This window comes from Gammaproteobacteria bacterium, assembly GCA_041395445.1.
In the GTDB taxonomy this organism is placed as follows: domain Bacteria; phylum Pseudomonadota; class Gammaproteobacteria; order Xanthomonadales; family Marinicellaceae; genus NORP309.
Map to the genome: position 1 here is coordinate 230,687 of JAWLAO010000003.1, position 57,671 is coordinate 288,357.

Annotated in this window: 50 protein-coding genes and 2 pseudogenes (2 of these 52 running past the window's edge); 28 read left to right on the plus strand and 24 right to left on the minus strand. The window is 38.4% G+C overall.

Annotated elements, in window-relative coordinates:
* The 6 genes from R3F25_06770 to R3F25_06795 form a co-directional block, all read right to left on the minus strand.
* Positions 1-446: the start of a TFIIB-type zinc ribbon-containing protein gene (locus tag R3F25_06770; protein ID MEZ5496517.1), read on the minus strand. The gene continues 541 nt to the left of window position 1, outside the view; only the first 446 of its 987 coding nucleotides appear in the window; it begins with the start codon at positions 444-446; its stop codon lies beyond the left edge, outside the window.
* A gap of 6 nt (positions 447-452) precedes the next feature.
* Entirely contained in the window at positions 453-719 is a 267-nt protein-coding gene (locus R3F25_06775) for a hypothetical protein (GenBank protein MEZ5496518.1), read from the minus strand.
* Positions 716-1,687: a tRNA dihydrouridine(20/20a) synthase DusA gene (gene dusA, locus R3F25_06780; protein ID MEZ5496519.1), complete on the minus strand. Its 972-nt coding sequence runs from the start codon at positions 1,685-1,687 to the stop codon at positions 716-718. The genes R3F25_06775 and dusA overlap by 4 nt, the downstream gene beginning before the upstream one ends.
* Complete coding sequence (locus R3F25_06785) at positions 1,672-3,231, minus strand: tetratricopeptide repeat protein (GenBank protein MEZ5496520.1); 1,560 nt, start codon at positions 3,229-3,231, stop codon at positions 1,672-1,674. The genes dusA and R3F25_06785 overlap by 16 nt, the downstream gene beginning before the upstream one ends.
* A complete protein-coding gene (locus tag R3F25_06790; protein ID MEZ5496521.1) occupies positions 3,228-4,817 on the minus strand; it encodes a VCBS repeat-containing protein in 1,590 nt (529 codons plus the stop codon). Before R3F25_06790 ends, R3F25_06785 begins: the two co-directional genes overlap by 4 nt.
* A 66-nt stretch (positions 4,818-4,883) precedes the next feature.
* The gene (locus tag R3F25_06795; GenBank protein ID MEZ5496522.1) at positions 4,884-9,683 is read right to left on the minus strand and encodes a hypothetical protein; all 4,800 of its coding nucleotides are present in this window, start codon (positions 9,681-9,683) and stop codon (positions 4,884-4,886) included.
* A 239-nt stretch (positions 9,684-9,922) separates the two neighbouring features.
* Between R3F25_06795 and R3F25_06800 the strand changes: the two genes are divergently transcribed.
* The 3 genes from R3F25_06800 (at position 9,923) to R3F25_06810 (ending at position 12,792) form a co-directional block, all read left to right on the plus strand.
* The gene (locus R3F25_06800; GenBank protein ID MEZ5496523.1) at positions 9,923-11,209 is read left to right on the plus strand and encodes a hypothetical protein; all 1,287 of its coding nucleotides are present in this window, start codon (positions 9,923-9,925) and stop codon (positions 11,207-11,209) included.
* Between the two features lie 126 nt (positions 11,210-11,335).
* Positions 11,336-12,061, plus strand: a complete 726-nt coding sequence (locus R3F25_06805) for a YebC/PmpR family DNA-binding transcriptional regulator (protein MEZ5496524.1) — start codon at positions 11,336-11,338, stop codon at positions 12,059-12,061.
* A gap of 29 nt (positions 12,062-12,090) precedes the next feature.
* Positions 12,091-12,792 carry an SDR family NAD(P)-dependent oxidoreductase gene (locus tag R3F25_06810; protein MEZ5496525.1) on the plus strand — a complete coding sequence of 234 codons (702 nt, stop codon included), beginning with the start codon at positions 12,091-12,093 and terminating at the stop codon, positions 12,790-12,792.
* 12 nt (positions 12,793-12,804) lie between these two features.
* On the opposite strand, the gene R3F25_06815 is transcribed toward R3F25_06810, so the two are convergent.
* The 5 genes and pseudogenes from R3F25_06815 to R3F25_06835 all read right to left on the minus strand — a co-directional run bounded on the left by R3F25_06815 (position 12,805) and on the right by R3F25_06835 (position 19,154).
* The gene (locus R3F25_06815) at positions 12,805-14,685 is read right to left on the minus strand and encodes a tetratricopeptide repeat-containing diguanylate cyclase (protein ID MEZ5496526.1); all 1,881 of its coding nucleotides are present in this window, start codon (positions 14,683-14,685) and stop codon (positions 12,805-12,807) included.
* 127 nt (positions 14,686-14,812) lie between these two features.
* A complete protein-coding gene (locus R3F25_06820) occupies positions 14,813-15,388 on the minus strand; it encodes a class GN sortase (protein MEZ5496527.1) in 576 nt (191 codons plus the stop codon).
* On the minus strand, positions 15,378-17,468 hold the full coding sequence (locus R3F25_06825; GenBank protein ID MEZ5496528.1) for a marine proteobacterial sortase target protein: 2,091 nt from the start codon (positions 17,466-17,468) through the stop codon (positions 15,378-15,380). The genes R3F25_06820 and R3F25_06825 overlap by 11 nt, the downstream gene beginning before the upstream one ends.
* A 98-nt stretch (positions 17,469-17,566) precedes the next feature.
* Entirely contained in the window at positions 17,567-18,892 is a 1,326-nt protein-coding gene (locus tag R3F25_06830) for a Glu/Leu/Phe/Val dehydrogenase dimerization domain-containing protein (protein ID MEZ5496529.1), read from the minus strand.
* A gap of 43 nt (positions 18,893-18,935) precedes the next feature.
* Positions 18,936-19,154, minus strand: a pseudogene (locus R3F25_06835) (hypothetical protein).
* A 261-nt stretch (positions 19,155-19,415) separates the two neighbouring features.
* On the opposite strand from R3F25_06835, the gene recG reads away from it, so the two are divergent.
* Positions 19,416-21,494, plus strand: coding sequence for an ATP-dependent DNA helicase RecG (gene recG / locus R3F25_06840; GenBank protein ID MEZ5496530.1), 2,079 nt, complete (start codon positions 19,416-19,418; stop codon positions 21,492-21,494).
* Between the two features lie 16 nt (positions 21,495-21,510).
* Here recG and R3F25_06845 read toward each other — a convergent pair whose 3' ends face one another.
* The 5 genes from R3F25_06845 to R3F25_06865 are packed head-to-tail and all read right to left on the minus strand — an operon-like array spanning position 21,511 to position 26,574.
* Positions 21,511-22,236 (minus strand): glutathione S-transferase family protein, encoded by a 726-nt coding sequence (locus R3F25_06845; GenBank protein MEZ5496531.1) that lies wholly within the window; start codon positions 22,234-22,236, stop codon positions 21,511-21,513.
* Positions 22,237-22,253: 17 nt separating this feature from the next.
* Positions 22,254-22,946: a DUF3379 family protein gene (locus R3F25_06850; GenBank protein MEZ5496532.1), complete on the minus strand. Its 693-nt coding sequence runs from the start codon at positions 22,944-22,946 to the stop codon at positions 22,254-22,256.
* Positions 22,943-23,458: a sigma-70 family RNA polymerase sigma factor gene (locus R3F25_06855; protein MEZ5496533.1), complete on the minus strand. Its 516-nt coding sequence runs from the start codon at positions 23,456-23,458 to the stop codon at positions 22,943-22,945. Before R3F25_06855 ends, R3F25_06850 begins: the two co-directional genes overlap by 4 nt.
* Before the next feature lie 33 nt (positions 23,459-23,491).
* Entirely contained in the window at positions 23,492-25,267 is a 1,776-nt protein-coding gene (locus R3F25_06860; protein MEZ5496534.1) for a glycosyltransferase family 39 protein, read from the minus strand.
* A complete protein-coding gene (locus tag R3F25_06865) occupies positions 25,264-26,574 on the minus strand; it encodes a transglycosylase SLT domain-containing protein (protein MEZ5496535.1) in 1,311 nt (436 codons plus the stop codon). Before R3F25_06865 ends, R3F25_06860 begins: the two co-directional genes overlap by 4 nt.
* A 59-nt stretch (positions 26,575-26,633) precedes the next feature.
* Here R3F25_06865 and R3F25_06870 point away from each other — a divergent pair, with 59 nt between their 5' ends.
* The 6 genes from R3F25_06870 to R3F25_06895 all read left to right on the plus strand — a co-directional run bounded on the left by R3F25_06870 (position 26,634) and on the right by R3F25_06895 (position 32,455).
* Positions 26,634-27,080, plus strand: a complete 447-nt coding sequence (locus tag R3F25_06870) for a TerB family tellurite resistance protein (protein MEZ5496536.1) — start codon at positions 26,634-26,636, stop codon at positions 27,078-27,080.
* An 11-nt stretch (positions 27,081-27,091) separates the two neighbouring features.
* Positions 27,092-28,210: a PilT/PilU family type 4a pilus ATPase gene (locus R3F25_06875; GenBank protein ID MEZ5496537.1), complete on the plus strand. Its 1,119-nt coding sequence runs from the start codon at positions 27,092-27,094 to the stop codon at positions 28,208-28,210.
* A 263-nt stretch (positions 28,211-28,473) separates the two neighbouring features.
* Entirely contained in the window at positions 28,474-30,147 is a 1,674-nt protein-coding gene (locus tag R3F25_06880) for an ABC transporter substrate-binding protein (GenBank protein MEZ5496538.1), read from the plus strand.
* Between the two features lie 12 nt (positions 30,148-30,159).
* The gene (locus R3F25_06885) at positions 30,160-31,131 is read left to right on the plus strand and encodes an ABC transporter permease (protein ID MEZ5496539.1); all 972 of its coding nucleotides are present in this window, start codon (positions 30,160-30,162) and stop codon (positions 31,129-31,131) included.
* An 11-nt stretch (positions 31,132-31,142) separates the two neighbouring features.
* Positions 31,143-32,027 (plus strand): ABC transporter permease, encoded by an 885-nt coding sequence (locus R3F25_06890; protein ID MEZ5496540.1) that lies wholly within the window; start codon positions 31,143-31,145, stop codon positions 32,025-32,027.
* A complete protein-coding gene (locus R3F25_06895) occupies positions 32,027-32,455 on the plus strand; it encodes a hypothetical protein (protein ID MEZ5496541.1) in 429 nt (142 codons plus the stop codon). The genes R3F25_06890 and R3F25_06895 overlap by 1 nt, the downstream gene beginning before the upstream one ends.
* A 3-nt stretch (positions 32,456-32,458) precedes the next feature.
* On the opposite strand, the gene R3F25_06900 is transcribed toward R3F25_06895, so the two are convergent.
* A complete protein-coding gene (locus R3F25_06900; GenBank protein MEZ5496542.1) occupies positions 32,459-33,253 on the minus strand; it encodes an SDR family NAD(P)-dependent oxidoreductase in 795 nt (264 codons plus the stop codon).
* A 113-nt stretch (positions 33,254-33,366) separates the two neighbouring features.
* Between R3F25_06900 and yihA the strand changes: the two genes are divergently transcribed.
* Both yihA and R3F25_06910 read left to right on the plus strand, forming a co-directional pair.
* Positions 33,367-34,011 carry a ribosome biogenesis GTP-binding protein YihA/YsxC gene (gene yihA / locus R3F25_06905; protein MEZ5496543.1) on the plus strand — a complete coding sequence of 215 codons (645 nt, stop codon included), beginning with the start codon at positions 33,367-33,369 and terminating at the stop codon, positions 34,009-34,011.
* Positions 34,001-35,071 (plus strand): hypothetical protein, encoded by a 1,071-nt coding sequence (locus R3F25_06910; protein ID MEZ5496544.1) that lies wholly within the window; start codon positions 34,001-34,003, stop codon positions 35,069-35,071. Before yihA ends, R3F25_06910 begins: the two co-directional genes overlap by 11 nt.
* Before the next feature lies 1 nt (position 35,072).
* Here R3F25_06910 and R3F25_06915 read toward each other — a convergent pair.
* Together R3F25_06915 and R3F25_06920 are read right to left on the minus strand one after the other, a co-directional pair.
* Positions 35,073-35,255 (minus strand): annotated as a pseudogene (locus R3F25_06915) (zinc ribbon domain-containing protein).
* Positions 35,256-35,355: 100 nt separating this feature from the next.
* On the minus strand, positions 35,356-36,297 hold the full coding sequence (locus tag R3F25_06920; GenBank protein ID MEZ5496545.1) for a glycosyltransferase family 2 protein: 942 nt from the start codon (positions 36,295-36,297) through the stop codon (positions 35,356-35,358).
* 97 nt (positions 36,298-36,394) lie between these two features.
* On the opposite strand from R3F25_06920, the gene R3F25_06925 reads away from it, so the two are divergent.
* Both R3F25_06925 and R3F25_06930 read left to right on the plus strand, forming a co-directional pair.
* A complete protein-coding gene (locus R3F25_06925; GenBank protein MEZ5496546.1) occupies positions 36,395-36,760 on the plus strand; it encodes a BlaI/MecI/CopY family transcriptional regulator in 366 nt (121 codons plus the stop codon).
* Between the two features lie 103 nt (positions 36,761-36,863).
* Entirely contained in the window at positions 36,864-38,027 is a 1,164-nt protein-coding gene (locus tag R3F25_06930; protein ID MEZ5496547.1) for a M56 family metallopeptidase, read from the plus strand.
* Between the two features lie 5 nt (positions 38,028-38,032).
* Here the strand turns inward: R3F25_06930 and R3F25_06935 are convergent, their stop codons facing one another.
* Together R3F25_06935 and R3F25_06940 are read right to left on the minus strand one after the other, a co-directional pair.
* Positions 38,033-38,404: a VanZ family protein gene (locus R3F25_06935; GenBank protein MEZ5496548.1), complete on the minus strand. Its 372-nt coding sequence runs from the start codon at positions 38,402-38,404 to the stop codon at positions 38,033-38,035.
* A 2-nt stretch (positions 38,405-38,406) separates the two neighbouring features.
* Positions 38,407-39,363 carry a threo-3-hydroxy-L-aspartate ammonia-lyase gene (locus tag R3F25_06940; protein MEZ5496549.1) on the minus strand — a complete coding sequence of 319 codons (957 nt, stop codon included), beginning with the start codon at positions 39,361-39,363 and terminating at the stop codon, positions 38,407-38,409.
* A gap of 418 nt (positions 39,364-39,781) precedes the next feature.
* Here R3F25_06940 and R3F25_06945 point away from each other — a divergent pair, with 418 nt between their 5' ends.
* The 13 genes from R3F25_06945 (at position 39,782) to nhaA (ending at position 52,419) form a co-directional block, all read left to right on the plus strand.
* Complete coding sequence (locus R3F25_06945) at positions 39,782-40,255, plus strand: hypothetical protein (protein ID MEZ5496550.1); 474 nt, start codon at positions 39,782-39,784, stop codon at positions 40,253-40,255.
* A gap of 238 nt (positions 40,256-40,493) precedes the next feature.
* On the plus strand, positions 40,494-41,057 hold the full coding sequence (locus R3F25_06950; GenBank protein ID MEZ5496551.1) for a 5'-methylthioadenosine nucleosidase: 564 nt from the start codon (positions 40,494-40,496) through the stop codon (positions 41,055-41,057).
* Between the two features lie 37 nt (positions 41,058-41,094).
* Positions 41,095-41,967, plus strand: a complete 873-nt coding sequence (locus tag R3F25_06955) for a YicC/YloC family endoribonuclease (GenBank protein ID MEZ5496552.1) — start codon at positions 41,095-41,097, stop codon at positions 41,965-41,967.
* A 5-nt stretch (positions 41,968-41,972) separates the two neighbouring features.
* A complete protein-coding gene (gene gmk, locus R3F25_06960; protein ID MEZ5496553.1) occupies positions 41,973-42,596 on the plus strand; it encodes a guanylate kinase in 624 nt (207 codons plus the stop codon).
* Positions 42,597-42,606: 10 nt separating this feature from the next.
* Positions 42,607-43,989 (plus strand): leucyl aminopeptidase family protein, encoded by a 1,383-nt coding sequence (locus R3F25_06965; protein ID MEZ5496554.1) that lies wholly within the window; start codon positions 42,607-42,609, stop codon positions 43,987-43,989.
* The gene (locus R3F25_06970) at positions 43,989-45,458 is read left to right on the plus strand and encodes a helicase HerA-like domain-containing protein (protein MEZ5496555.1); all 1,470 of its coding nucleotides are present in this window, start codon (positions 43,989-43,991) and stop codon (positions 45,456-45,458) included. Before R3F25_06965 ends, R3F25_06970 begins: the two co-directional genes overlap by 1 nt.
* A 103-nt stretch (positions 45,459-45,561) precedes the next feature.
* A complete protein-coding gene (hfq, locus tag R3F25_06975) occupies positions 45,562-45,798 on the plus strand; it encodes an RNA chaperone Hfq (GenBank protein MEZ5496556.1) in 237 nt (78 codons plus the stop codon).
* A 91-nt stretch (positions 45,799-45,889) separates the two neighbouring features.
* A complete protein-coding gene (hflX, locus tag R3F25_06980; protein ID MEZ5496557.1) occupies positions 45,890-47,179 on the plus strand; it encodes a ribosome rescue GTPase HflX in 1,290 nt (429 codons plus the stop codon).
* Between the two features lie 29 nt (positions 47,180-47,208).
* On the plus strand, positions 47,209-48,378 hold the full coding sequence (gene hflK / locus R3F25_06985; GenBank protein ID MEZ5496558.1) for an FtsH protease activity modulator HflK: 1,170 nt from the start codon (positions 47,209-47,211) through the stop codon (positions 48,376-48,378).
* Positions 48,379-49,242, plus strand: coding sequence for a protease modulator HflC (hflC, locus tag R3F25_06990; protein ID MEZ5496559.1), 864 nt, complete (start codon positions 48,379-48,381; stop codon positions 49,240-49,242).
* Positions 49,243-49,262: 20 nt separating this feature from the next.
* Complete coding sequence (locus R3F25_06995; GenBank protein MEZ5496560.1) at positions 49,263-50,558, plus strand: adenylosuccinate synthase; 1,296 nt, start codon at positions 49,263-49,265, stop codon at positions 50,556-50,558.
* A 3-nt stretch (positions 50,559-50,561) separates the two neighbouring features.
* Positions 50,562-51,146: a YceI family protein gene (locus R3F25_07000; protein ID MEZ5496561.1), complete on the plus strand. Its 585-nt coding sequence runs from the start codon at positions 50,562-50,564 to the stop codon at positions 51,144-51,146.
* Positions 51,147-51,237: 91 nt separating this feature from the next.
* The gene (nhaA, locus tag R3F25_07005) at positions 51,238-52,419 is read left to right on the plus strand and encodes a Na+/H+ antiporter NhaA (protein ID MEZ5496562.1); all 1,182 of its coding nucleotides are present in this window, start codon (positions 51,238-51,240) and stop codon (positions 52,417-52,419) included.
* Positions 52,420-52,421: 2 nt separating this feature from the next.
* Here the strand turns inward: nhaA and R3F25_07010 are convergent, their stop codons facing one another.
* The 3 genes from R3F25_07010 to R3F25_07020 all read right to left on the minus strand — a co-directional run bounded on the left by R3F25_07010 (position 52,422) and on the right by R3F25_07020 (position 56,796).
* Positions 52,422-52,799, minus strand: a complete 378-nt coding sequence (locus R3F25_07010) for a hypothetical protein (GenBank protein ID MEZ5496563.1) — start codon at positions 52,797-52,799, stop codon at positions 52,422-52,424.
* Complete coding sequence (locus R3F25_07015; GenBank protein ID MEZ5496564.1) at positions 52,789-54,813, minus strand: FAD-dependent oxidoreductase; 2,025 nt, start codon at positions 54,811-54,813, stop codon at positions 52,789-52,791. The genes R3F25_07010 and R3F25_07015 overlap by 11 nt, the downstream gene beginning before the upstream one ends.
* A gap of 72 nt (positions 54,814-54,885) precedes the next feature.
* Entirely contained in the window at positions 54,886-56,796 is a 1,911-nt protein-coding gene (locus R3F25_07020) for a 5'-nucleotidase C-terminal domain-containing protein (GenBank protein ID MEZ5496565.1), read from the minus strand.
* A gap of 312 nt (positions 56,797-57,108) precedes the next feature.
* On the opposite strand from R3F25_07020, the gene R3F25_07025 reads away from it, so the two are divergent.
* Positions 57,109-57,671, plus strand: partial view of a M3 family metallopeptidase gene (locus R3F25_07025; GenBank protein ID MEZ5496566.1) — the start only. The gene runs 1,507 nt beyond the window's last position; only the first 563 of its 2,070 coding nucleotides appear in the window; the start codon lies at positions 57,109-57,111; its stop codon lies beyond the right edge, outside the window.

A 57,671-nucleotide genomic window follows, 5' to 3' on the forward strand; every position in this document is an offset into this window, starting at 1 on the left:
GTGAATATCCAAAATTTTCCACCAGAAGAGGTTGTTCCTTCTGTTGTGTCAACAATATCAACCTGAGGGGTTACTTGTGATTGATTTAAATCTTTTTCTGTTATTTCAATGGCTTTAGTGCTAATTGTTGGCAAGTTCGACTTGATATCAATCTGTGGAACAATTGCTTTGGGCGTTTGAACTGACTGTTTAGGAATATTGACAACCGGTTTGTCACTGTAATGTTGATAAGCGATTTTTCCAAAAACTATGACCAATAATCCAATTGTTGAGAAAATAATCGTTCTTCGATTTGATTTATCTTGAGATTTTTGAATCGACGCGTGATTGCCGTTCATTTGCAAAACAGAACCACAATAACTGCATTTTGCTGTTGTATGTGAAGTGTTTTCGATGGCTGAAGATCCGCATGCCGGACATTTTAAAACTTTGACACTGGTGTTCATAAAAAATTATTTATCAAATATTGCAACAAGAATACCAGTCATAAATGCAATAATAAAGTACCATTTGAGAATTGTTACCCAAACAGGCTTTTTTTGTTGGGTCAATATTTCTCTGACCTTTTTTGGAGAAACATTTAATGAGTTTTGAGAGGTTGGCTTTTTTGGTTGATTAAACTTGTATCCGCATTGTATACATTGAGTAAGTTTTTTGCCTGCTTCCTCAACTAAGGGAGCATTGCATGACTTGCATTTAATGATTTTAAAATCGTTCATATATTTATGAAACCTCTCGCTTCGGCAAAAACACTAATATCAGATATCCGTTTCGGTGCATTAATCACCAAATGACTTTTCCATTTATTATTTCCGGGTAAACCATGAAACAAACCTAGAATCGGTGGAATCAGCCAATGAAGCTTCACACCAGCATCAATCTGTAATTGGCAATACTCTATATATTTTTCAAGAACCTGGTCTCTTGTGCAAGAAACTTTTGTTTCAAACAGTTCATTTTGCAAATTAAATAGCAACCACGGACTGTTCCATATAGCTCGTCCCAACATAACCCCATCGACATGCATAAGGTGTTGCTTTGCCTCTTCAACGGAATTAATTCCACCATTGATAACTATTTCTAATTCTGGGAACAGCTTTTTGACTTTATAAACATAGTCGTATTTCAGGGGTGGAACGCTTCGGTTTTGTTTCGGACTTAAACCTTTTAACCATGCTTTTCGGGCATGAATGATTATGGTTTTTATTCCTGACGCTGATACTTTGTCGATAAATTCTGTCAGATCTTCAAATTTGTCTTTATCATCAACGCCAATTCGGCATTTAACTGTAATAGGAATATTAGCAGACTGTTGCATTTGTCTAACACAATCCGCAACCAACTCCGGCTCTTTCATTAAACAAGCTCCAAAGCGACCTTTTTGCACTCTGTCACTAGGGCATCCGACATTTAAATTAACAGCGTCATAACCGTAATTTTCTGCAACTTCGCAACAGTGGCGCAGTTCTTCAGCATCAGAACCTCCTAATTGCAATACTACAGGGTGCTCTTGCTGATTATAACCAATGTACTTGTCTGTATTTCCTCGAAGAATCGCCGGCGCTGTAACCATTTCCGTGTAAAGCAGAACATCCGGCGAAATCAATCGGTGCAAAAAACGACAATGTTTATCGGTCCAATCCAGCATTGGTGCAACAGAAACAAGGTTGTTTATCGGATTTTCCATTGTTTTTCACATTTAAAATCCAAACCTCTTTGTTTGGAGAATTCTTGTCTAACCGTATCGACGGTGTTATTCATTAGTTGGGTCAATTCAGTTGCTTGTTGCTGCAGTTGCTCACATTCGCTATTTTCATCAAGTGCCATCATTAGCAACCATAGAGATTCGATACTTTTATTTTGTACGACAGCAAGTTGTGCATATTCCAAAGCTAAGACTCTATCTCTGAGGCTTTCATCAGGAATTTGAGCGAGTAGTTTTGCCAAGAGAACGATGACTTCGTGATTTTCCGGTTTGTATTTGTGAATTTTTTTGAGCCATTCAATAGCATCTGAGTATTCTCCGGTATTAATCAATGACTTGGCTTTATACACCTGAGTTGGTTCATGCGCTTTCATTGCAGACTCTTCAGCAATTTTAATAACTTGCAGGTATTGCTGGTTTGCGTAGTATAATTGTGCCAGTTTTGAGTTCGCCTTAGTATCATTAAGGTTCAGTTTTCGATATTCTTCAAAATATTTGATAGCATCATTTATGTTATTTTCTGATAGATAGATTTCAGCCAGGTTGTATAGCGACTTTTCGTGAAGAGGGTTATTTTCAAGGAGTTTAAAAATAACTTGTTTTGCCTGTTCAGTTTGTTTGTTTTGAAAATAAGCAACGGCAAGATTTGCCTGTGCGGTTTGGCTTTCCGGATTGAATTCCAGAGCCTTCTTATAGGACGCTATAGCTTTGTCGAAAGCGTTATTGGATAAAGCGGTTTTAGCTTCAATCAAATAAGGAACCTCTCCGACTATTGTGCTTTTTACCTCAAAATAAAAGGGGTCGTTGAGCTGAATTCCAGCTTGCCCGGCGAGTTGTAAGTAGGCTTGTGCTTTTTGGGTTTCTCCGAGAAGGTTATATGCTTGTGCCAGTTTGTAATTAATACTGGTTGCTTTTGGAACCAGATTGAGTGCTTGTTGATAAAAGCCGATAGCAATGAGGTGATTTTCTGTTTCAAAATACAAGTCGCCGGTTAGCAATAACATATTGGAGATCAGCAATAATTCTACCGGAACTTTCGATTTCTGCAAAAACGCCTGTTTGATGTTTCCCGATTGTTTATAAATTTCAATTAAATAATAGTGAGCCGGAAAATAATAATTGTCGCGAACTAGGGTCTGATCAAAACCTTTGATGGCATCATTATAATTTCCTTCGTCCAGCGCCGCTTTTCCATATAAATAAGGCCATTTGGCATCGCTTTTTTCATACATACCAACGGCAAAATAACAATCTTTTGCTTGGGATAAAAAATTGTAATTATGCAATAACAAACACCACTGTTTCGATGCCATTAACTCCGTTTCAAAATCTTTGTTTTCTCGGGCTTCGATGATAGACTTCTTAATTCTTTTAAAGACTTTGGCAACATCTTTATCTAAATCTTTGGTTGAAATATTCTCAACAGAAATAAATGGTTTACTTTCATCAGTTTCAGCATCTTGTGAACGAATGGAGGTTGAAACGCAAAAAAATAGACAAAGCGTTACTAAAAGTGAATTTTTCACGGAAGTTTGACCAGTATGTATTTATTTGTTGCTTTCATCGGAATTTCCTTAATTATTTTTCCTGATTGAGAAAGCTGTATTTTATCAAAGGATTTTAATTGTGCATCAGAAAAAACCAACCGTGAATCATTTGCTGAGGCATAAGAACCATCCGTTGAGCTCCTGATTAAGACTTTTCCTTTTGAGCCGGTCAATTCGATTTGAATATTTGAATTGTTTTGAAGTTGAATTCCCAGCCAGTTTTGGGGATTGAGGTTATTTAACAAGATTTGGGGATGAGAGTTGTTGTTGCTGACAATAATATCGACATCTCCGTCATTATCAATGTCACCAAATGCAGCTCCTCTTGAAATCGCTTTGTTTTTCAGCCATGTTTCATCGGTAATGGTTGTGAATTGTGAACGAGCTGAATTGAGATAAAGCTGATTAGGCTGTTCAAAAGTTTCTAAGTCATTAGACTCGGCTGAACCCGCAACAGCTCCGTTAAAGACGATTAAATCCGGATAAATATCATCGTTAACATGAATAAAATTGGTTGCCCAGCCGGTATAAGCAAAACTGGATGTTGATAACTGACTTCGATTGGTTACATCCTGAAAAAAGCCTTTACCGCTGTTTTTATAGAGAGTATTGGATTCATTCATCAAGTGCGTAAAAAAAACGTCGAAATCACCATCCAAATCATAATCAGTCACAGCCATTCCCATACTGGCTTCAGCACGTCCTTCGGCATTCACAGCCAAACCAGAAAATAAGCCGTTTTCAATAAATTTCTGACCCTTTTGATTGAGCCAAACAGTGTTCGGTTTACCATCGTTTGCAACTACAAAGTCATTAAAACCATCATTGTTGATGTCAATACAGACTACATTCAGTCCCGGCATATTTGGCATATCCGGAAAGAAAAAGTTTGTTTGTTCAATCAGAGTACCATTCTCATTAAGATAAAAAGTATCTTTTTGTCCCTCAAAAGAACTTGGTCCGCAGTAGTCTCTTTTGCTGCTGGCGTTATAACATTTTGGATTGTTGCTTTCTGACCAGTTGACATAGTTGCTGATGTATAAATCTTTATAACCATCGTTATTGATATCACAAAAAGACGAACTGGTTGACCATAGGTTTGGGTTAGTTGTGAGCTCAGAGGATAAAAAAGATTGCCCTTGTTGATTTAAAAGCAGTTTGTTTTGTTGGAGATTGTTCAGAAATATATCATCCCAACCGTCTTTATTGACATCTGCAACCGCAATTCCAATTCCATATTCTGAATTGTTTAGTTTTAAGTCGCTTGTAATTTCTTTGAAGGAAAGTTTTCCGGACTCTTTTAGCAAGTTTTTAAAAAATTGATCAGACTTTTTGTTATTTTTAAAGTTCCCGCTTTGAACCAGATATACATCCAAATCTCCATCATTATCGAAATCAATCAAACCAACGCCGGAGCCGACAATTTCAGGATAAAAAAACTCACCGGAATCACCGTTGTTATGTTTGAATTGAGAAGTTTCCTGATTTAAGAACTCAACAAAATGTTCAGCCTGAACTGTAAAAGAATAAAAAGCCAAACAAATTAAAAAGAAAATATTTTTCATCACAAAGCCAATAAAGAGGCGCAAAAGCGGTAATATAAGAAACCGCTTTTGCTCATAGATTAAACTCTACTTAAGTTCTCTATTTATTTTTCTGGCTGCTAAAAATACTAAGAGAGTAATTAAAATAATCGTCCAATACCAAAGACTCATAATTGGAATTATTGGTATAAATGCATTCACAAAAAGTAAAGCTGAAGCAGAAGTACCTCCATCTCCTGTAATTGGACCACCTGCTGTGTCAACAGTAAGAGGGCTGGTGATGTTTTGATAAGTTCCTTCAATTGTATCTGCCGGAATGGAAACCATTACAGAGAAATTGCATGACGAGTTTGCTGTGAGTATTCCATTCTGGAAGTCGATAATGTTTGAGCCTGCTACGGTTGAACCGACTCCGCAAACATCACTCATTGGTAAATTAGTTGCAGTTGCTCCGGGAATAAATGCACCTAAGTCATCAGTGAATGAAATTCCGGTGATAACTGATGTTGTCGAGTTCGTTAAAGTAAATGAGATTTCAACTTCTTCTCCGGCTACAACACCACTCATGAATTGTTTAGTCAGAGTCGGGAAATCAACATTAACCAAGAGTGTGTCTGTTGCTTGTCCGCTATTTCCATGATTAGAAGTTAAATCGCCGGTCAGATTCACATAAGTATCAGGCAACGCTGATACAACATCGACCAAGACTGTACATGAAGCACCACTTGAAACTGTTCCGCCGGTATAACTAATGACGGAAGCACCACTTGTTGCAGTCAACGTTCCACCTATACAACTAGTTGAGGCGTTTGCAGGATTTGCGACCAATAGATTGGCCGGTAAATTATCTGTGAAGTCCAAAGAGGTAGCATCAAATAAACTACCGCTATTGTCAATTGTAAATATCAGCTGACTGGGTTGATTAACAAGCACTAAATCCGGCACGAATTCTTTAGAGAAAATTGGTACAGGACTTACGGTTAGAACGTCTGTGGCCGAGCCACTACTGCCTAGGCTTGAGGTCAAGTTTCCTGAAGTATTCGTCAGAACTCCTGAGGTGTTTGCAAGTACATCAACGGATATTGTGCAAGTTGAACCTAAAGAAACCGTTCCGCCGTTATATTGAATCACAGATGTTCCTGAAACAGCTGTCATTGTTCCGCCTGTACAAGAGTTCGTAATATTTGCAGGGTTCGCAACAATTATACCCGATGGGAGATTGTCCGTAAAATTTAAAGATGTTGCATCAACTGTTGAGGTGGAATTGTCAATGGTAAAACTTAATGTCGTGACATTGTTGATTATGATTGAATCCGGAGTAAAAGTTTTACTAAATGCCGGAGGGTTGTTAACAGTCAAGGCCGCATTTGCTGAACCACTATTTCCTGAACTTGATGTTAAGTCTCCGGTGATATTATTATGAATTCCTGAGGTTGTTCCTACAACACTAACCTGAATTGAGCATGATGCTCCGGCTGCAGCGCTTCCACCAGTAAGCGCAACAACACCCGCCCCACCAGTTGCGGTAACAATTCCTCCACAGGTATTGTTGACATTTGGATTGGCTGCAAGCACAACACCGGCTGGTAAGTTATCAGTAAAATCAATTTGATTGGAAGCAACAGCACTTGCGGAATTATCAATGACAAAAGTCAGAGTGCTTTGCTGGTTGGTTCCGATAGAAGCTGGTGAAAACATTTTAGTGAATATTGGTGGTGGCTCAATTACCAGCGTATCAACAGCAGGATTGGCAAAAGGAAGTCCGCTAACAAACAAATTACTACTTGTGCTTAAATAGGAGCCGGGCATTGAAGAGATAGGCACTTGGAGTTGCACATTAAAATTACAACTAGCTCCCGGAGCGAGGTTACCACCAGAAAATGTTAAAAATGATGTGCCAGAAACTTGTGAGCCAACCCCACAAATATCGTTTTGTGGAAGCCCTGTTGCAATCAAACCAGTTATCACTGCATCCATGTCATCGGTAAAACTTAAATTGGAAACAGACTGGCTTGGAGAGAGATTTGTGATTGTATAAGTCAGAACCGGCGTTCCTGTTGCTGTTGATGGCCCGTCAAATGATTTAGTAAACTCAATTCCTTGAATATACAAAGTATCACTTGCCGGCGAGCCGTTTACAGGCAGTCCATTGCTGAATCCTGAAACTGGACTGGTCGTATTTATAGCCTGAGATGCATTAGGTGATGCCGGCACTTGTAAGGTGATGTCAAAAAAGCAGCTGCCACCAGCTGTCAGGCTTGCTCCTGTCAGAGTTAATAATCCTGTACCGGAAACTTGTGAACCAGCTCCACAAATATCATTTTGCGGTAGCCCTACAGCTTGTAACCCTGACAGAGCCGCATTTAAATCATCAGTAAACGTAATACTGGTAATTGAATTTGTGTTATCCAGATTCTCTAGTGTAAATCTTAAGGTTGTCGTTCCTCCCGGGGCTACCGGATCATCAATGAATTCTTTATTTAACTGAATGAGATTAGAACTAACCACTAGTACATCTGTTGCAGGTGAAGTTGTGGCAATATCAGTGACCAGATTTGAAGATATATTCTGATAAGTTCCATCGGCTGCTGCTGCAGGAATTAACACCGGAATATCAATTACACACGATGAAGATGCCGGAACACTTCCTCCAGTGTATATCAAAAATGTTGTTCCTGATGCTGTCCCTCCACATGTGTCTGCTGTGGGAGGGCCTGCTACTTGGGTTCCTGCAAGCATGGTTGATAGCGAGTCTGTGAAAGAAGTTATATTTGCAACAACAGAGTTTTGGGTGTTATCTATGGTGAATCTTAGCGTCGTTGTTTGTCCTGGAATGACTGGGTTGGTTAAAAATTGTTTTGTAAAGCCTAAACCTGTTACTTGTAAAGAGTCTTGAGCCGTCTGACCTTGAGTATTGATCCCCAACACGTTTGCTGAAAAGTTATTCACCGTATTTGAATATAAACCTGATGAAGTTGCAGCCGGAATTTGTAAAGTTACAGGGAAAGTGCAGGTTTCTCCCGGGGATAATGTTCCTCCTGAGAATATTAAATTAGTTGTTCCTGAAATAGAAGAACCAATGCCACAGATGTCGTTTTGTGGCAATCCAACAGCTGTCAAACCCGAAATAACAGCATTCAAATCATCAGAAAAGGTAATGTTGGTCGCATTACCTTGAGCTTCGGCTGGATGAGAAATGGAAAATTCAAGAGTAACGGTCGCTCCAGCTTGAACCGGATCATCAGTAAACTCTTTTGAAAAGTAAGGAGCTGCAACAACTGTTAGTGTATCCGTTGCCGGTAATCCCTGATAGTCTTCACCGGCAACGGTTCCATATATTGGCTCAGTTGTGTTGGTAAATATTCCATTTGGCATATCCGAAGGAATGGTTAGGCTCACTTGAAATGAACAATTTCCTCCGGCTGGAAGTTTACCGTTAGTGAGATATAGTGCTTGTCTCCCAGTACCTAAGGAAATCAGAGACAAGTTAGAACCTGCTCCACAAACGCCGGATGTGGGTATTGATGGGGAGCTTATCACTACAGGAAAAGGCAAAAAGGTTGTCAATTCATCAATAAAGTTAACATTTGTTGCTGAATCAGTTGAGCTGCCATTTTCAATAGTGAAGCTTAGCGTCACATCGCCCCCTGAACCCACAGGGTCATCGGTGAATTCTTTAGTTAAAATTGGAGCCGGCTGGACAAAGAGTTTTGATACAGCAGGACTATATGAAAATGGAGTTGCGTTGACATCGCCAGTGATTAGGCTGGTAGTATTTAAATACTCACCATTCGTTGCTCCAGCGGGAACCTGTACATCAACATCAAAAGTGCAAATCCCTTCCGCAGGAAGGGTTCCTCCGGTTAAACTTATTAAACTTGAACCGGTGAGAGTTGACCCAAGTCCACAAACATCGTTTTGAGGAAGGTTGACGGCTGTCAGTCCTGATAATGTCGCATCCAAATCGTCAGTGAATGAAATGTTCTCAGCAGAGTCAAATCGATTGGCATTGGTGATACTAAACCTTAAGGTTGCAATTCCACCCGGAGGAGTTGGATCATCAATAAAATCCTTTCTAAAAACTACGGGGTCAGCAGTAGATGTTATTTTGGCGACAGCAAATCCGGAGTTGGATGGTCCGGAAGTTCCAAATGCAGTTAAAATTGTTGTTTCATTAATAAAAGTACCAATATTTTCAGGGACAACATCAACTGTTGCTGTACAGATTTCCCCCGCAAGTAAAAAACCACCAATAAACGAAATTGAATTTGTTCCACTATCGACTGTGTAATTTCCAGAGCAAGTTGAGTTTGAGTTTGCAGGTGATGCAATAATTAAACCCGCAGGTAAATTATCCGTAAATGAAACATTCGTTATTAAGTTAGTATTTGCAGAATTATCAATTGTAAATGTTAAAGTTACCGGTGTTCCAAGTGAAACTGCGGAGGATGAAAAGGAGTTTGAAAATCCGGGGCGACTAGCACTGACTGTTAAATCATCATTTGCGGGACCACTATTACCAGCACTAGAGGTTAAGTCACCGGTAACATTCATGTATGTTCCTGCAACATTTGATGCAACATTCACTTCAACTGTACACGATGATGACGCCGGTATTTGTGCATCAGTTAAAGTAATCGTGTCTCCGTTATCGTCGGCAACCAAGGTTCCTCCGTTACTCATGTCACAACTTGTGGTTGGATTTGCAGGGTCTGATAACGACATACCTGCAGGTAAAATATTTGTAAAGTTTAATCCTGTAACAGGAGAACCGGCACCGTTTGTGATGGTGTATTTCAACTTCGAGTTAGTTCCCGGACCTATGGTGTCAGGTACAAAGGAAGATGAGAAAGTGGGTTGAGATAAAACCCAAGTGCTAGATAACAAAGAAAAAACCAAGAGTGATTTTTTTGAATATTTTAAGATAAAATTAAGAAACATAGCCCCGCCGATTTTTGTTGTTATTGTAGATAATTTAATGATTTGTAAACAATTGTATATGATGCTGATGAAAAATGACAATATATATTTACTTATAGAAGGAAGTGCTTTCAAGTTGATTGAAGTTTTGCTAGCATAATACTAACAAACACTAAAAAGATGGCATAACCATTGACGAGGAGAACATGAAACAGAATAAAATCAAATACATCGCATCGGTCCTAACACTATTTACCATAAATTCAAACGCAATTGATATTAATCAACAGGGGGGAAGTATTGTTTTTGATGAAATTGGAGTTGGTAAACTCCAATTGAAAATCAAATCTCCTGATAATCAGGTAAAGAGTTTTGAGGTGAGCCAGAACTATTTTGAGCTTTCCCCTGAAACATTAGGGTATAAGTCATTGCTTAATGGTCAGTATAAATATGAGGTCGCATCAATAGTTGATGGAGGCGAAATTACTACGGGTCTCAGAGAATTAAATGATTCAGTGTTGACCAAAGAATATACAGATTCAGTTGATAAACAAAAAATTTATTACTCCGGAACTTTTACAATAGCCAACGATACACTTGTTTCTGACTTCCCAGAAAATAATGAAAAAGGTGTAGCAACTGATATTGACGGAGACTCAAGAGCACAAGTGATTGTAAATGACTTGGTTGTCCAAGGAAGTAATTGCGTGGGATTAGATTGTACAACTGGTGAATCTTTTGGTTCAGATACCATTCGTCTCAAAGAAAACAACTTAAGAATTCACTTTCAAGACACCAGTAACTCAGCTTCATTCCCAAGTAATGATTGGAGAATAGTCGCAAATGATTCGAATAATGGCGGATTAAACTATCTCGGAATCGAGGACTCTAATACTGGACGTATGCCATTTAGAGTTGAAGCCGGTGCAGATGCAAATAATTTGTATGTGGAGTCTGATGGAGATGTCGGTATAAAAACAGCTAATCCGGTCGTCGATCTTCATATTGTTGAAGGGAACACACCAACATTAAGGCTGGAGCAAGATGGTTCTGATGGTTTTACTCCGCAAACTTGGGATGTAGCTGGTAATGAAGCAAACTTTTTTGTACGCGATGTCACTAATGGTAGTAAACTATCTTTAAGGATAGAGCCGAATACCCCACAAGACACTCTTTATCTAGATAGCACAGGAAATGTTGGTATAGGAAAAAGCAACCCTGATGCCAAAGTTCATGTTTTAACAAATGATGATAGTGGTAAGCTCCTATTTGAAAATACCAATAGCACTCAAGCGGACAGGGTTGTTTTTCATTTAAAAAATAATGGAAAGCCCCAGTTTAAACTGGAGAATACCGGAAACTCTAAAAGTTGGGTAATTACAGCAGGAAATAAGTTGGTAATTGAGAAAACTGATGGAACCAGAGTTATGGATTTGGATGAAGATGGCAACTTAAGGATTTCTGGTACTATCACACCGAATGTAGTATTCTGATAATTTTTGAGTCATAAACAGCTAAACCCTCTCAAGTTAGAGAGGGTTTCTTGTTTATGGGGCTTTGATATTTATCTTCATAATAAAATCAAGTAAAATTCACGCAATTTAAATTAACAGAGTTTTATGGGAAGAGCATACCAAAACCGTAAAGTATCAATGGCTAAAACCTCGGACATGAATGCTAAGGTTTACAGCAAACACTCCAGAAGTATTTATGCTAGTGCTAAATCAGGGGGAACAGATCCCGAGGGAAATCTGGCACTGCGTAGTTTGATTGAAAGAGCAAAAAGAGACCAAGTTCCTGCTCATGTGATTGCCAAAGCACTTGAAAAAGCAAAAGGAGGTGCCGGTGAAGATTTTGCTGTCGCTCGCTACGAAGGCTATGGTCCGGGAAAAACCATGGTGATTGTCGATTGTTTGACTGATAACCCGAATAGAACATTTGGCGATGTTCGTTTGGCATTTACCAAAACAAATTGCAGTATTGGCACTCCGGGATGTGTTTCTCACATGTTTGATCATTGTGCTATCTTTGTTTTCTCTGGTGATGATGAAGACAAGATACTTGAAGTCCTTATGGAGGAAGATGTTGATGTCTCCGATGTCGAATGTGAAGATGGAAAAATCACCGTTTTTGCACCACATACCGAATATTTCAATACCAAAAACGCATTGACTAAAGGTTTGGGAGAAATCGAGTTTGAAGTTGATGAAATTCAGTTTGTACCTCAAACAACAACACAAATCACCGATGAAGAAGAAATAGCTCTATTTGAAAAATTTCACAATATGTTGGATGATTTGGAAGACGTACAAAATGTTTTCCATAACGCAGAGATAGCTCAATAGCTCAATTATTTCATCAAGAAACAACTCTTATAACCGGTGCCAGTTCCGGCATCGGTTATGCTTGTACACTTGAAGCGATTAAGACCGGCTTAAAAGTTGTTACAGTTTCACGAAACACAGAAAAACTAAAATCTCTGAATAACAAAAACCTCCAAATTATTAGTGCTGATATCTCTACTCAAGATGGCAGACAAAAGGTGGCAGAGAATCTTTCAGGAAATATAAACTATGTCATTCATAATGCGGCTTATCTTGAAACTCCAATCGCTTTTGAAAATATTCAATTAAAAGACTTTAGAAAAAGTATTGCCACAAATGCTGAGCCTATAATATTTTTAACACAAAAACTCCTTCCATTTTTGGTTAATTCTGACAAACCATCCAGAATATTATGTATCTCATCAGGAGCCGCACAGAAAGCAATAGCCGGAATTGGTAGCTACTGTATTTCAAAAGCGGCCGGATTAATGGCTTCAGAATATTTAAAGCAAGAGCTAGCAAAAAAAAATATTTTGGCGAATTCCTATTTCCCCGGTGTTGTTGATACACAAATGCAGAAAACTTTAAGGAACTCAAAACCAAAGGTTTTCGCTTTTGCCGAAGAGTTTAAAAGACTAAAAAAACAAAACAGGCTAAGATCACCGAAAATAGTAGCGGTTCATATCATGAATATTCTCTTGAATAGTAGTGATTTAGAATTTTCTACCCAATACTGGAAGTTTCAAAATTAACCGAATCACTTCTTAAACAATTTGTTGGGGTTGAACAAAGATATCCTGCTCCCTGCCTTTTTGCTTGGCTTTATACATAGCAGCATCAACCTCTCTGAGCATTTGTTCGTACTCCGAATATTGACCATTGCACAAAATAACGCCACTACTGAAAGATAGTACAATATTCTTAGGAATATCTTTTGGAATTCTGGTTTGATAAGTTTGTCTCAGCTCATATAAGAAATCATCAACAGAGTTCTTGGTAGAGTTATACAGTAAAATAAGCCACTCTTCTCCACCAATTCTTCCAACCATGCCATTATCACCAACAATTCGTTTTGCGGTGTTAGCAAAATGAATCAAAACATCATTTCCAATATCATGCCCATAGTTATCATTAATCATTTTGAAAAAGTCCAAATCAATGAGGATTACGGCAAATGTATTTGAGTTCTCCAGACTGTTTTTTTGTAACTCTTGAAGTTTTTCCATAACATGGCGGCGATTAGCAACTTGGGTTAAATGATCGGTGACTGATAGTTTATACAGATATTTTTTTACTTTGAGCTGATTGATATAGGAATAAAGAATAATTAAAAATAAGACCAATCCTAAAATTATCATTCCCCAGAGATACTTTTGCTTAGTGAGCTCTTGTTGAATAGTGGTTTGCTGGAGTTCATTTTGTTTTTCTAACAATTCCAGCTTTTCTTGATCGAATTGAGCATTGAACTTAACTTTTAATTCCGAAATGAGCTTGTCTTTTTCGAGTTTCTCAACTTCCCTTTGTATTTTTAACGATTGTTTCAATTGATCAAAAGCTTCTTTCCACTTTTCCTGAGCTGTTAAGAAATCTATATTGTACAAGATATGATATAGATATGTGTTTGGTGTATTGATAACATCTGCACGTTGTTTTGCAATATCGAGATAATGTTTTGCAGCCTCAAAGTCCTTTAGGTCCGTCTTGATTTTTGCCATTAACACATTGCTATTAAACTGCATCAGCACATCATTAACTTTATTAAAGACCTCGATTGACGGAAGTAGAGTTTGTTCTGCTTTCTGATGTTCTTTTTGCATGGAGTACAACTCAGCTAGTCCGTATTCTGCAAATGCTAAGGTGCTTTCGTCTTTAATCTGGTTAGCTAACTCAACTGATTTCGTATAATATTCGACTGCCAAATCAAACTGTTTTGTCAGCGAATAAGCCCCACCAAGATTATAGAACATGGTTGCCTGATTATATGGAGCCTTGATATCGTCATACTTTACCGATTCAAGATAATATTTGATGGCATTGTCATTATCACCTAAAGCGGTATAAACCAAAGCCAGTAAATTGTACCCAAGACTAAGGCTCTTTCTGTCATTATTGTTTTTATAAACTTCAATGGCTTTTTCCACATCTTGAATTGCCAGATCAAAATTTTCCATTGCCAAATGAATTTGCCCTCTCAGGGAGGTTTGTTGAGCAATCAGTTTTTGGTTGCTGGTTTCCTGAGATAATTGTAATGCTTTATTGGCTTTCGAGCTGGCTTGCTGGTAGTTCCCTCTCAGTTCATCCAAAGAGACTTGAAAAGAAAGGAACTCACTTTGAAAAATGATGTTGTTGGATTTTTCGGCAAGTTTTAAACCTTTAGCAACATAAGGCTCCAAATCATCATAACGCGATACAATGAATAATGCCTCTGAGATATAATAAAGGGCAACCAGTTGGTTGTCGATATGTCCCTGCATTTCCGCTTTATGAAGTCTTTCTTTTGCTTCCAAAAAGGCTTTGTCCGGTTCAAACAATAACATATTGTCAAGCTCTTCATCGTAAGGGCCTGGATAATAGCTGTGAGCAACACTTATAAAAGTGCCAAGCAACACAAAAACAATCATCTTGATTAGATTAGGCAAAGTCAATGAATTTTTCTATAAAGTCTCACAATTAGAATACTACAAACGATTGAATTATCAAGAAAAAATCAAAATTTAATTGTGAAAGCAATAAATTACCTTCAAACTTTGTTTTGCTCCAGTGAGCCGCTCGCTAAATATGTAAAATATTATCAATTTTAGATGCGTAGACAACCAATCGCTGTTTGCTGCCTGTTGTTAAAGAGTTAAAGGGATAACAAGTTGTCAAAATCAATTCTTTTTTATCCTTGATTAGCAATTGAGACACTTGGCTATTTACAATTTCAATTTGTTTGACTTTGTAAATATGTTTATCTGTCAGTGTTTTAACTTCGAGTTCATCGCCAACTTGCAGATATTGAAGATGACTAAAGTGTGTATCATTGTGACCAGACACAATCATTGATTTATTTTCATCAGGCATACCACTTTGTGGTAAATGGGTTGCTGAAAAAGCTAAATTCCGACCACTGCTTCCCTCAAGGATATAACTGTTTTTATTCAGTTTTGGAATATTAAGTTGCGCAATCGGATAGGTATCTGCCCAACTCCATGGTTTATGAAATTGCTTATCTTTAAGAGTTTGACTCCACGCATCTGCAATTAAGATTTGTGACAACCAGGCTTTGGCAAGCATGTAACCTGATGTCGATACTTGCCACAAACCGATGGATAAAAGAACAATAATGATTGCTTTATTAAATTTCATGGCTTTTTCGATTAAGTACCATTAAAGCAAGCATTATCAGAATCACGCCTAATAGCATGGAAGACTTCCAACCCAAAGCCGTTTGAGGAAAAGCAGCTGTTTCGATGACCTTTTCAGAGTTTAGAGCTTTAGCTTGCAAAGCAACCAAACGTGAAATGTCCGGAGTTTTATCAACAGCAACCAAGCTGGTAAAATCGCTGACTAAATGATGTTTTAATGCCACTTCAATAATTTTTTCTTTTATAACCTCAGGATAGTCTCCTGTCCGAAGCATATAATCATCCGTTAAATCCGCAATTTGATTTCTTGCCCATAGTTTTGCAATTCCAGCAGATCTACCATCTTTATTCAAACGAAATGAACTGGACCAGGCTTTGGTATCTGATATTCCGCTGATTACGATATGAGGATTAAAACTCGCCATTTTGGCAGTGACAATGATGGGTTCACCTGTGTACAAATCGGGAAGAACTTGAGGATTTTGCACGACCTCAGAATTCCATTCGATACCAATATCTGTTAAAGCAGGAGTCGATATTTTTGTGAATAATTCACTCATGCTCGTATCCACATCTTGCAGATCAGCTATATTGGTGTAGGTTCCTCGACCAATTTGTGAGGATTTATTCATAAAATAATTATTTGGAGCTGGACCTATTGCCACAGTAAATAAACGAGCGGAACGAATATCCTGATTGATTTGCTGAAATAATTGAGTCTCATTACCAACTGACCCATCAGTGATAAAAACTATTTGTTTCAAATATTCAGGATTGATCTCATCTTCCAAAGCGAGCTGCAAAGCTGGAGCCATGTTGGTTCCTCCATCGGCGTTGAGTTTATCAATAAACTCAACGGCTTTGTTTAGGTTTTGTGGTGTTGCAGAAACCGATTTGACAAATAACTCCGTTGCAAAGGAGTTAAACTCTACGATGTTGAATAAGTCACTCTCATTCAATTGAGTGAGACCAAAAAGCAGTGCATCTTTGGCAGCATTCATGGCTGTTCCTTGCATCGAACCGGATGTATCAATAATGAAAACCAATTCCCGTTTTTGGGAAATTTTGACCGATTGCTTTGGAGGCAACAACATCATAAGGACATATTCGGAGTCAACCGTTTTCTCGCTAAACATCGCAGCAATAGGCTCATTACCTTGTTTGGGATACCAGCGTAACACGAAGTCATTAGAATCATACAAAAACTCGTCGGTCAAATTGATAGAGTGTAAATAATTATTTTGCGTGATTTCGACATCGTGATGGAGGCTTTTGAGTTCTGTTAATTCAAAACCGGCTTCCAGGTTAATGTTTATATTGCGAAACTTTGTATCTGTAATTGTAGAAAGCGGGAGAGTATCATTTTGAAAATCACTATTTTCATCAAATAAATAATCTTGCATAAAACGACTTTTTATAGCGAGTGGTAACCGAAAGTCGAAATGCCCTGAATCATATCTGAGTGATTGCTGATAACTGATTTCCACAGAGACTTTTTCATTCGGCATGATATTCGCAACATCGGTGGTGAATAAATTGGGTCGATATTGCTTAACAATACTGGCTGCCAACCCTTGAGACTTGGCATTATCATAAATTTGTTGAGCTTGCTTTTTCTCATGAATTTCACCTTCAATCACACGCTTGCCGATAATCAATTTCATTCCATAAACGGCAGCATTTTCGGCAACCGGAAAAGCATACATCCCTTCGTCAATCCACTCTGTTGAACTATTGATGAATGTTTGTTTAATTTGGACTTCGGCAATAATTCCGGAGATATTGACATTATATTCTGAGTTGATGAGCTCCAGATTGGAATAATTATTGCCCTGCTTGTTATAGGAAAGCATCATGCCTGTATCAACATCATCCAGGTTGAAATAGGTTTGTGCCTGAACCTGATACATTCCCAAAAAAAACATGGCTAAAATGAACAAAACCGCATCTCTCCAGTTGAGTCCTAGTCCTTTGTACATTTTATATTTCTTTGAAGTGATGCTTTTTTCAGCAAAATTTTTATAAAAATCTCTTTCCAGATTTTCACGAATATTTTTTTCATTGATGGTTTTTCTTGTCATATCGAATCTCAGTAATCATAGCTTATGACAAATTAAACCTCCCAAACCTGCAAATGCTCAGTCAGTTTACTGATAGATACTGATGATTTATGGCAGAATTATGGCGATTCGTTATGCCAATGACTTTCTTTCAGTGAGCGAATGATTTCTATACCTCTGTACCCGTAAATTGGATTGGTTTGTTCTGCCAATTCATCGGAAAGTTGAATTGCTATAGCTGCCGGAGTTGCGTTGTTAAGAGCAGATTGTTTGAAGACTCTTAAAGTCGTTTGATAGATGGAAAACTCATAATCTTTTTGCAAGTGTCTTTCAAAAAAGGAGTCATTTTGAACATACCCGGCTTGCTCGTCGGCACAGTTGACAATACCCATTCGGTTCACCAGGAAATCAGGAACATAGGTGATTCCTTGTTCTTTTAATAGCAAACTGTCTGATTCTGACGATAACAATTGATTATTGGCTGCTCCACATATGATTTTTGCTTGAATCTTGGGAATGGTTTGTTGATTGATAATTGCACCGGTAGCGCATGGAGCCAAAATATCACAGTCTTCAAATAAAATAGAGTTGTCTCCAATGTCAACCAATCGGGCATGCAAATTTTGATTGGAATATTTGTTCTGAACCTTTTTTACGAGTTCAGGGTTAATGTCTGCGGCAATGATTTGCTTTACACCTCTTTCAAACAAATAACTCATCATGGGTTCTGCAACATTTCCCATGCCTTGAATAGCAACAGTTTTGTTTTTCAATGTTCCCAAATTTAAAAATTCAATCGCCGCTTCCATTCCACAAACGACGCCCAAAGCGGTTGCCGCAGATGGATTGCCACTTCCGCCAAAAGAAGAAGGAATGCAGGTTGTGAAACGGGTTTGAGAAAAAATATTTGCCATATCGGCTTCACAAGTACCAACATCTTCAGCGGTAATATAGCAACCATTTAAGGAACTGATAAACCGACCATAATTTCGATAAATGCTATTTCGATACTCAGGGTTGTTTTTATCGAAGTTCTGATTATGAATCATAATGCCTTTGCCACCACCCCACCAGAGATTTGCCAAAGCATTTTTGCGAGTCATTCCCTGTGCCAGTCGCATCCCATCGGCAAAAAAATCATCCATGCTTTGATATTGCCAAAATCTTAATCCACCGGCTGCCTGACCACGATTGGTTTTATGGATAAAAGCAGACATTAACACGTCATGTTCATCGGATAGCTGAAAAAACAAACCTTCATGTTTAGCGAAATCAGGAGAGTTGTTGGTTATGGTATCGGCAATTGATTGCAGTACTTGGTGTGAAGCTACAAGTTTGCTGTTTTCTTCATCATAAAAAAAGTAAAAACGATTGATTGAATTTGCTTTTAAAAAATCAATGAACCGAGTTGGTTTCATTGTTAACAAGTCAGAAGGCTTTGACATAGAGAACAATCACGAGTTAATAATGTTTAAATGATGGGTTGTTTTAGTACATTCCCGGGAAGGAGCTCACTTTTTCAACTTTTAAATCGGGAAAAGAGCTGACAACCTGAACTTTGAAATCAGGGAACGAATCCACAACCTGCCACTGTCCGCAGCTACTTGGAAAAGAACTCACAAACTCAACTTTAATATCCGGGAAAGAGCTGACATACTGAATGGTTAAATCAGGGAAAGAATCCACAAACTGGACTTTGCCATACAAATTGATTCCTTTTTTCTTACAGCTGGGTTTGGATGAAGAAGAGGATTTCTTAGAGTCCGACTTCTTTGAACTCGAACCACCGGCATAAGTGGGCATTTCTTTTGAATACTGACTGTAATCAGCTTTTGAACTACTGCTGCTCGAGCCACCCGAGTCTAATAAAATAGCTACGACCAAAGTTGCAACAATAACGATTATGATTTTTATTTGCTCAGGATTCATAGAGTCATCTCCGGATTATGATATATTCACATTCTGTTTATGATACCAGTAACAATTCAATCAATGCAACTGATAGATTTAAAAGGAATTGGAAAAAAAACCGCTGAAAAGCTCGAGTTGCTTGGAATTACTCACGTCAATGATTTGTTATTTCATCTGCCTTTGCGTTATCAGGATAAAACAAGGGTTTCAAAAATAATCAATCTGAGTTTTGGTCAAACCGCATTGGTTGAAGGAGAAATCATTCGAAGTTATCTCAACAATGCACGCAAGCCCATGTTGATTTGTGAAATCAACGACGGTACACAAACGCTGGCGTTAAAGTTTTTTAATCACTTTTATTCGCAAAGAGTAAAAATGCAGCAAGGAAAAAACATTCGTGCTTTTGGAGAGCTCCGTTACGGAAAAGATATGCCGGAAATGCTGCATCCTGAGTACTGGCACTTTGAAGACGAAAATTTGCCACTGGAGAAATCATTAACTGCAATTTATCCCAAATCCGAAGGCATCAATCAGGCAACGGTTCAAAAAGCCATGAACCAAGTCATCAAATTGTTAGCTAATAATGAAATTGCCGTGACCGAATTTCTACCTGATGATTTGCTCGAAAAGTTGGACTTTCCTAACTTGTATGATGCATTGGTTTATATTCACAAACCACCGCCTCAAGCTGATACCGAACAACTGATGGCGGGAGTTCATATCACTCAACAAAGATTGATAATGGAGGAAATTCTGGCTCATCTTTTAGCAATGAAAAAGCTCAAGCAACAAGCTAAAAAGAATTTAGCTCCTCAGCTTCCGGTTAGCCAAACCACAATTCAACTTTTTTTGAAAAAATTACCTTTTCAGCTGACCAATGCTCAACGAAAAGTATGTAAGGAAATCTATGCCGATATTGAAAAGAACCATCCTATGCAGAGATTGGTCCAGGGTGATGTCGGAAGTGGTAAAACAGTTGTAGCAGCAATGTCGATCCTGGCAGCGAAAGAGAACAACTTTCAGTCAGCGATTATGGCTCCGACGGAAATTCTGGCAGAGCAACATTACAAAACCATGCAAAACTGGTTTACTGATGATGAACTCGTCTTTTTATCAGGAGCGATTAAAGGCAATCAGCGAAAAGAAGTCTTAGCAAAGATTTCATCCGGAACATCGGTCATTATTGGTACTCATGCACTATTTCAGGATGATGTTGAGTTTTTCAATCTGGGTTTAGTGATTATTGATGAACAGCATCGTTTTGGAGTTCACCAAAGATTAGCTCTGAAAAACAAAGGACATGAAAACAGTTTGCAACCCCACATGCTGATAATGACCGCCACACCAATTCCACGAACGCTGGCACAAACCGCTTATGCCAATCTGGATATTTCTGTGATTGACGAACTTCCACCCGGCAGGCAGGAGATTTCAACACTAGTGGTTTCAAACGACAAGATGTCACAAATTGCCGAACGAATCCGCGCCAACTGCCGGCAAGGAGCACAGGCATACTGGGTATGTACTTTAATTGAAGAGTCGGAAGTTTTACGGGCAAAAGCTGCCAGCGATACTTTTGAAGAGTTACAAAAACAATTTCCTGATTTACGCATCGGACTGGTTCATGGACGATTAAAATCCGATGATAAAAACCGGGTTATGAATCAATTCAAACAACATGAACTGGACTTATTGGTTGCAACAACAGTTATTGAAGTTGGTGTTGATGTTCCCAATGCCAGTCTTATGGTGATTGAAAATGCCGAACGGCTCGGGCTTTCACAACTTCATCAGCTCAGAGGTCGGGTTGGTCGAGGAAACAAAAAAAGTCATTGTGTGTTGATGTATCAGTCGCCATTGGGAGAAATTGCGCGCCAAAGACTGGACATTATGCGAAGCACCAATGATGGTTTTGTCATCGCCAGAGAGGATTTGAAAATTCGAGGAGCCGGGGAATTGCTCGGCAGCAAACAAAAAGGTAGCGTCCGATTTCGTTTAGCTGACATTGACAGAGATAAGCATCTCTTTCAAACGGCTCAAAATATTGCCAGTGAACTGATTCAAAATTACCCAGAAACTTGCCAAAACATCATCGACCGTTGGATTATCGCAAATGAAGAAGTGAGTAATGTGTAGTTACTTCTATTAGCCTTTATCTATATTTTTGATAAATCTTTTCAACCCAATCTATTTTTTCTTCAAACTCAGAGAATAGTTTTTGTAAATCTTTTGGTAGATTTTGAGGAAGTTCTAACCCATATCCTTTTGGCATTTTGAAAGGAGCAAGTAGTGCAGCGGCGGTGAGGTCGACTCTGGAAAAGTTGTTTCCAACAAGAAATTTGCCATTTGATAGACGTTCATTAATCTTATCAACAACCGCATGAATTTTTGCTTTTGATTTGTGAAAGTTTTCCTCGTTGATTTGCATAAAATAGCGCATTTTTTGTTGCAGCTTCGGGAATGCAAATTTTAATAGAAATTTTCCGTACCACGGGCCTTTGTGAGTCAGAAATGGAATAACGATTTTTGGGTGTTCCAGTAAAATATGATAGCAACAAAGTCGAACCGGAACACCAAGATTTTCATCTAAATATCTTTCCCAATCTAAAGCCTGTTGTTTTTCTTCAGAATTTATCGGTGTCAGCGCATTTTGCGGATACTTTGTGTCCAGATAAGTGATGATATCAGCAGAGTTTTGCAAGGTTTTTTTGCCATCAACTAAAACAGGAACCGAAGACTTGGGATTTGCTTGTTTGATTTTTTTGATGTGAAATCCCGGAAGCAAATTGATTGTCTGATACTCAACTCCTTTGAAATCAAGTGCCCAACGAACCTTTTCGCAGTAGTGCGAAATAGGAAACTGATAAAGCTGAACCATGATGGCTTTAAACCCTGTTATAGAAAATACAGATTATTTTGCAATACCGGCTCGATGGATGCAAGTTGTTGTTCCGTATCGGCAATAATAGCAATCGATCCTTTCTCCATCGCCACCAAAGACGCTTTTGAACGGTCGATATCAAACTCAACACGTTTTTGATCGAGATTTGTTCTTGGCATGTAATAAACCGTCACCAACCCCTGATCCGTTGAAACCACCATGTGCACGCCGGTTCCATTGGGTGTGTGACAATTATGAATGAATACAACTTTGCCTAAATCACCATTCACACCGGTTTTAAAGTCTGCAAATACACTTTTTATTTTGGCGAGCTCAATCGGTTTGGCTGATAATGGCACATTAGATTCATCAATAAATGCTCTTGAGATATATTCTTCAACAGTATTTGGTTGGCTGTTATACCAAAAAAAGGATGCAAAAATAAAAGAGAATAGCAGACTTGCAGCCATGGCATAATTTTTAAACGATAAAGTTTCTTTCTGATTGGTTGTTTGTCGCAGAATGATTGAGTCTTTGAGATTGTCCGGAGCTTTAATTTGTAAAGCATTCTTTAATGTTTTTTCAAACTCCATTGCTTCTTCGTACGCTTTGGCACAGCGCAAATCTTCTTTACGCAAGCGGTGGAACTCTTCATCTTTTGTGTAAGAATCTTTTAATAGTTGTTGTTTAAATTCAAAGTAATTCATAATACTTTCCCAATTTTACTTTCCCTGGAAAGAGCTTTTTGAAGTTTAGCTCTGGCTCGAAACAATTGTGTCATGACGGCACTTTTTGAGATGTTGAGTTGTTCAGCAATTTCATCACAGCTAAACCCACCGATGACTTGTAGAATCAGTGGTTCAGAGTATTTTTTTTCCAGCTTTAATATGGCGTCCCTAACAATATCAGCTTCGGCTTTATCATCGGGAGCCAGGGGTTTGCTATCTTCGATGTCAAAATCTAATTCGTCCAAACTGGTTATTGGTGGAATCTTTTTCTCAAACTGACGAACAAACTCTCGTCTTAAAATGATGAAAATCCAGCTTTTTGCTGCTTTCTCATCTTTCAACGAATCGAGTGCCCGCCATGCACGCAGATAAGTTTCCTGCACCAAGTCTTGTGCCATCGCTTCATTTTTACATAACCAAAAGGCAAAACGATACAAATCATCACTCAGGTGGCCTATTAAGGCATCAAATTTTCGTTCTTTTTGTCTCATCGTAGCAATAGACCCGAATCAACCAATAATCTTTCAGTCCAAATAATATTTTGCTGAAAAATATTCTCGTTCATCGTTTCCAATCACTTTTATTTGATACTGGTTGTTTCTTATTTCAGATTTATCAACAGTTATTTCAAAACCGTGAAACGGAGAATCGGGGTCTTGGAGTTGAAAATATAACATGTCAATTGTCGTGATTGGTTGTTTATATTTCGAAATCAACATATCTTTTTTAGTATGCAGATACAATTTTTTTACTCCGAATCTATGAAAAAACACCCAGCCCTTTATTTTCAGATGGTTATTTTCAGCAGCTTCATGATGAGCATAAATTAGTGGTGGCAGTTCGCAGGTGTCAGCTCCATTATTCACCTCAAACACGTGGAACAGTTTTCCGCTTTGTTTATTGTTGATACCTTTTATGTAGTGGAGTTGGTTGAAACTGTCACATAATCCAGCATAATAACCACCTTTCAAAGAGAGTTTTATTGCCGAGTCTTCAATGACCAATAATGCATGTTTTTTGAATTTTTTCGGCTCATTCAATAACAAACCCATGATTTCAAGCTGCTTTTGTCTTCCATGTTTGATATTTTTTTCATGTGGGAGGACATTTAGATTGTTGCTGTCATTTAATTCAAAAGCCAATTCAGCTCCTGTCATAAAATAGTCAGTGATGAGGTTTTTAGTATTGTATTTTTTTTGTAATTGAGAAACCTCATCTGCGAGTTGTTTCCAGCCGGTTGAATTATCAAAAAATCGTGACTGCCAATATGAAAATGGTTGCTTGAAGAGTATTAACATAATTAAAAACAAAATTGAAAAAGCTAAACCACTGTATATCGACCATCGAACAATCCGCTGATTTTGGACCAATCCGATACTCATAACGAGAACCGGGATATAGGAAATCAATAACCAATGAAATGAGGTCCTGATATTATCGGCAAAAAGACCTGTGAAAATATAAAAAAACCAATGAATGAGGGCTGTCGATAAAACCCAATTGATAATAGTTTGATTGGAAAAGGTTTTCGTGTTTGCTCTTAGTGTTTTAACCCAAAGATACAAAACTACAGGAGAAACTACTATAACTTGAGAAATAATTAAATATAAATTTTCAGCCTGAAATGACCACGGATGGCGATTAGAAAATTGAAAAACAAATAATGGAAATTCATTTTCCATATTGAATGCTAAAATTGGTATAAAACCGATTAACATGATTGGAAATGAAATCAGCAACAATGGCTTTATAGCACTCTTATCACCACGAAAATGATAGAGGTAAACAATCCCGGCAAAGAATATCCAAATCCAAATTCTGACATGAATATTTACTGCAAGAGCCAGTAATACACCCAATAAAACCCATGTCCATTTGTTTTGACTAATTGTCAGATAAATGATCCAAATAACAAAAACCAGCATCCAGATATCAGGCAATGCAAGCAGAGCGACTACTGTTAATAATGGCACTGACAATATCAATAACCAACTGGTAACGAATTTGGTTTCTTTAAAAAGTTGGCGTTGAATTAAAGTTATTGCAAAAAAAATACTGAAATAACCCAGAAAAGCAAAAGTTCGAACACCAAAGTAAGTGTTCCCGAATATTTTAGTGCTTAATGCAATCATCCAGACATTCCATCCAGGTATTTCGCTGTAGGAAAGAGAAGGAAATCGGCTTTCCAGCCAATAAAAGGACTCATCACCGAAGAGTTGCAGGTTAATAACTAACCAAAGTTGCAGTGCTAAAACCGCAATTAAGACGATTGATGAAACTAAATAATTTCGGGAAATCAACACTGTGGAATTTTCAGATATTTCCCGGCTCTGATCAGGTAATTCGGAGCTTTCAATTTATTGATTCTGGCAATTTCAGTTTTGCTGGTGCATCGAAATTTTCTGGCAATTTTATTCAGGGAGTCGCCTTGTTTGACTCGGTAACTAATCAATACCATATTATTTTTGAAATCAGAGTCATGAAATGACTTTGCCATTTTCATAAATTCCGAGTTCTGGCAGTTTGTTTGGTAAACAGGCAAGAGGCTTTCCGGAATAATGATTTCCGTGCCTGATTTAATGGTTTTATCAGCTTTAATTCCAAAATTCAGGTTGCGTAAAACTCTGAACCATCCTTCTTCACGCTGTTCTTGGCCAAAGCAAGCGGCAAGTTCACTGAGAGAGGTATCGTTGTCAGCGATAACACTTGTAACTTGAGTATTAATAGTATGCAGGGAGACATTAAATTTCTCAGGACTTTGAAAAATCAACATGGCAGCAATAACCGTTGGAATGTAATATCGAGTTTCATGGGGAAGCTCGTAAAAAAAGTTTTTATCCCAGATAGATTTGTTTGCATGGCTTTTGTTCATTCTCGCAAAGCGGTTTTCCCCGGAATTATATGCTGCCAGCATTTTTGCGACATCACCATCATAAAGTGCTAGTTGTTCGTTGATGTATTTTGCCGCTGCTTCCGCAGATACATAAGGATTATATCGAGCATCATAAGCGCCGTAGTTGCCTGTTGCTCCAAGCCTTTTAGCGGTAGCAGGCATCAGTTGAAACAACCCGGCAGCTCCGGCTCTGGAATTGGAGTGGACACGACCGCCACTTTCCTGTGACATAATTCCTAAAACTAAAGCCTCCTGAATATCAAACTTATTAAATTCAGGAAGGATTTTATCTCTAAAAAACTGATAATAGTGCCAAGTATTAATCAGCTGTGGGCGCTTCCACGTCAGCCACTCATTGAGGGCACCTTTCACCAGTTCATTATTCATATAGTCACTGGAAAGAACCAGATCGTTTGTCGTATTTGGAGAAACAGTGACAATTTTTGACAAATGTTCGGTTTCGGTTTCCTTTTGTGAGGTCACAATATCCTTGTTCAGCAACCAAGCATCCAGCTTTTCTTGCAACTCCTCTTTACAAGGGTTGCTTAAATAACAAGAGTCTAATGAATCCAGTAAATTTAAAACACTTGGTTCTGTACTTCCTTGTTCAGAAATCACGCTGCTTTCTTTGAGATCGGGGTTGTTTCTTGTAGGCGTACTTTGACACCCAACAAATAAAAGGACTGATAAAAATGTAACTATAGTTTTTTTCATTGTTTGTTTTTACAGTTTGCGAAGCATTGTGTATTATAATCGCAAGAGGGGTGTTAATTATGAGTATTTTGGCTTCAATAAAAAAGTTAATGAGATTATCGTTTATCTCAAAGGAATTGACAAGCCAAGAGTCAGAACAATTACAATTGGCGATTTCGGCTTTAATGATTGAAATGATTCGAGCAGACTTTATTGAACTTCAAAAGGAGAGACAGATCATGCATGATGTGCTTACCGCTAGCATGGATTTGACAGAGTCGCAAACGGAGAAGTTGATTGAAAATGCTGAAACTCACAGTGACTATACCATTTCATTGCAATTGCATACCTCGGTAATCAATAATTTTCTGAACCGATCAGAAAAGAAAACGTTTATCAAAAACCTTTGGATTATGGCGAATATTGATGACGAACTTCATGATCTCGAAATGAATCTGTTGAGTGAAGTTGCCGGTCTTTTGGGGTTCAACCAAATCCAATTAAAACAATTGTGTAAAGCAAGCTAACAGGTGGATTTATGGATTTAACTCATTTCCTTAAAATAATGAAAGAGAAAAATGGCTCCGATATGTTTTTAAGTACCGGAGCGCCTATCAATATTAAAGTTGAGGGTGAGTTGCAACCCTTGGGTAGCACTCCGTTGCCAAATGGCCTGGTTAAAAAGATTGCATATTCGATTATGAGCGAAGGTCAGGTTCCTGAGTTTGAAAAAACTTTGGAAATGAATTTAGCGATTTCGCTTCCCAGTGTCGGACGTTTTCGTGTCAATGTTTTTAAACAACGCAATGAAGTCGGAATGGTGATTCGTACCATTAAAACGGAAATCCCGACGGCTAAAGAGTTGAAAATCCCGGAATTATTGAATGAGTTAATTCTTGAGAAAAGGGGTTTGATTCTGGTCGCCGGAGGAACCGGCTCCGGTAAATCAACCACTATGGCATCCATGATTAATCACCGAAATGAAAACATGACCGGTCATATTTTAACCGTGGAAGACCCGATTGAGTTCATGCACAAGCATAAGAAATCAATTGTTAATCAACGTGAAATTGGTTCCGATACTCATGGCTATGCGCCGGCTTTGAAAAATGCTTTGCGTGAAGCTCCGGATGTGATTTTGATTGGAGAGATTCGAGATATGGACACAATGGAAGCGGCTATTTCGTTTGCAGAAACCGGTCATTTGTGCCTGGCAACAATCCATGCCAACAACTCCGACCAAGCCATTGAAAGGGTGTTAAACTTTTTCCCTACAGATTCCCACAAAAACATTTTGTTAAATTTGGCACTGAATATTAAAGCCATTGTTGCTCAGCGTTTGGTTAAAGATAAACAAGGCTACCGATTGCCGGCAGTTGAAATTTTAATTAATACGCCAATGATTCGAGAAATGATTCGTCGCGGAGAGGTGAATAAACTAAAAGAGGCGATGGAAAACTCTTTGGATGATGGCATGCAAACATTTGATTCCTGTCTCTATGATCTTTATAAAAACGATGTAATCACTTTACAAGAGGCTTTGCAGAATGCTGACTCCTCACAAGGTCTGGAGGTTAAAATCAGTCTCAGTCAGGGCGGTGAAGATGATCCGGCTTTAGGTGGAGAAATACAAAGTAGTGGTGACAGCTTTTTTTAAATTTGAAGGCATCAACTTATCGTAGTTTTGGTGTTAAATTAAGGCCATAGTATTTTAGACATTAGTCCATTAGATATGTATAATGTTCAAAATATTGCATATATGGTTTGTTGATGCCCAAAATTTTAAATATAGTTATAGTGTTTTTGTTTCTGCTGTCAGGGACTTCTTGCACACAATCCGACTCAATAGAAGTATCGCATAACGAACCCGTCAAAAAAAAAGATAGCAAGTATCCCGGAAAAAAAGTATATCGGCATTCTATGGATGGAACACCGACCACGCTTGATCCTGTTCGTGCAGCAGTTATCTATTCCAATTTTGTTGTTCTCAATATTTTTGATACATTATATTCCTATAAATACCTTGCCAGACCTTATGAATTAAAACCCAATCTTGCCACTTCAATGCCGGAAGTGAGTGAAGATGGTCTAACCTACACTATAAACATTAAGAAAGGTGTGTTTTTTCATGATGATGTGTCTTTTGAAAATGGTGTGGGAAGAGAGTTAGTTGCACAGGATGTTATATATTCGATACAGAGACACTTTGATAAACAGTTTCAATCACAAGGCGCATGGCTTTTTTCCGGTCGAATCGTTGGGTTGGATGACTGGAAAAAGAATGGTTCGGATTACTCTCAGGAAATAGAGGGCTTACAAGCCATTGATAGTCACACAATTCAAATCAGGCTAATAGAACCGTATCCGCAACTTATTTACACCTTGGCAATGGGTTTTACTGCTGTTGTCCCAAGGGAGGCTGTCGAACATTACGGAGTTGAGTTTGGTTCAAAACCGGTTGGTTCAGGGCCGTTTATTTTGGATTCATTCAATCAAGAAAAAGCCGTGTTATTTGCAAATCCAAAATTCAGGAATGAACCCTTAGATTTAGCTTATGAAGGCTATGATGAAGACAAACACGGTTTTACCGGGGTCAAAGTTCTGGATGGTCTCTCTCCTCCTTACATAGATGTGATGGAAATACACTTTGTTATGGAAACGTCTTCGCGCTGGAACTCATTCACCAAAGGAGATGAAATTCAATACACAACAGTTCCTAAAGAAAAAGCCAGTACTGTTATTCAAAGCAAAAAGCCTTTGACACTTTACCCGGAAATAGTGGAAAAATATCATCATACATTTATGGTAGAGTCAGGATTCGTGTATTCAGGATTCGATATGTCGAATCCCAAATTTGGTGTGACTGGTGACCCGGTTCAGGATGAGAAAAATAAAGCTCTGCGATGTGCAATTCGAAAAAGTTTTAACTGGGATCAAAGAAATCGAGCGTTTTATTTCAATCTGGGAACAGTTTTCCCCGGTGCTATCACCCCGTCAGTAATGGAGTTTGACCCTGACTTTGACAAAGAATCGATTACTTTGGATATTGAGGGAGCCAAAAAACTATTAGCTGATGCTGGATGGACTCCCGAGTCTTTGCCTGTTTTGGAGTATCATTCTACCGGTGGAACTCTGTACAGAATGTTTTATGAACAGTTTCGTGGATTCTTAAAAAAAATCGGATATCCGGTTAACAAAATTAAATTTAAACCTTATCCCAGCTTTGGTGCTTTTAATAAAGCTTTGAAAAATGGCAAGACACCTTATTTTTCTTTGGCATGGGGGTTGGATTATCCCGATGCGGAAAACACATTGCAATTATTCTATGGGCCAAATCATGCGCCCGGATCAAACAATTTCAACTACATGAATCCTGAATTTGATAAGAAATTTGAAGAAGCAAAAATAATGCAGCCTTCACCGGAGAGAACTAAACTTTATAATGAGCTAAACCAAATAATAGTTGATGATTGTGTTGCCGTTTCCGGTTTGGCTCGCAACCGAATCTATCTATGGCATAAAGACACAATAATGTTTCCTGACCGTGAGATTTTAGGCGGTTTCTTTGCCAAGTATGTTGATGTTAAAAATTAAGGGTTATTTGGAATGGATGTATTAAAATTTGCGATAAGAAAACTTTTGGGTGGCATCCCCTTAATCCTTGGCGTTACGTTTATTGCATTCTTGCTGATGGTGTATTTCGGTCCGGATTTAACTTATGAAAAGCTCGGGAAAAACCCGACACCGGAAGAAATTGCCGAAATCAGACATCAGCTTGGCTATGATCAACCGTTTTTAACCCGTTACGGAACTTATTTAAAGCAACTGGTAACACTGGATTTTGGTTATGCGGATATTCGTGACTTAAAGGTTTCAGATATTCTCAAAGAAACTATGCCGGTTTCACTTCATTTAATCATTCCCGGATTTATCTTGGGGAATGTGATTGCCGTGATATTAGCCTTGATTGCGGCGTATCATCGGAGCTCGTGGGTTGATAAATTGATTATGACCGGCTCGGTAATTGGCATGAGCATTTCGTTTTTAATCGTAATCATTGTTTTTCAACTGATTTTTTCATCGTCTTATGGATTAGGATGGTTTCCGGTTCGGGGCTGGGAAATTTATGATGCCGATGGCGGAATCATTTGGCTCGAATATCTCAAATATGTCACTGTTCCGACGTTGGCAACCGTATTTGTTGCGTTGGGTTACAACACGCGATTTTATCGAGCTGTTTTGGTTGAAGAAATGACCAAAGATCATGTCCGAACTGCAAAAGCATTTGGTCATGGAACTAAAACTTTATTGTTTAAAGGTGTATTGAAAAACGCTATGGTTCCGATAATTACCCGAGTGATGTTTTCGATTCCGCTGGTGGTAGTTAGCGGAAGTTTGTTGATTGAAAGTTATTTTGGGATTCCCGGGGTTGGGAAGGTCACTTATGATGCCATTCTTGCCGGCGACCAAAATATTTTGAAAGCCATAGTCGGTCTTACCGCTGTATTGTTTGTTATTGTCCTGTTGTTGACAGATATTTTATACCGTGTTTTTGATCCAAGAGTTGAGTTGAAATAGAGGAGTTGGTTATGAATACGAAATCTATCGAAATATCAACCATGGAGAAAGGTCATTCGGTCTGGGATAAAGCATGGTATAAATTTAAAAACGATGGAATGGGTAAACTCGGAGCATTGATAGTTCTGGTTTATTTTATCATTGCTTTGGCTGTGTGGTTTGGTTTTGTTGGTGGAAACTGGAGTGATACCAGCGATGCTTTGAGCGAAGGACCATCCATGCAACATTGGTTTGGAACCAATCAGATCGGACAAGATATATTCGCACGGGTGATTTTTAGCACTAAAGTAGCGTTTGAAGTCGGCTTGGTTGTTGCCATATTTTCTACATTGTTAGGTTCAGTTTTAGGTTCGCTTTCAGGGTATTATAGTGGAACGTGGGTTGACTCGGTGATTTTATGGCTGATGGGAGTGTTGGACTCGATTCCTTTTTATTTATTTGTGGCAGCTGTTGCCTATGCCTTGAAAGAAAATCCTTTTGCTATGCATATAGCTATGATTTCAACCTTCTGGACAGGGACAGCGAGAGTGATTCGAGGTGAGGTTATCAAACTCAAAGGACAAGAGTTTGTAGAAGCCGCACGTTCAATTGGTGTTGTGGAATCAAGAATCATTTTTAAACACATTACACCAAACACCTCTCATATCTTGCTTGTTCAGGCAACCATTGCTTTTGTTGCAGCGATTAAGTCGGAAGTGATACTGAGTTTCTTGGGTATGGGTGTTAAGGATGGTGTGAGCTGGGGTTTGATGATTTCAGAATCAACTCTGGATATTCAAGCAGGGTATTTTAATAATTTTATTGCGTCTTCGATGTTTATGTTTGTTTTAGTGATTGCATTCAATATGTTTTCAGATTCCATGCAGGATGCTTTAGACCCCAAAAAGGTAAGCTGATGAAACTATTTAGTTTAATTATTGTATCGTTAATGTTGGTTTCCTGTGGAGAGCCAAATAATCATTTTCGCAGACAAAAAGCACCACCGGATGTTAAAATCAATTTTATAGATATTGCCAAGAAAGAAGTTCAACTGCGATTCGAATACCGCTCGTACCGCCCAAGAAAACTGGAAGAAATTGCCTGTCAGATTATAGTTAATGACAATAAGGAAATTTCAATAGATTCAAAACCAAAATTACAGTTTGAATCTTTTTCTACTGAAATCATTACATTCAAGAAAGTGAAACTGAATGTCTTTGAGCCCGGCCAGGAACAAATTCGTTATTTGCTGGATTGTGAGGTTGATTATGATACCGGTAAGGAATTTGCTGTTAAAAGATCAGCACTTTATCTGGTTCCCGGCTCAGTTAATCAGTATCGATAAAACTTATTGGTTGATTTTGTTGAATATTTTTATTTTCTTTCGCATGAAAACATTCGGGAAAAGTCGTTTGATGAAATATTGTATTCTTGAGTCTTTGTGACTGATAATCATGAATTGCTTTTTCTGAATTCCTACATATATATCTTTTGCCACATCTTCCGCACTGACACAGGAGTTTTTCATTTGCTTCTCAACAAAACTTTTGGTTTTATCAGAAGCAGAGTCCATGCTTTCAACCAGGTTTGTCGGGAAAAAAGCAGGGCAAGCAACACTCACGCCAATTCCATACTGATTTAACTCTCCATGCAGTGTTTCCGAAAACGCAATCACTCCGGACTTGGCAACATTGTATGACATCATTCCCGGCATCAAAGCAATTCCGGCAAATGATGCAATATTGACAATGTGAGCCTGTTGGTTTTGTTTGATGAGTGGTAAAAAGGCTTTTGTGATGTATATAACACTCATTAAATCCAAAGAAATAAGCCGTTGCCACTCTTCGTAAGTCGTTTGAGGCAATGTTCCGGCACTGGCAACACCGGCATTATTAATCAACACATCTATTTTTTGATGATTGTCCTGAACCTCTTTATACAAACTCTCAATATCTTCAATGCTTCCGATATTGCAATGGTAGTATTCAGCCTGATAGCCTTGTTGTTTTATTTCTTCGACAAAAGCACGCCCTGACTCATCTTGAATATCCACCACCAAAACATTATAGTTTTTTTCGACAAAGAGTTGAGCCATCGCTTTGCCCAAACCACTGGCGGCTCCTGTTATTAATACATTTCTCATAGAAAGGATTGTAAAGGAATAAAGTTATAAAATCGAATGAAGTGACCATAATTAACAGCATGATTGCTAAAGATTATCTGTAAACAATCAGTTAATCAGGTTAAAATCCATCCATGAAAAATATTTTTGCCAATTGCACATTTTTAAAATCGGCTCACATCGTTTCACAACTACCGGATGATATCGGTTTGGAAATTGCTGTTGCTGGGCGATCCAACGCCGGAAAATCAACCACTATCAATGCATTAACCGGCAATAAAAAAATGGCGAAGATTAGTAAAACTCCGGGAAGGACACAGTTACTGAACTGTTTTGATTTGGGTGATAATCGTCGCTTAGTCGATTTGCCCGGTTACGGATATGCAAAAGTGCCTGTTAAGATTAAACAGCATTGGGACAGGGAAATTGAGCAATATTTGCAGAAAAGAAAAAGTCTGATTGGTGTTGTTGTAGTCATGGATATTCGTCATCCTTTAAAGGATTTTGATAAACAGTTTTTATATTGGGCGGATCAGTCCGGTTTGTTTTCGCATGTTCTGCTGAATAAAGCGGATAAGTTTAAATCCGGCAAACAAAAAGCTATTTTGTTGCAAGTTAAAAAAGAATTAATCAATATTTCTAGAACTTCCACTGTGCAAATTTTTTCCGGTTTAAAAAAAGAAGGTATTGAGCAATTATCACAAACGCTTTATTCTTGGTTTAACGACCCGGGTGTTGTTCATGTAGAGCAACAAAATGAGGAGCAAGATGGCGAATAAACTGTTACAGGGTTTATTGTCGATAGAGTTCTTCTCAGGACCTGAAAACAATCCAAAAAGAGAGTTGTTGCAATCTGAAACTAAACGGCTCAACGAACAAATTAGTAAAGAATTGCAAACAATCTTACCAAATCTAAAGAGTAGTTCCTATGCAATTGCAGGCGGTTTGTACCAAAGTAATGAAATTTTACAACCCGGTTTCCCAATACACTCTCAAATCCGTCAGTACCTGAATGCCGCATTAAAAGGAGAAAACAATAAACGCAACCAATTGATTATTGGTGCGAATGCCCAAGGCTTGCCGGAGGGGTTGCAAACCAAAGGTTCCAATTCAGGTTCGCCATTGCTGTTGATACCTTTTGTTGTATTGACAGAAAACGAACAAACGCAAAGTGTTTTTGAAAATGAGCTGATGCATAAGGGCATGGTTTCAAGGGAATTATTTTTACAATTGCAATCCACTTTGGGTGTCAAAATACGACATGCCAACTTTATGACTGTGCTGGATTTGGCTGCGATGATGCACAATCATTATCAGATGATGGGATTTGACGGGCTGTGGGAAATTCTGGAAGAGTCTCTTTTTAATTCAGCTCCTGAGAAAAAAGTAATATTACCTCAGGGGAACGAGTTTTATCTTTCCAAAAAAATTGTATTCACACCTTTTTACACGTTCCACTATTGGCAATCTCTCAAGCAAAAGCATAATGGTGAAAATGAAGAAAAATCCTATCTGATTTATACACAAATCCAAAGGCAATACGTCTCGACGCTAACCGAACATGGTTTGGATGTGCGTCAATTTTTACCAAACTCTGATGTTTCAAAAGAGAGCCATATTTGCTTTGCAACGCTGGACAAATATAAACTTACAGGAGATTATTATCACGAAGTGATAAAGACAGTTTTTAATCGTGAAATCTGCAATATTGAAAAACACGAGCACCAACATTTGGGGTTGCTGTTCTACAAGCTCGCCGACAAAAGTGGCGGACTGGAATATTACTACCCTTTAACTGCTCAAGGTGTATCGAGTCTAAAGTTAATTTTGGTAAGTTGATTTATTTCCAGCGTTCGAGTTTTCTAACGCTTTTGCTAAACAACCCGGCCAAAAATTTTGGAAACCCCATTTCGATCATTTTTTCTTTTGAAAGTTGCTGCATTTGATCGACAGTAAAATCCGGTTGTTTAAACTCACCATTTTTAAAACAATAGCTGCAATACATGGTGTTTTTAGAGCCATCCGCATTGTGTGAACCATCTTACGGGTCTTTTTTCAGTGGCATTCCGCAACTTTGACTGTTTTTGTATATTTTTGACATATTCACCACTTTTTTTCAACAACTATTTTTCCGGCGGTTCAAATTTATCAATCAGATAAAGAGGTCGTCGTTTATTCTCTTCAAATAAACGCCCTAAATACTCTCCGATAACACCTAATGCCATGAGCTGAATTCCGCCCAAAAACAGAATTACCACCATCAATGAAGGATAACCGGGTAAATCGTTACCGAATATAAGTGTTTTAGCAATGATAAAACAACCGTACAGAAATGCAAACAAAGCCACCAATACACCAATCCAGGTGGCAAATCTCAACGGCATGTATGAAAAAGAAGTGATTCCATCCACCGCAAAAGAAAACAATTTGCGAAAATTCCATTTGGTTGAGCCGGCAACACGCTTTTTACGATCAAAATAAATCGCCTTTTGCTTATAACCTACCCAAGCAAATAAACCCTTCATAAAACGATTACTTTCTCTGAGTTTGCGCAAAGCTCTAACCGCTTTCATATCTATTAACCGATAATCGCCGGTATCCTTGGGAATTGAAATTTTACTCATCGAGTTGATAATACGGTAAAACCATGAAGCCGTTGCCTTTTTCATGTAGGTTTCACCTTCGCGTTCATTGCGAGTGGCATAAACCACATCATAGCCTTCATGCCATAAATCCAGCATTTCAGGGATGAGTTCGGGAGGATCTTGTAAATCCACATCAATTACCACCACAACTTCGGCATCGGCATAATCCAACCCCGCAGTCAATGCGTATTCCTTGCCAAAGTTACGTGAAAGAGTCAGATATCCGACTCTTTTATCTTTATGTTGAAGAAATTCAATATGTTTAACTGTTCCATCGGTTGAACCATCATCAACAAATAAAATGGTCCAATCAGCATCACAAGTTTGCAAAACCTGTTTCATCTTTTCATAAAACAAGTCCACCACTTCCTGCTCATTAAAAACCGGTACTATTATTTGTAAATCAGTCATGTTCGTCATTATAGCTGAATATTTCTTTGAATAAATACTTTTCGTTATTGACTTATATAAAGTCAATCTCTACAATTGTCGATGTTAAAACTACAAATGTAGAGATGTGAAATTATCAGAGTTTGAATTGGAAGTGATGACTTTATTTTGGAAAGATAAATCATCCACTGCACCGGAAATCCATCGCAAGATTTCAAAAAATAAAAAAGTAACCTATTCAACGGTCAAAACAATTATTGATCGTCTTGAACAAAAGTTAGCCTTAAAGCGAGTTAAGAATTTTGGCAGAACGATAGTCTATTCTCCTGCTGTTAAGCAAGAGGAGTTGCAAAAGCCATTAATCAAGAAGTTTATTGATAAAGTATTTTCCGGTAACCCACGATTGCTCATCAATCATTTATTGGAAGAGGATCAATTGTCAAAAGAAGATATTGAGTATTTAAAAACAATTATTAACAAAAAGGGGAAATAAGTTGTTTTCATATTTTTCGGTAAATTTATTTCTGAGCATTGCGACTCTTTTTTACTTATATTTACTCAGATCTACGCCATACAGGGTGCGATTCAGACTCATAATGTTGGCATTGGTCAGTTGGCTTATTCCGTACGGTGTTTTAGATGAAGTATTTGCCGAGAATAGTCTCTTAACAGTCAAAATAGTTTCCGAATTCAGCCAAAACCTGAAGCAAGCGACCAATATACCGAGCTTAGAAACGAACTTAATATCTTTTAAGAATGTATTTTATTTACTTCTATTAAGCGGTCTTATCCTTTTTTTAGTCGATATCATTCGATATAAACAAAAAACCAGAAAGGTTGAGTTACGTTCTAAGTATCTGTACGCGACTGAGTCAATTCGAGTATTTTTAATTCCGGATTCTGATGAAATATTTACTGTCGGGTTTTTTAAACCAAAAATCTTCGTAGGAGAAAAATATACAAAACTCAAAGAATTTGAAAGTATTATTTTGCATGAAACCCAACATGTTTTGCATAAAGATTCGCTTTGGCTAATTCTCATTACTTTTATTCAAAGGCTTATGTGGTGGAATCCGCTTGTTCTGTTATTGGCAAAAAGAAGTAGAGAATATATAGAGCTGAGTTGCGATTCCGCCTGCAAAGACAAAACTGCAAAAGGTCAATATCAGCAGGATTTAGCACAAGTCTTAATGCACAAAAATCACGACAATCTATTGGTTAATAGCTTTTTTGGAAAATCAAAATTCAATGTTTTTCGAGTCAAACAACTATCAGAGGAATTTAAAATGAATAAAGTAAATAAAATAACCCTATCATCAACATTAATAATACCTGCGATTATTCTAACCCTCCTATTGAGTATCAACTCAACTTCTGCAAAAAAGCTGGAAGAGGAACCTTTTGCCTTAGCAGATAACCAAGTTGATTTAATACTAAAATTTTCTCTCGAAACTAAAAACACGGACAATACAATTTCGACCAAAAGGATTGAATCAAGAGTGATAGCAAAATTTGGAGAGTTTACAGTATTAAGATCTGACAAGGCTGGTTTGGAAATATCGATAAAACCATCAAAATTGATGGAGAATCAGATATTTTTAGATACTAAAGTTACAATTATAAGCGAAGACGGAAATTCAATCCAAACTCCATCATTAATGACTACAAATGGTACAGAATCTAAAATAGTAATAGGTGACGGCAATAAAAACATGGAGTTAATTGTTTTACCTGTTTTTAATCAAATTAAAAAAAACTAATAGTGTTAAAGACTAAAAGTCTTTTTAATAAAGCCAATATTGCTGGTTAATACTGCAAAAACAAAACCAATAATCACTCCGATTGTGTTTGCCTGAAAATCAGCAATATCTGCCGAACGGAAACTGGTCATGGATTGAAGTAATTCCAGTAAACCGCCCATAATGATAAAAGCTAATGCATATAAATTTCTCACCCAAGCTTTGGTGTATAGCCATGTGAACCAAGCCATCAGGCTGGAATAAGCTAAAAAATGACCGATTTTATCGCTATTTTCGATTTTCGGCATGGCAGCATCAATTCGAATGAGAGATAGAGTAATGATTGTCACTACCAATAACCAGCCGATCAGGACTAAATATTTTCTAGAAATTTGCATAATTACTGAGCCAATATCTCACACAGAGTGGTTGCATCAATATTTCCACCACTGATAATCACTCCAACTCTACCTTTGTTTTTAATTTTGTTCGCTAGTAATGCTGCCAACCCCAAAGCTCCTGATGGTTCAACTACTATCTTCATTCGCATCAAGTGAAATCGAACAGCTTCAATAATTTCCTGTTCGGAAACCGTAACAAAAGCGTCCACATATTTTTTTATCAAACCAAAAGTCATATCGCCCAGTGAACTCGTTCGTGTTCCATCTGCGACGGTCGGAGGATTGGGTTTACTGACCAGTTTGCCGGTATAAAACGATTGATAAGCATCATTGGCTACTTCAGGTTCTACGCCAATCACCTGACAACTCGGGTTAACTCCCTTGGCAGCAATCGCAGAACCACTCAACAATCCGCCACCACCACAAGGTGCGAGAAGAGTGTCTATTTCAGGAACATCCTGCATCAGCTCCAAAGCAGCAGTTCCCTGCCCGGCGATAATATTTTCATGGTTGAACGGAGGAATCAAAGTGTAACCATGCTTGTTTTGAATTTCATTGGCAATTTTTTCACGAACTTCAGTTTCCGGGTTGTATAAAATCACATCAGCACCATAGTCTTTGGTCGCTTCCTGTTTTGACTTAGGGGCATTATTCGGCATTACTATTGTGGTTTTTATTCCCAACATTTTACCAACGAGAGCAACTCCTTGGGCATGATTTCCGGATGAAAAGGCAATCACACCACGAGATTTTTCTTCATAAGTAAGCTGAGAAATACAATTGTAAGCCCCGCGAAATTTAAAAGCCCCAACTCTCTGAAAATTCTCACATTTAAAAAACACCTCAGCACCCAACATTTTGTTAAGTGTTGATGAAGTCAACACAGGTGTTTTATGAGCCAAATTTTCTAAACGACTGGCGGCTTGCTGAATTTTCTTAAAAAAATCTGAATTCATAATCTGGAAAAAATTGATAAGTGAATACTTATACCAGAATTGTTGAAATCTACAAATATTTCATTGAACTAAACAACTATTGATCTAGAAAAAAGGTATCGTCATGCTGAATTTATTTTCAGCATCTCCCAAATATTTCGTAAATTAATTTAAAACTCATAAAGCTCCCCTTTTGAAAGAAGATTGAGGAGTATGTTCTATAAACACATTTGGAAACCTAGGTTCATTTGACTCGTTTAATTGAATGCAACAAACTTAAAAGGACTAAACCAATGCGGAGCGAAATTTGACATCAAGTATCAAAACGACTGTCCACCTATCAAGGTACAAAGCCCAAACAAGCCTTTCCATGGCCAATCCTGACCATGAAAAGACTAGTAGGTTAGCTCCAAATTAGGCATCAAAAAATGGAGTAATTATGAATGAACTCGTAGAAAAACTTACATTCGAGTGGAAAATACTTAAGTCAATAGCGAGAAGCCCTCTCGGAAAGATGGTTTTCCTAGTTCCTTTTTTACCTTTTGCGATTGATTTTCTAGACAATGTTGTTGGGACAATTGAGTTTATAGAGAAAGCTATTGATACGGATACGCTGTCAACATGGGTTGAAAATAATAGAAGAACTTTGATGACCATGTATCTCGGGCTGGGCTTCTTTCTACTCTCGCGCATTGTGTTTGAAATAGCGTGTCCAAAAAGTATAAAAATGCATGACGACTCAGATCAATACATAGTAGATATTTTAAATAAAATGAAGCTTTCTGAAGAAGTAAACGACTACGAAAGATACCATTATTTTAGGCGTCGTCTTGATAAATTCGAAAGGATAGATGTTCGATATGAAGAGAATGCAAAACGACTTCGTTTTATGTTATCAATTGGCTTCAATTGATATCAATATTGCTTCTTGTGTTTCCTCCCCTAGGTAAGTTCATTCGCATATTTTTCGACTATTTATGGCCATTTTAGTGGTATTAGAATAATGCCTAACAAGGTAATTTCACGCAGGTGGTGAATTGCGGCGTTATACAAATTGATTGCAGGTGAATAACAACTTGAAAACATTCTAAACCCCTATACAAAACTCCAAAAAAAGCTATACTGCAAAAATTTTCACAAAAACTGTTTCAATGAAATACATCATCGTTATTGCACTTCCTCATGAGGCTGAGGGTTTGGAAAAGTTTGCTCCAGTGGTTTATACCGGCGTTGGTAAGGTGAATGCCAGTATCAAATTGTATGAAGCGATTGTTAAATATCAACCGGATTTGGTTATCAATTATGGTACTGCCGGCGGGATTGCTGATTTGGTTGGTTTGCACAAAGTCGCTCATTTTGTGCAGGTGGATATGGATGTTCGTGGTTTGGACTTTCCTCGTGGAATCACACCGTTATCCGATGAAAAACTTCCCGAAAAGACAGGCATTGTCCTTGGAACCGGTGACAGTTTTATCACCAATGCGGAGAAGCAATTGGAAGGCTTGGGTGTGGATATTGATTTAGTGGATATGGAAGGCTATGCTTTGAATAAAGTTTGTGAGCATCATGGTGTGAAATTTGAGGCATATAAGTTTATTAGTGATAATGCCAATGAATCTGCCGGCGAAGACTGGATGGAGTCGGTTGCCAATGGAGCTCATTTGTTTGCCGATTTAATTGAAGAAAAATTTGGAATATCAACTTTGTTGAAATAAGGTTATAATAAGCGACTTTAAAAACGTCAGATAAGACATGCTTAAATCAATGACCGCTTTTGCCAGCGGAGATGTTCAGACCGAATTTGGCAGATTTACTTGCGAGATTCGCTCTGTCAATCAAAGATTTCTGGACATTGCTCTCAGGCAGCCGGATTTTTTGCGAAAAGCCGAAGGTGAGATAAGAAAACTGGTTGGAAAATATCTCAACCGGGGGAAAGTTGAGATTTTCATCAAATATTATCCCAATCCGGATGCGGATATTGAAGATTTGAGTATCAATATGCCATTACTGAAGCAATTGCTGGAATGCAGTAGCGAAATTCAAAATAAAGTCATCAATATCAATACCGATTTCAACACCATGGATTTGTTGAAATGGCCTCAAATCATTATTCAAACTCCAAAGAACACAGCAAAAATGGAACAATCTGCGATTGAGTTGATTGAGGATGTTGTTAAATCATTAATAGAAGCCAGAGTCAGGGAAGGCGAATCACTGAAAGCCGTATTGCTTGAAAAGCTGGATACTATTATCGAAACCAGAAATATTGTGGAAAAACACATTCCTGAAATTCAGCAAAGCCTGAAAGAACGCTTATTGGCCAAACTCGATGAAATGAAGATTGATTGCAATGAAGAGAGATTTGAGCAGGAATTGGCGTTATTGTTGCAAAAATCGGACATTATTGAAGAAACAGATCGTTTGAACACTCACATTCAGGAAATCCAAAGAGTGATCGATTTGGATGAACCTGTTGGCAGACGTTTGGATTTTCTCATTCAGGAACTGCACAGAGAGGCTAATACTATTGGTTCAAAGTCGGCAACTGTTCTGACTTCTCAATCCAGCATTGACATGAAGGTTGCTATAGAACAAATGCGGGAACAAATCCAAAATATCGAGTAAATATCATGAGCGGAAATCTGACAGGAACATTATTTATCGTCTCAGCACCATCAGGAACCGGAAAAACCAGTTTGGTGAATGCTTTGGTTCGGGATACAAATCATTTGAAGTTATCAATTTCCTCAACAACCCGAGCTCCGAGACCTCGTGAAATTGATGGTTATCATTATCACTTTATTGACGAAAGTAAATTCAAACAAAAAATCACAGCCGGAGACTTTCTTGAATATGCCGAGGTGTTTGGGAATTTCTACGGAACTTCACAAGAGTCCGTCGACAAAATGCTGAACGAAGGTCACGATGTGGTTTTGGAAATTGACTGGCAAGGTGCGGAGCAAATCAAAAAACGCCGACCTGATGCCATCAGCATTTTTATTTTGCCGCCAAGCATTGATGCATTAAAGGAACGTCTGGAGAACAGAGCTCAAGACTCCAAAGAAGTGATTGATGCCAGAATGAAAAAAGCCATCAATGAAATCTCACATTATCATGAAGCCGATTATTTGGTCATCAATGATGATTTTGAAGATGCTTTAAAGTGTTTAAAAACGATTGTGCGAGCCCACCGACTGGAAACAGCGAAACAAGCCGTCATCAATAAAAACATCATTAAAAAATTACTGAAATAACAGAAAAATTATGACAATTCTAAATATTGTAGAAAAATCAAATACCACTCCAATTGCAATAGTAGCCGTTGAAAAAAATCAATTTCAAAACTGGGTGAATGAACAGGATGAAGCCACTAAAAACATAATTGCTTTATATGATTTTGGTAATGTAGTAGGCAGTTCACTGTGTTTACTGGATTCAAAAGGAAAGTTGAAAAAAGTTGTTTGTTTAATTTCTGAAAATAACGACTTCCATGACTTTGCCAAATTACCGGGTGATTTACCTGCCGGTGATTATTTTCTGCAATCTGAAGATGAAAAATTGATTCACTCATGTGTTGTTGGCTGGGGTTTTGGTTGTTATTTTTTTGACAAATATAAATCTTCGGATCAGCCTAAATCTCAATTAGTTGTCAAAGGGCTTGCTACTAAATATCAAAAGGCACTGGAAACGGTTCAATCGACCTATCTGGTCAGAGATTTAATAAATACACCTGCTGATGACATGGGGCCAATAGAACTTTCGGAGGTCACCAGACAAATTGCCGAACAACACAATGCAAAATTCTCTGAAATTGTTGGAGAAGACCTTCTCAAACAAAACTTTCCGGCGGTGCATTTAATTGGCAGAGCTTCATTTAAAGAGCCCAGAGTTTTGACTATGGATTGGGGTAAAGATGGCGATCCATTTGTTTGTCTAGTTGGTAAAGGTGTTTGTTTTGATACCGGTGGTAACAATGTCAAACCGGCTTCAAGTATGCGGAATATGAAAAAAGACATGGGTGGAGCGGCTCATGTTTTGGGCTTGGCTCAACTGATTATGCGTTTAAATTTACCGCTTAAAATTAAAGTTGTCATTTCGGCTGTTGAAAACGCCATTGCAGGCAACGCTCATCGTCAAGGGGATATTGTTAAAACACGCAAAGGTTTAACCGTTGAAATTGGACATACTGATGCCGAAGGCCGAATGATTTTATCGGATGCTTTGACTTATGCCAGTGAATTCAACCCAAACTTGATTGTTGATTTTGCCACATTGACAGGAGCTGCCAGAGTGGCTTTGGGTGCGGATTTACCGCCGGTTTTTAGTAATGAAAGTGATTGCAATGTAGAAATCATGAATTGCTCAAACGAAGTCTTTGATCCGCTATGGCCAATGCCACTTTATCAACCTTATAAGAGCCAGATTACTCCCGATATTGCAGACTTAACCAACTCAGGTTCTGTTCCAATGGGTGGTTGTATTACTGCAGCCTTGTTCCTGCAAGAATTTGTTGGTGAAAATATTCCTTGGGTTCATATTGACACATTTGGCTGGTCAAATGGTCGTGTTGGGCATCCCAAAGGTGGAGAAGCATTGGGCATGATGGCAATGTTTAACTGGATTTGCAAAAGATATGGAGTTGAGTAATGGCAAGTGATTTTGAAACCGTCAAACTGCATTTTGGAAAAGGTGAACGCCCGGCAGAAATTTTAGGACATTTTGCCAACAGACACGGACTTATTACCGGAGCAACCGGTACCGGGAAAACGGTAACCGTTCAGGTTTTAGCCGAGAACTTCTCAAGATTGGGTGTTCCAGTGTTTGTTACGGATGTTAAAGGAGATGTTTCGGGGTTATCACAAGCGGGAAAAGAAAAAGAGAAATTAATCGCCAGAGCCGAGAAACTAGGTGTTAAAGATTATAAGTTTGAAGGCTCTTCGACCGTTTTCTGGGATATTTACCGAAAATATGGCCATCCTGTCAGAACTACACTTATGGAATTAGGTCCGATGTTATTGGGACGTTTTCTGGAATTATCGGATGTTCAAGAAGGCGTGCTTAATGTCGGATTTAAAATGGCACAAGATGAAAAGCTCGCTTTGCTCGATTTAAAGGATTTGCAACAGCTTTTGTCCTATATGGGCGATAATTATCAGGACGTTTCCAACAAATACGGACGTGTTACCAGTTCATCCATTGGAGCGATTCAACGTCGCTTGTTGAAGTTGGAACAACAAGGTGCGGAAATGCTCCTTGGCGAACCTGCCATTGAATTATCCGACTTGATGAAGCAAGATTTGTCAGGAAACGGCATCATCAGCATTATGGACTCCAGAGATCTCATCCAGAATCCACAAATGTATGCCACATTTATGCTTTGGCTGATGACAGAATTGTTTGAATCTTTGCCTGAAGTTGGCGATCAACCATTGCCGAAGTTGATATTGTTCTTTGATGAAGCCCATTTAATTTTTAATGATGCCCCAAAAGCGTTATTGCAAAAAATTGAGCAAGTTGCAAGATTGGTTCGCTCTAAAGGTGTGGGAATCTATTTTTGCACGCAATCCCCAGGTGATGTTCCTGAAACAATTCTCGGACAATTGGCAAATAAAGTACAACACGCCCTTCGATCCTATACTCCCAAAGACCAAAAAGTGATTCGGGCAGCAGCCGAAAGCTTCAGACCGAACCCCAAGTTTGATACCGAAGAAGCAATTACACAGCTCGGAGTTGGTGAGGCTTTAGTTTCAACTTTGGACGAAAACGGAGCTCCTTCGGTTGTTGATTGGGTTAAAATTTCTCCTCCTCGTTGTCGGATGGGACCTGCAAATGATGAAGAAAGGAAAACGGTGATGTCACGATCTCCAATAGGAGATAAATACGACGATGATATGGATAAAGATTCTGCATTTGAGAAATTGCAAAAACGCCAGGAACAAATCGAAAAGCAGAAGAAAGAAGCCGAAGAAGCACTTGAAAGAGAAAAAGCAGATCAAAAGCGGGTCAGGGGTCGCAGAGGTGATACTTTCATTGAAGCTGCCGGAAAAACGGTTGTCAGAAGATTTGGCACTAAAATCGTTAATGCTTTGTGGAAAAGTTTTTTTGGGAAAAGGTAGAGTGTTACAATAGTAAACAAATGTTACAAATGAGTGGTGCTTTGCAAAAATAAGTTGTTAACTATGGTAAAATTCGCTTAAGTATAACTATAAAAATATGACTATGGCAAAAGGGACATCACTTCAAGATCCATTTCTGAACGCACTGAGAAAGGAAAGAGTCTCGGTTTCTATATTTTTACTGAATGGTATTAAACTGCAAGGTGTGGTTGAGTCATTTGATCAGTTTGTAATTGTTCTCAACAACAACAATACCAATCAAATGGTTTATAAGCATGCCATCTCGACAATTGTTCCGGCAAAGTTAATTGATACGCATAAATTCGAAAATAACAGCTAATTTTCTGAGATTTTCCTTCGGTACTTCAAATTAAAACACACTTTAGTTCGTATCGTTTATAATACGACTTTGTTTAATCGTACCAATTAATTTGTTAGATCAGGAACGCAAAAAAAAGGGTCAACTCGCAATTCTCGTTTGTCCAAATTCGGGAAGTGGGCATGCTGAAAAAGTGACAGAATTTTCTGAACTGGCCTTGTCAGCAGGTGCAGTTGTTCTCGATGTTTTAAGCCCATCAAGAAAAATCCCTGAACCGAAGTTTTTCATTGGTACTGGAAATGCTGAGAAAGTCGCTCAAGAAGTTTCAGAAAAGGGTGCAGATTTGGTTTTGGTTGATGTTGCACTCAGCCCTATTCAGGAAAGAAATCTGGAATCTCTTTGTAAATGCAGAGTGCTTGACAGAACCACACTCATTCTTGATATTTTTGCACAAAGAGCGCGTTCGTATGAAGGCATGTTACAGGTCGAATTGGCACAACTTCGTCACCTTTCCACACGCTTGGTTCGGGGTTGGACTCACCTTGAAAGGCAAAAGGGTGGAATCGGTATGCGTGGTCCGGGTGAAACTCAATTGGAAACCGACCGCAGGCTTTTAGCTGTTAGGGTGAAAAAGTTAAAAAGCAAACTCGATAAAGTTATCAAACAGAGAAATCAAGGACGAAGTGGCCGTAAACAAAGCGGAACCAAAATGATTGCTTTTGTCGGTTACACCAACGCCGGAAAATCAACCTTGTTCAACCGTATGACGGAGTCCAAAGTCTATGCGGCTGACCAACTCTTTGCAACACTAGACCCGACAGTTAGAAAACTTCCGGGTATTCAGGGAACGGAAGTAGTCGCAAGCGATACCGTTGGTTTTGTGCGTGATTTACCACATGATTTGGTTGCAGCATTTCAGGCGACCTTGCAAGAAGCTGTAGAAGCAGACTTGCTCATACATGTTATCGATTGCAATAATCCTGAGATGGACGAACATATTTTAGAAGTCAAATCGGTTCTAGAACAAATAGGTGTAGATGAAATTCCGGTCGTTGAAGTTTTTAACAAAATAGACCTCAATCATCTCGATCCAAAAGTGATAAAGGATGAAAATGGTCTGGTGGAACAATGCTGGCTATCCGCTCAAACAGGAAGTGGTGTAGAAATGTTGTTAAAAGCTATTGAAGAACGCTTTAATCGTACCCATTTAGTGAAAGATATTTTGTTGCCTGGTCAATTTGGGAAGCTGCGTGCTTTGTTTTATCAATTGGGAGCTGTTCGGAATGAAGTTTTTAATGAAGACAATAGTTGGTCATTAAAAGTCGAACTTTCTCCCGAAAAATGGCAACAATTGGCAGCAAGAGATGATGAATGTGGTAAATTTCTTCATACAGTTTTATAAATTTAAAAGTTCAAAACTCGGAGTACAATATGGCCTGGAATGAACCCGGCGGAAATAAAGACGATGATAAAAAAAAGGGCAATGACCCTTGGGGCTCAGGAGGGAAAAAACCACCTGATTTAGAACAAAGTATTTCTAATTTTTTTAATAAATTGAAATCAATTTTTGGTGGTGGAAGCTCTTCATCAACACCAAATAGTTCCTCCTCTTTCCCTGTCTTCTTTGTTTTACTACTTGTTGCAATCTATGTTGGCTGGACATCAGCATATAAAATCGGACCTTCAGAACGCGGTGTTGTACTGACATTCGGGAAATATGCTAAAACAATGGAGCCGGGATTAAATTTCACTTGGCCAAAACCAATATCGGAAGTTTACAAGGTAGATATCAACCAATTATATTCAGTCAGCGAGAGTGGAGAAATGCTGACCGAAGATAAAAACCTGGTGTTTTTAGAGTTTGATATTCAATATCGCATTAGAGAAAGCAACATCTATGACTATCTGTTTTTGTTAGAAAATCCCACAGCAACTGTCAAACATGCTGCTGAAAGTGCTGTGAGACAAGTTGTCGGCACAAACACAATGAGCCATCTTTTAAATGAAAATCGTGAAGTGGCAATCAATAATATTGTCAATGAGTTGCAATTAATGCTGGATCAATACTATTCAGGTGTTCAAGTTACAAATTTCAACTTTAAAGAGGTTCATCCGCCGGCACAAGTTAAAGAAGCTTTTGACGATGTGGTAAAAGCTAGAGAAGATGCAAAAACCTATATCAATGAAGCCAACGAGTATGCCAGACAAAAGATTCCCTTGGCAGAAGGTAGTGCGTTAAAAATTGTTCAGGAAGCAGAAGCTTACAAGCTGGCAACTATCGCGAAAGCAGAAGGTGAGTCTGAACAATTCGACTTGGTGCGTTCACAGTATGAGCTTGCACCCGAAGTCACAAAGGAAAGGTTGTATTTAGATACCATGGAAAAAGTTTTGAGCAATACATCAAAAGTAATTATTGATTCTGAAAATAGCAATAACATGATGTATTTGCCGCTCGATCAAATGATGAAAACCAACAATTCAAATTCATCAGAGAAGATTTATTTAAGCCCCTCTCAAGTTACCGGCTCATCCAATCAAAATGAGTCCAGCTATGAAAGAAGCCAATCAACCTCAACTCGCACCGGTAGAACAGGGAGATAAATGATGGGAAATAAATTAACAGCATTATTAATTTTAATCTTACTTTCAGTCATTGTTCTGGCGACATTTACTTTTACAGTGAATGAAAAGGAGCTGGCAATCAAGTTAAAGATTGGTAAAGTTGAAAAGTACGACTATAAACCGGGATTGCATTGGAGAATTCCGGGAGTTCATGAAATTAAAAAGTTCGACTCAAGAATTCAAACATTGGATAATAAACCAACCTCTATTTTAAATACTGACAATGAGTATTTAAAAGTGGACTACTTTGTGAAGTGGAAAATCAAAAATGTTGTGGATTATTACACGACTTTTTCCGGTTTGAGGTCTGCGGCGGAGAGACGTTTAAGTGATGTGATAAAGAATGCATTGTTGGAAGAGTTTTCACACCGTACATTGCAACAAGTGATTGCAACTCAGAGGGTTGAAATTATGGAATCGCTTGCGAAAAAAGCCAAACCAATAGCTGAGAACTTCGGAATAGAAGTTGTTGATGTCCGCATCAAAAGAATTAACTTGAGTGATGCCGTCAGTGAATCTGTTTTCAATCGTATGCGTTCAGAAAGAGCGGCTGAAGCGGCTGAACATCGTTCCAACGGACAAAAAGAAGCAGTGAATATTCGAGCCGAAACCGACAAAAATGTTCGAGTTTTGGTGGCAAATGCCAATAAAGAAGCTGCAAAACTTCGTGGTGAGGGCGATGCAGAAGCAACTCGGGTTTATGCGAGTGCTTACAATAAAAATCAAGAGTTATATTCTTTTTTGAGAAGCCTTGAAGCGTACAAAAACAGCTTTACAGAATCCGGTAGTATGATGCTTTTGGATGCAAAATCTGAATTTTTCAAGCACTTTAATAACAAATAATTGATATAAAATCGAGACGTATGAAAAAAAATACAGTTGTTCTGGGGACGCAATGGGGAGATGAAGGCAAAGGTAAGATTGTTGATTTGCTGACTGATAATGCCGATGCTGTGGTTCGTTTTCAAGGTGGTCATAACGCAGGCCATACTTTGATTATTAATGGGCAGAAGACAGTTTTACATCTTGTTCCATCGGGAATCCTCCGAGAAGGAGTGGCTTGTTACATTGGCAATGGTGTTGTTGTTGAGCCTGAGGCTTTGATTACAGAGATTAAGGAGCTTGAAAAAGCCGGTGTCGATGTTCGTTCTCGCTTGCGAATCTCAAGTGCAGCACCAATCATTATGCCTTATCATATATTGCTTGATCAATTGCGTGAAAAGGCCAAAGGTGGAAATGCGATAGGAACAACAGGACGTGGAATCGGTCCTGCCTATGAAGATAAAGTGGCAAGGAGAGGAGTTCGTTTCGGAGACTTATTGGATGCAAAACTGCTTCACGAAAAACTCACAGAAACACTGGAATACCATAACTTTGTTATCGAAAATTACTTCAAACATCAACCCTTGAATTTTGATAAAGTTTATCAGCAAGCATTAAGTTTTGGTGAACAACTCAAGGAAATGAATGCTGATGTTACTGCTGAACTTCATGAGATGCAGCAACAAGGAAAATCAGTTTTACTTGAAGGAGCTCAAGGCTCTTTGCTCGACATCGATCATGGAACTTACCCTTTTGTGACTTCTTCAAATACCACAGCCGGTGCTGCATCAACCGGAACCGGTTTAGGAGTGACAGATATCAGCTATGTACTGGGAATCACTAAAGCCTATACCACGCGTGTGGGTTCAGGTCCGTTTCCGACAGAATTGTTTGATGACGATGGCAAAATGTTGGCTAAAAACGGTGTCGAGTTCGGTGCAACAACCGGTCGTCCTCGTCGTTGTGGCTGGCTTGACTTGGTTGCTTTAAAACGAGCTGTTCAAATGAATGGCGTGACCGGAATTTGTGTGACCAAACTCGATGTTCTTGATACTTTTTCTGAAATCAAGGTCTGTACCGCTTATGAAGTAGATGGAAAACACCAACAAAGTTTTCCGGATAGTGCCGAGAGTTGGGGAAAAATCAAGCCGGTCTATGAAACTTTGAGTGGCTGGAAATCAATAACTAAAGGAATCACAGAGTTCAACGATTTACCATCACAGGCAATCGCTTTAATTGATAAAATTGCTGATTATACGGATACCCCGGTGCATATTATTTCTACCGGTCCTGACAGGGATGAAAATATAATAATCAAAAACCCTCTTTTAGGATAAGGTATGACAAAAACTATAGTTACATTTTTATTATTAAACATTTTCGTACCTGTTGCTCAAGCACAATGGCAACTGGATGTTTTGGAATCAGAACTAAACTTTGTTTCTATAAAAAAATCATCTATGGCTGAGGTGCATCATTTCAAAAAACTCACCGGAGGTATTGATACTAAAGGATATGTTGCCATTAATGTTGATTTAAACAGTATTGAAACGAATATTCCAATAAGAAATGAACGTATGCAAAGCATGCTTTTTGAAACCAATGAATTTCCTGTTGCAAAAATTTCATCAATAACTGATGTTTTATTTGTCAATGATACTCCTGATTCAACTATTGTTAAAAAGCAGGTTGAGTTCAATTTGAACTTGCATGGAATAAATAAGAAAATTTCCACGGAAGTTCTTGTTACAAAAGTGAGTAAAAATAAATTTACAGTTCATAGTTTAAGACCAATTATAATCAATTCAGTTGATTATAATTTGTCTGAGGGCATTACCAAATTACAAGAAGCTGCAAAACTGCCATCAATTGCAACTTCAGTCCCTGTTAATTTCACTTTGGTTTTTAGTAAAAGGTTTGAATAAATTTCAGAGATTCTTTTCTCAGAAAAAATTTAACAGAAAATACATCTGGTTTTCGATGAACCTTAACTATTAAACATCGAATAGCTTAAACATGATAAAACAAGAAACATTTATCCAAAAATTCTTCAGGATGGAGTCAGCCGGCGGAATCACCTTAATGCTGGCTGCCATTGCAGCCATTCTTTTTGCCAATTCACCGTGGAAACCCTATTACAATTTACTTTTGGATACGCCGGTTGAGGTCAGAATAGGTGCATTGCAAATTGCGAAACCTTTATTATTGTGGATTAATGATGGTTTGATGGCCGTTTTCTTCTTTTTGGTCGGTTTAGAGCTAAAAAGAGAACTGGTTGAGGGCGAATTATCCAGTGTCAGCAAAATTATTCTTCCGGCAGCAGGAGCTATTGGAGGAATGTTGGTACCTGCGTTAATTTATTATTATTTTAACAGTAATGATTCAGTTGCAATGCAAGGTTGGGCGATTCCGGCAGCAACTGATATTGCTTTTGCTTTGGGTGTTTTGTCTTTATTGGGCTCAAGAGTTCCTGTTACAATTAAAATTTTTCTGACATCTCTGGCAATTTTCGATGATATTGGTGCAATCGTAATTATCGCTCTTTTCTATACATCAAAAATATCTGTTACATCGCTTGTCGTTGTAGCTGCTTGTATTGCTGTATTATTTTGGTTAAGAAAACGTCAAAATGAATCAACCAGTCTGTTAATTTTTATTGGAGTCATCATGTGGGTTGCCATGCTAAAGAGTGGAGTTCATGCAACTCTGACAGGTATTATCTTGGCAATGTTTATTCCCTTGAAGTCAAAATCTAAAGCCGATTATTCCCCGCTAAAGAGCATGGAACATGATTTGCATTCGGTTGTCGCCTTTGCTATTTTACCAATTTTTGCTTTTGCAAATGCGGGAATCAATTTTTCCGGAGTTGGAATGGAACAAATATTTCATAGTGTTTCTCTAGGTATTGCATTAGGTTTATTTGCCGGAAAACAAATCGGAATTATGTTTTTTTGTTGGTTGGCAGTGAAATTAAAAATGGCGAAATTGCCGGATTCTTTTTCCTGGATGTCTATGTATGGAGTCGCCACATTATGTGGAATTGGGTTTACCATGAGTTTGTTTATTGGCTCTTTGGCATTTGAAGAAACCTCGGTTAATTTATTATTCGATGAAAGAATGGGAATTCTGTTAGGCTCTCTATTTTCCGGAGTTTTGGGTTATTTGATTCTGCGTTTTAGCTTGAAGCAAACCAAATAAAACTACAAGCCAGACTCTATGATTTCAGTTTCTATTTCAACCAATTCAATAGTGCTGTTTAAGCAGATTTTTTGGTCTCTGATGGCGCTCAGTTTTCTCGATTCCGGTTCCATTACCCCTAAAGATTGTTGTATTCCGATTTCTTGAGAAGAACCATTTTTACATATATATTTTCTGAATTTTAGAACTGGTTCAATCGTATCAGCACTGTTGTTTTCGACTTTCCATTCGACCTGCCAACCGGAATTTTCTCTTTTTTGCCTGAAACTGACTTCAACATCATCCCTGTTTTTGGTTTGCACATAGCGACTCCATGATTCTGCGTGAGCAGAGCTGAATAGAGTTGATATAAGAAAGAGTTTAAGAGTTTTATTTATCACGTTTAAACCAAAATTTATCCGGGTTCTTTTCTCCAAAAACTCGTGCTTCAAGATGTCCTGAATGAACTGCTTGGGCAATTAAACCAGGAGTAAAAGCATCACCAATCAAGGAGAAATGTTTAAACTTGTTATTGTTCTCCAGAGTTGTAAAGATTTGGTCTTCAGGTTCTCTTTCGGTCACAAGTATTAAGGTATCACATTTGGTTTCTTGTTGCTCGCCACTATAGACACATTGATGGTGTACACGCCCATCTTGAGCTTTAACCAATTGTCGATTCAAAAACAATGGCACATTTTTTTGCATCAACCGTGAATGAATTCGTTCTTGTTCAAGAGTGTTTTCAGTCCATGCGGATGCTTTGGATTCCGGTGTCAAATAACTCACGCTACAACCTTGATCTGAGCATAATTCAGAAATGACACCTGCCATGTAATTGTTCTCTGCATCAAAGACCAGAACATTTCCGAAGGGTACAACACCATCCATAATGTCATCAGGAGTTAAAATATAAATAGAGTTATCGTGCAACAGGGGAGCTCTGGTATAACGGGATTGACCGTTGTTTTTCCATTTAGAGCCTGTTGCGAGAATGACATTGTCAAAACCAAATTCTTTGATGTTTTCAAGTGTGACTTCACTTTCAAAATATATTTCTACATTGGGCATTTGTTGCAACTGATTGAGGCGATAATCCATCACGCGCTTCCATTCGGAAAGCCCTGGAAGTTTGGATTCTCTTAAAACGCGACCACCGGCAACCGATTGTTTTTCAGCAATGACTACATGATATCCTCGTTTCGCTAATGATAGCCCACACTCCAGACCCGAAGGTCCTGAACCCACAACCAATACCGACTCTTCTGCGTGTTTAGGTTGAATTATCTCAGGATGCCAATCTCTTCGCCACTCTTCGCCCATCGTCGGGTTTTGAGTGCAACGAATCGGAGCTGCGTAATTGTCGCTGGATACACAAATATTACAACCGATACACTCACGGATGTTATCAGTTTGATTATTTTTGATTTTATTTGGTAAGAAGGGATCAGCAATTGACGGTCTTGCCGCGCCGATTAAATCCAGTACACCTCGTTTAATTTGTGAAACCATGGCATCAGGAGAAGTGAAACGACCAACGCCGACCACCGGTTTATTAGTCAGTTTTTTGACATGTTTGGTGTATTGTTCCTGAAATCCTTCTTTGGAAAAACGCGATGTTTGTGAATCATTCTCCCAACCGGAAACATTCACATCCCAAAGATCCGGTATATCAGCTAACATTTTAATAATATCCGAACCCTCACCATCAGCTTCAATTCCATTTTTTCCTAAAAGTTCATCAACAGCAATCCGCAAGGCGACTGCACAAGTATCTCCAACTGCTTCCTTGGTATCGATTAAAACCTCTTTGAGCAATCGAACCCGGTTCTCAAGACAACCGCCATATTCATCGGTTCTGTCATTAAAGCGTCGGGAAAGAAAGTGCATTAAAACCGATAATCCATGCCCGGCATAAGTATAAACAATATCAAAACCGGCTTTTTTTGATCGAATTGCTGCATCTTTATGCCATTGACGAAATTGCTTGATATCCGACTTGCTCATAGCTCGTGCCTGCATGGGATAACCACCAAGCACACTGGCATTAGTTGGAGCAAATGTTGGCAGTCTTGAATAATAATTTTTACCGGATAAACCTTGATAAACAAGCTCTATTCCTGCCAAAGAACCATGCTCATGCACAGCATCGGTCATCATCTGTAAATTAGCAATATCTGAATCATCCCAAAGCCGTCCTTGATTGTAAGGAGTAATATCAGAGGACGGATGGATTTCCACTTCTTCAGTACAAACCACACCCCAGCCACCCTCGGCCTTGATACCTCGCATCCGAGCCAATGACCTCGGAAAACGATGTCCCATACCATTGCAATGCGGCACCTGATAAAAACGATTCGGAGCGGTTACTGGTCCGATTGGAACAGGCTCAAATAAAATGTCGTAGCGTGAAGACATAAAAAAACAGCTATGCAATTAGACAACTGTTTTTATAACATTGAACTGAAAAGACTTCAACTAATTAGGTAATTAAGCAGTCTCGCCCGGATAATCTGCGATTCCCGGATTATCATTCACACCAATCAATTTTGGATGATTGATTTTGGGCAATCTGAGAATATCGTCATTAGATTTGTTGTTTAGGATATAATCTCTTACAACATCCCACATTAATCGACCATTCGGTGCTTTACCAACACTGGCCCAACCGGCAACTTTGTAAGTTTTATCCGGGTCAATAGCTTCACCGTTGTCTAGTCGAGCTTCTGTGATTCTCTGTCCCAGTGGCTTACCCGGTTCAATGGTGTAATCCATGCCACCAATTCGAACCATATCTCCACCGGATTGCAAATAAGGATCTTCATCAAACAAGTTATCAGCGACACTTTCAAGCGTGTTAAGGAGCATTTCACCAGTCATCTCTGTTGAGTAGGTTTCTCCATAAGTCATTGAACATTGACTCATCACATCTTCCATAGTTATCCAGTCGCCTTTGAGAGTCGTTACACCCCAACGAACACCGGCTGACATTGAGACATCGGCATCATATTCTTCACGAAGTGCATTACAAAGAATCTGATCCCACGTTCCCATAAAATTTCCGCGACGATACAACAGCCTATCAGCAATGGCTAATTTTTCAGACAAAATATCTTCATAAGTTTTGCCTAATCTCTGTGGATTGTAGAATCGGTCTTTGGCACGCGATTCAACAATATTTTCATCATAAGTTGTTTGACGCATTTGATCGATATAGGCTTCCATTTCCTTATCAGCGGGCAACCAATTGGTAATCACAGGTAACATGGTGTAATCCATATCTACCACTTTTCCATCTTGTATATCAAAGTCCATCACACCAACATATTTACCGTTTGATCCTGCGTTTGTGACCAAACATGTTCCACCATCGATATTTTTAACTTTAATGGGTTTTGGCATGCCATCGTGTGTGTGTCCACCGAATACAGCGTTAAGTCCGGGAACACGTTCTGCCATTTTAATATCAACATCCATACCATTATGGGAAAGCAGAACAATAGCATCCGGGTTTTCATCTTCTTTGATTGCTTGCACAAGCTCTATCATCTCTTCTTCACGCAAACCAAATGACCAGTCAGGGAAAAACTCCTGAGGGTTGGCGTTGGATGTTCTTGGAAATGCTTGTCCAACTATACAGATTCTTAAACCATTGACAGTTTTGATGACATAAGGTTGAAAAGCATGACCGCTGTCCTCGTCGAAAAGTCCGTTGCCATCATATTTTTCAACCATTCTTTCATAGTTCTCATCAAACAAGGCTTCTTCTTTCACTTTGACATTTTGTCCGATGAAATCACCTTTAAACAACGCGACATTGCTCAAGACTTCATTTTCTTTGTAGGTAAATTCCCAGTGTCCAACCATTACGTCCAAGCCCAGAATATTGGACGCTTCAACCATATCCACACCACGAGTCCAAAGTGATGTTCCAGAGCCTTGCCATAAATCTCCGCCATCAATGGTTAAGGTGTTTTGTTTGCCACCGGCTTGATTTCTTAAATCATCAAGTAAAGTTTTTAAGTGTGCATATCCACCGGTTTTTCCCAGTTTTTTTGCCTGATTCTGAAAGTCCAAATAGGTATAAGCATAAGATTCAGCGCTGGAAGATTTTAAGCCCATAGCTTGTAATAATTTGTTTCCAACAACATGCGGTGGTCTTCCATAAGCAGGGCCGACTCCAAGGTTGACATTTGGCTCACGAAAATAAACCGGCTTTAGTTGCCCGTGAACATCCGTTATATGTAGAATTCTTGCCTGACCTTTCATTGGAAGTTTATAAAAGTCTTTTGGCAAAACAGCTTTGCTGTTCGATTGGCAGGAAATGAGCCCCGGAATTGTCGCAGTGACAGCTCCAAGACCTAATAGTTTAAGCATATTACGTCTGTTTATTTCTGACATTGTTACTCTGGAAAAAGATAAAATTAGAAGTCACTAATATAATGAAAATAGATACGAATGCAAGTTTAAAAGGGAAATATCATAAAAAGCCTAGTGGTAAAACGACATATTCTAACTCATTAGAATAATTAAATTTTCGATAAAGACATGCTTGATTTATGTACCAGCATAAAACATGACTTTTGGGACTGTTAAAAAAAATATGCAATGGTAGCATCCCTGATGAATTAAAAGAGTGGAAATGATATGAAAACATTAACAATACTTGGACTTTCAGCGACAATATTGCTGAGCGGTTGTACTAAAACCGAAATGACAAAACAAGCAACACAAACTCCTGATATGACAAACCCTTTACTGCAAAAATGGACTGGGCCTTATGGTGGCGTTCCGGCATTTGACAAGATGCAAATTGCTGATATCAAACCGGCATTTGAATATGGTATGCAACAAAATCTCGCCGAAATAGATGCCATTGCCAATAATCCACAACCGGCAACCTTTGAAAATACGATTGTAGAATTGGAAAAATCAGGTGAACTGCTTAATCGATTGGGAACATATATTGGTCGCTGGAGCAGTAATATTTCCAGTGATGAATTTAGAGCCATACAACGTGAGTTGGCTCCAAAATACTCGGAATTGAGTTCTAAAATTAATCAAAACAAGAAATTGTTCCAAAGAGTAAAAACCGTTTATGAAAATAGTTTGAAAAATCCTTTGGATGAAGATCAACAACGTGTTGTTCAACTCACTTATGAAGGTTTTGCCATGAGTGGGGCCGAACTGGATGATGAGAAAAAGAAAAAATACGCAGAAATTAATAAAGAACTATCTGAACTTTATACTCAATTTGCTAATAATATTTTACACGA

Coding starts and splice junctions, on each gene's coding strand:
- R3F25_06775 (MEZ5496518.1), bottom strand. CDS start 719: ATGAACGATTTTAAAATCATTAAATGCAAGTCATGCAATGCTCCCTTA.
- dusA (MEZ5496519.1), bottom strand. CDS start 1,687: ATGGAAAATCCGATAAACAACCTTGTTTCTGTTGCACCAATGCTGGAT.
- R3F25_06790 (MEZ5496521.1), bottom strand. CDS start 4,817: ATGAAAAATATTTTCTTTTTAATTTGTTTGGCTTTTTATTCTTTTACA.
- R3F25_06800 (MEZ5496523.1), top strand. CDS start 9,923: ATGAAACAGAATAAAATCAAATACATCGCATCGGTCCTAACACTATTT.
- R3F25_06805 (MEZ5496524.1), top strand. CDS start 11,336: ATGGGAAGAGCATACCAAAACCGTAAAGTATCAATGGCTAAAACCTCG.
- R3F25_06820 (MEZ5496527.1), bottom strand. CDS start 15,388: ATGAAATTTAATAAAGCAATCATTATTGTTCTTTTATCCATCGGTTTG.
- R3F25_06825 (MEZ5496528.1), bottom strand. CDS start 17,468: ATGACAAGAAAAACCATCAATGAAAAAAATATTCGTGAAAATCTGGAA.
- R3F25_06830 (MEZ5496529.1), bottom strand. CDS start 18,892: ATGTCAAAGCCTTCTGACTTGTTAACAATGAAACCAACTCGGTTCATT.
- recG (MEZ5496530.1), top strand. CDS start 19,416: ATGATACCAGTAACAATTCAATCAATGCAACTGATAGATTTAAAAGGA.
- R3F25_06845 (MEZ5496531.1), bottom strand. CDS start 22,236: ATGGTTCAGCTTTATCAGTTTCCTATTTCGCACTACTGCGAAAAGGTT.
- R3F25_06850 (MEZ5496532.1), bottom strand. CDS start 22,946: ATGAATTACTTTGAATTTAAACAACAACTATTAAAAGATTCTTACACA.
- R3F25_06855 (MEZ5496533.1), bottom strand. CDS start 23,458: ATGAGACAAAAAGAACGAAAATTTGATGCCTTAATAGGCCACCTGAGT.
- R3F25_06865 (MEZ5496535.1), bottom strand. CDS start 26,574: ATGAAAAAAACTATAGTTACATTTTTATCAGTCCTTTTATTTGTTGGG.
- R3F25_06870 (MEZ5496536.1), top strand. CDS start 26,634: ATGAGTATTTTGGCTTCAATAAAAAAGTTAATGAGATTATCGTTTATC.
- R3F25_06875 (MEZ5496537.1), top strand. CDS start 27,092: ATGGATTTAACTCATTTCCTTAAAATAATGAAAGAGAAAAATGGCTCC.
- R3F25_06880 (MEZ5496538.1), top strand. CDS start 28,474: ATGGATGGAACACCGACCACGCTTGATCCTGTTCGTGCAGCAGTTATC.
- R3F25_06885 (MEZ5496539.1), top strand. CDS start 30,160: ATGGATGTATTAAAATTTGCGATAAGAAAACTTTTGGGTGGCATCCCC.
- R3F25_06890 (MEZ5496540.1), top strand. CDS start 31,143: ATGAATACGAAATCTATCGAAATATCAACCATGGAGAAAGGTCATTCG.
- R3F25_06895 (MEZ5496541.1), top strand. CDS start 32,027: ATGAAACTATTTAGTTTAATTATTGTATCGTTAATGTTGGTTTCCTGT.
- R3F25_06900 (MEZ5496542.1), bottom strand. CDS start 33,253: ATGAGAAATGTATTAATAACAGGAGCCGCCAGTGGTTTGGGCAAAGCG.
- yihA (MEZ5496543.1), top strand. CDS start 33,367: ATGAAAAATATTTTTGCCAATTGCACATTTTTAAAATCGGCTCACATC.
- R3F25_06910 (MEZ5496544.1), top strand. CDS start 34,001: ATGGCGAATAAACTGTTACAGGGTTTATTGTCGATAGAGTTCTTCTCA.
- R3F25_06920 (MEZ5496545.1), bottom strand. CDS start 36,297: ATGACGAACATGACTGATTTACAAATAATAGTACCGGTTTTTAATGAG.
- R3F25_06930 (MEZ5496547.1), top strand. CDS start 36,864: ATGTTGGCATTGGTCAGTTGGCTTATTCCGTACGGTGTTTTAGATGAA.
- R3F25_06935 (MEZ5496548.1), bottom strand. CDS start 38,404: ATGCAAATTTCTAGAAAATATTTAGTCCTGATCGGCTGGTTATTGGTA.
- R3F25_06940 (MEZ5496549.1), bottom strand. CDS start 39,363: ATGAATTCAGATTTTTTTAAGAAAATTCAGCAAGCCGCCAGTCGTTTA.
- R3F25_06945 (MEZ5496550.1), top strand. CDS start 39,782: ATGAATGAACTCGTAGAAAAACTTACATTCGAGTGGAAAATACTTAAG.
- R3F25_06950 (MEZ5496551.1), top strand. CDS start 40,494: ATGAAATACATCATCGTTATTGCACTTCCTCATGAGGCTGAGGGTTTG.
- R3F25_06955 (MEZ5496552.1), top strand. CDS start 41,095: ATGCTTAAATCAATGACCGCTTTTGCCAGCGGAGATGTTCAGACCGAA.
- gmk (MEZ5496553.1), top strand. CDS start 41,973: ATGAGCGGAAATCTGACAGGAACATTATTTATCGTCTCAGCACCATCA.
- R3F25_06965 (MEZ5496554.1), top strand. CDS start 42,607: ATGACAATTCTAAATATTGTAGAAAAATCAAATACCACTCCAATTGCA.
- R3F25_06970 (MEZ5496555.1), top strand. CDS start 43,989: ATGGCAAGTGATTTTGAAACCGTCAAACTGCATTTTGGAAAAGGTGAA.
- hfq (MEZ5496556.1), top strand. CDS start 45,562: ATGGCAAAAGGGACATCACTTCAAGATCCATTTCTGAACGCACTGAGA.
- hflK (MEZ5496558.1), top strand. CDS start 47,209: ATGGCCTGGAATGAACCCGGCGGAAATAAAGACGATGATAAAAAAAAG.
- hflC (MEZ5496559.1), top strand. CDS start 48,379: ATGATGGGAAATAAATTAACAGCATTATTAATTTTAATCTTACTTTCA.
- R3F25_06995 (MEZ5496560.1), top strand. CDS start 49,263: ATGAAAAAAAATACAGTTGTTCTGGGGACGCAATGGGGAGATGAAGGC.
- R3F25_07000 (MEZ5496561.1), top strand. CDS start 50,562: ATGACAAAAACTATAGTTACATTTTTATTATTAAACATTTTCGTACCT.
- nhaA (MEZ5496562.1), top strand. CDS start 51,238: ATGATAAAACAAGAAACATTTATCCAAAAATTCTTCAGGATGGAGTCA.
- R3F25_07015 (MEZ5496564.1), bottom strand. CDS start 54,813: ATGTCTTCACGCTACGACATTTTATTTGAGCCTGTTCCAATCGGACCA.
- R3F25_07020 (MEZ5496565.1), bottom strand. CDS start 56,796: ATGTCAGAAATAAACAGACGTAATATGCTTAAACTATTAGGTCTTGGA.